The following is a 56,814-nucleotide window of genomic DNA, read 5'->3' on the forward strand; positions in this document are numbered from 1 at the left end:
CGTCGACAAGATGCACGGCAGCACCCGCCGTGCCGTAATGCACGCGCTTGCCCTGGATCACCATGTCGTGCTTCGGGTCCTGGCCGTGCAGCGTGAAATGCCGCGCCGCCCGCTTGATCGTGTCGAGCACCAGTGCGCGCGGGAAACGGATACGGCCGTCGTCGCCATGGCTGGCGCCGGCCTTGGTCAGCGCCTCGATGCAGGACGGGATTGCGTTGGCGAAGCCGACCGTCTCCAGCAGGGTCAGCACCGCTTCGTGGATGCGCTCGCAATCAGTGCCGCGCAGGGGGCCATAGCTCCCCCCCTCAAGGCCGGCGCGAACCGGCCTGATGTCGTCGGCGAGCGGCGCCGCCCGCATGGCGCGACGCGCTTCGCGTCCGCCGGAGCGGCGCGAACGCTGGTCGGCCGCTTCCTGCTTTTCGACAGCCACTGACATGGAAGCACTCCACCTTTTCTCGGAAGCAGGGCGGCGGTTGGTCCACCATCGGCTGCTTCGTCCCCTTTAGGCCTCGACTATGCCGCCGGCATTGGCACAGCCTATGAGCCAGCCGGTCCGGTTGCATATGCCAGTGCTAAAGAAGCAGGAGCCGCTGTTGCGCGGCTCCCGGGAGGTGGTCAGGCCCAGGTGATCAGGCGGCGGCCGGCCTGCGGCCCGCGGCGGTTGCAAGTTCGCGGATACCGGGCTCGATATGCTGCAGCGCGATCGAGGAGATGCCCAAGCGCATGAAACGCGAAGGCTTTTCGGTGCGGTCGAAGAAGCGGTCGCCCGGCTCGATGATGACGCTGCGCGAGGCGGCGGCCTCGGCCAGTCCGCGGGAATCGGTGCCGCGCGGTCCCTCCAGCCACAGCGACGTGCCGCCGGCCGAGTCGGTCGAACGCCACTCGGGCAGGAAAGCGGAAATCGCATGGACCAGGCGCTTGCGCCGCTCGTCGAAGGCGCTCGACAGCCGCCGCACCAGCGCTTCGTGGTGGCCGAGCGACAGGAACAGCGCGACCGCGCGCTGGTTGTTGGCCGGCGGATGGCGCAGCATGAAGCGGCGCAGCGCCCTGAGTTCGGCGATTAGTCCAGCCGAGGCCACGATGTAGCCAAGCCGCAGGCCCGGAGCCAGCGTCTTCGACATCGAGCCGACATAGATGACGCGGCCGGAGCGGTCGAGGCTCTTCAAGGCCTGCTGCGGCGCCTCGTCGAGAAGCTGGCTGTCATAGCCGTCCTCGATGATGATCTGGTTGTAGCGGTTGGCGCGCGCCAGAAGGTCCTGCCGGCGCTCCGCCGACAGCGGCACCATGGTCGGGCAATGATGGCTGGGCGTGACGAAGACAAAGCCGGAATCGTTGGGAATCGAAGAGGTTACGATGCCGGACTGGTCGACCGGCACCGGCTGGATGTCGGCGCCGGCGAGCCGGAAGATCGAGCGTGCGTCGGGGTAGCCCGGATCCTCCATCGCCACCTTCGAGCCCTTGGTCATCAAAAGCGTCGCCAGCATGTAGAGCGCGTTCTGGGCGCCCAGCGTGACGATGATCTCGTCGGGGTTGGCGAAGATGCCGCGCCTGGGCAGCAGCCGCGCCTGGATCTGCTCGATCAGCAGCGGATCGTCGCGATCGACCATGTCGGAGGCCCAGTTGCGGATCTCCAGCACGGCAAGCGCCATGCGGTTGCACTCGCGCCACTCGGCGGTCGGGAACAGCGCCGGATCGAACTGGCCATAGACGAAGGGATAGGACGACTTGATCCAGTTCTCGTGCTTGGCCGGCGGCGGCATGTCGCTGGCCGCGATCTGCCGGCGTGCCTTCCAGTCGATCTCGTTGGCCTGGTCGGGCGCCTTCTGGTGCGGCTTGGCCGGCGTCGCCAAAACGTCGGGATTGACGAAATGGCCGCGCCGCTCGCGCGCCACCAGGAAGCCCTGGTCGACCAGTTGCTGGAAGGCCAGCACCACGGTTCCGCGCGCCACGCCGAGTTTTTCGGCCAATATCCGGCATGACGGAAGCGGCATCGAAGCGGCGATCTGGCGGTCGAGAATAGCGGCCACGATCGCCTGGCGGATCTGTGCCTGCAAAGTCTGGCCGGATTCGGCCGAAATCCGGAACAGGCCGGACCATATGGCCGTGTCGTTGCGCTGTGGCATGGGAAATGTTCCTCGATGGCCAGCTTTTTTCGTTTGGCTGGACCAGTCGAATGTAACGGTGGCACAAGGGGTTGCGCCAATCAATTTTTCTGATCTTTGGGATTTATGCCAGTGATCTTTCGGCCTTCGCATCCCGTGTAACGCAGTGCGTCATCGCCGTGTATTGACCGGACGGAATTCGGCTCAATAGTTTGGCGCGACGACACGCGCCGGAAACATCCGGTCTGCTAAGATAATTTAACAGTCCCAGGAGCCCGCCGGTGGATCAGTCAGCCTTCCAAAAACAGCTTGCCGCCTTGCGCGACCATCGCGCCGCGGCAGCCGGCGATATGCGCCAGGCCTTCGCCGCCGATCCGCAGCGGTTCAAGACGTTCTCCGCCAGCTACGGCGACCTGTTGCTCGACTGGTCGAAATGCGCCGTCGATGCGCGCACGATGGACCTGCTGGAGAATCTGGCTGACGCCGCCGATCTCGAAGGCCGCCGCGCCGCCATGTTCGCCGGCAAGAAGATCAACGTTACAGAGGGCCGCGCTGTTCTGCACACCGCCCTGCGCAACCTGACCGGCAAGGGCATCGTGCTCGACGGGCAGGATGTGAAGGCGGAGGTCATTGCCGTATTGGACGCGATGGGCGCCTTCGCCGACGCGGTGCGTTCCGGCAAGGCGACAGGCGCCACCGGCAAGAAGATCACCGACATCGTCAATATCGGCATCGGCGGCTCCGATCTCGGCCCGGCCATGGCGACGTTGGCGCTGGCGCCCTATCATGACGGTCCGCGCGCGCACTATGTCTCCAACATCGACGGCGCCCATATCCACGACACGCTGAAGGGCCTTTCCGCCGAGAGCACGCTTTTTATCGTCGCCTCCAAGACCTTCACCACGGTCGAAACGATGACCAATGCGCAGACGGCGCGCGACTGGGTCCAGAAGGCGCTCGGCAAGGAAGCGATCGGCAAGCACTTCGCCGCTGTCTCGACGGCACTCGACCTGGTGGCGAAGTTCGGCATCGAGCCGGACCGCGTCTTCGGCTTCTGGGATTGGGTCGGCGGCCGCTATTCTGTGTGGGGCGCCATCGGCCTTCCCGTGATGATCGCCGTCGGCCCGGGGAATTTCCGCGCCTTCCTCGATGGCGCGCACGAAATGGACGAACACTTCCGCACCGCGCCGCTGGCCAAAAACCTGCCGGTGCTGCTTGGCCTTGTCGGCTGGTGGCATCGCGTCGTTTGCAAATACCCGGCCCGCGCGGTCATCCCCTATGACCAGCGCCTGTCCAGGCTGCCGGCCTATCTCCAGCAGCTCGACATGGAATCGAACGGCAAGAGCGTCACCCTGGACGGCGGCCCCGTGGCGACGCCGACCGGGCCGCTGGTCTGGGGCGAGCCCGGCACCAACGGCCAGCACGCCTTCTTCCAGCTCCTGCACCAGGGAACCGATTTCATTCCGGTCGAATTCCTCGCCGCGGCGAACGGCCACGAGCCGGAGCTGAAGCACCATCACGACCTGCTGCTCGCCAACTGCCTGGCGCAGTCGGAAGCCTTCATGAGGGGCCGCACGCTGGAGGAAGCGCGCGCGCAGATGCTGTCCAAGAGCATGAAGCCGGCCGATGTCGATCGCATTGCCCCGCACCGCGTCTTCTCCGGCAACCGGCCCTCGGTGACCATTCTTTATCGCAAGCTCGACCCGCGCACGCTCGGCCGCCTGATCGCTCTCTACGAACACCGCGTCTTCGTCGAGGGAACGCTGTTCGACATCAACTCCTTCGACCAGTGGGGCGTCGAGCTCGGCAAGGAACTGGCCACCGGCCTTCTGCCAGTCGTGGAAGGCAAGGAAAGTGCCGCAAAGCGGGATGCCTCGACCGCCGGCCTGGTGGAACACATCCACCAATTGCGTGGTTCGGAGTGACTGAGTTGGCAGACATCAAGGGAATATTGTTCGACAAGGACGGAACGCTTGTCGACTTCAATGCGACCTGGCTCGGGGTTGCCGACTTCATGGCCATGGACGCCTCCGAAGGCGACCGCTGGAAGGCCGACAGGCTGCTTGCGGCCGCGGGCTTCGATTTCGCCAACAGGCGCTTCAAGCCCGACTCCATCTTTGCCTCCGGCACCAATCTCGACGTCGTCGAATTGTGGTTTCCGCGCCTGTCCGATGAAGACCAGATGCTGGCCGTCGCCCGCTTCAACCAGATCACCTCGGTGCAGGGCTCGGCGATGGCGGTGGCTCTGCCGGGCATCGTCGAAACGCTCGGCACCTTGCACGCAAGGTCCTATCGGCTCGGCGTCGCCACCAACGATTCGACCAGCGGCGCGGAAAAAACGCTGGTGACGCTCGGTGTCGCGCAGCTGTTCGACGCCGCCTACGGCTATGACGCGGTGGCCAATCCCAAGCCGGCGCCGGATACGATCCAGGCCTTCTGCGATCTCACCGGCCTGAAGCCGACGCAGGTCGCCATGATCGGCGATAACCGCCACGATCTCGAAATGGCGCGTGCCGGCGGCTGCGGCCTGGCGGTCGGCGTGCTCTCGGGCACCGGCACGCGTGAATCTCTGGCCGGAATTGCCGACGTGATCCTGGATTCGGTTGTCGACCTGCCGGATTTCCTTTCAGCGCGGGTCAAGGAGACGATCTGATCTCGTCGCTAGCGGCGTCTCGGCTTCGAAGGAAAAGACGCCGCTCGGCCTGCTTGCGGCGCCCTTCGCGTCGCCGAAATCCGGCACCTGATATTCGGCGAGCAGCCTGAGCCGCGACAATGGTAGATCGGCGCGGCGCGGGTCGCCGATCAGGACCTCGACGCCATCGGCAAGGCAGCGGTCGAGGAAGGGGATCATGCGTTCGGCGACATCGGGTCCGTAGAACACGTCGCCGGCCAGCACAAGGTCGACCGCCGGTGGCGGACCGGTGGTAATGTCTTTGCAGATCACCGAGATCGTGACGCCGTTGTTTTTTGCATTGAGACCGAGCGCGGCGACGCCGTTTCGGTCGATCTCGGCGGCGATCACTTCGCGGGCCCCGGCCTTCGCGGCAGCGATGCCGACAATGCCGGAACCGGCACCAAGGTCGAGCACGCGGCGTCCCCCCACGGTCATCGGATGGTCGAGGACATAGCGCGCGAGCACGGTGCCGCCGGCCCATGCGTAGGCCCAGTAGGGCGGTTGTGGCTCCGGTGCATCTTCCGCATCGCCTTCGGGCTCGACGAGCCGTCTCAATCCGCTGCTGGGGTGCGCCGTGTAAAACCGGATTTCTGGAAGCGCAGGCGCAGGGACAAGGCGCATGTTGGCCTTGATGAACTCGGCCGGGTCGAGGCGCTGGCGCCGGTCCGGCGCATCGTCGCCGGCAAGATCGTGGTCCAAGCCGGCTCCTATTCGCGCAATGCGCGCCGCAGGATCTTTCCGACCGGCGTCTTCGGCAGTTCTGTCCTGAATTCGATGTATCTGGGCCGCTTGTAGCCGGTCAGGTTCTCACGGCAATAGGCGGTGATGGCCTCGGCGGTCAGCGCCTGGTCCTTCTTGACGATGAACAGTTTCGGCACTTCGCCCGAATGCTCGTCCGGCACGCCGATTGCCGCCACTTCGATCACGCCGGGATGCAGCGCCACGACTTCCTCGAGCTCGGTCGGATAGACGTTGAAGCCGGAAACGAGGATCATGTCCTTCTTGCGGTCGACGATCTTGGTGTAGCCGCGCTCGTCCATGAAGCCCATGTCGCCCGACTTGAAGAAGCCGTCCTTGGTCATCACCTTGGCGGTCTCGTCAGGCCGGTTCCAGTAGCCCGCCATCACCTGCGGCCCCTTGATGCAGATTTCGCCGACCTCGCCGAGCGGCAAATTGTTGTCCTCCTCGTCGCGGATGGCGATCTCGGTAGACGGCAGCGGCAGGCCGATCGTGCCGGTGAATTCGCCGGAGCTGAACTTGTTGGCCGTTGCCACGGGCGACGTCTCCGACAGGCCGTAGCCTTCACTGACCGGGCAGCCCGTCAGCGCCTTCCAGCGCTCGGCGACGCCCTTCTGCACCGCCATGCCGCCGCCCAGCGTCAGGAGCAGCGGCTTGAAGTCGAGCTTGCGGAAATCCTCATTGTTGAGCAGCGCGTTGAACAGCGTGTTGAGGCCTGGAAAGATATGGATCGGATACTTGCCCATTTCCTTGACGAAGCCGGGGATGTCGCGCGGGTTGGGGATCAGTATGTTCTGTCCACCCATTTGCATGCCCATCAGCGCATTCACGGTCAGCGCGAAGATATGATAGAGCGGCAGTGCGCAGATGAGGTTGAGATGGGCGGGTTTTGGCTTGACCGTGTAAGCGTCCTGCAGCCACAGCGAATTCTGCGCGACATTGGCCAGCACGTTGCTGTGCAGCAGGATAGCACCCTTCGAGATTCCCGTGGTGCCGCCGGTATATTGCAGGAACGCGATATCGTCGGCCGCCACCTTGGCCGGCTTGAAACCCATGCCGCTGCCCACCTTCAGCGCCGCGTTGAACTTGACATGGCCGGGCAATGACCAGGCCGGCACCATCTTCTTGACGCGGCGCACCACCAGATTGACGATGCTTCCCTTGAGCCCGCCGAGCATGTCGCCCATGGCCGCGACGACGACGTGCTTGACCGACGTCCTGGCGATCACCGCTTGCAAGGTGCTGGCGAAGTTCTCCAGGATGATGATCGCTTGTGCCCCGGAATCCTTGACCTGGTGTTCCAGCTCGCGCGGCGTGTAGAGAGGGTTGACGTTGACCACCGTGTAGCCGGCGCGCGCCACCGCCATCATCGCCACCGGATATTGCAGCACGTTCGGCATCATCAGGGCGACGCGTGCGCCTTTGGGCAACCCGGTCGATTGCAGGTAGGCGCCGAACGCCGCCGAAAGCCGTTCGAGTTCCGCATAGGTGATCGACTTGCCCATGCAGGTGAAGGCCGGCTGGCCGGCAAATTGCTTGCAGGCGGCAACGAGGAAATCGCCGATGGAGCTGTAGGGCAGGGCGCCGATCTCGGCCGGCATGTTCTTCGGGTAGCTTTCCAGCCAGGGCTTTTCCGGCAAGCCTGCGGCAAGGGCGGTGAGCGCTTTCGGCAATCGCTTGGCGGCCGCCGGTCTCGAGGCCGCCGGTGCCAGCTTGGCCACGGATGCGGCTTGTGCGGCCCCAGTCTTGCTAGTCCGGGTCGCCCCGGTCTTGCTCGCGCCAGTCTTCGTCGTCCCGGCCTTGGTCGAACTGGTCTTTGTCGTCCCGGTTTTAGCAGTTCCGGCCTTCGCCGACGTCTTTGCGGGGACGGCTTTGGCCGCCGGCTTCGCGGCCGGTTTGACAACAGCGTCCGCCTTGCCGGCGGAAGGTTTCCCTGCGACCTTTGCCTTTGTGCTCTTTGCGCCCTTTGCGTTCTTGGCGGAGGGCGTTGGCTGCTTGTCGGCGCCCGCGGCCGGCTTCAGGGTCGCCTTGGCCGTCTTCGGCGGAGCCGTCCTGTTCGATGCTTTTGCCAACCGTCCCTCCCTGTTTTGTTCGCCCCTGCCGCGCTCGCCTCCTGCTAAGAGAGGCGTCCCCCGCTGCCGACGGTGCCTTGTCTATGTATGGCCTCTATCGGCGGGCGTGCAAGCCTTGCCCCAGCGGCAAGCCGTCGAAAGATTTGCCGCCGAAAATCTTTCCCGCCACGGGCGCAGCGGCCCTGCATCGTCCGGCATCCCCGGTCATATGAAAGCGGGCGCGACGTTGATCTCGTAAGATTGGTGATCAATAAAAAAATGCGGTCGTTAATAATGTTGTGAATAGAAAAAAATACTGAATTTTTCCATTTTTTTGCGGAGAGGAGGATTTTTTTCCCGCTTACCATGGGGTAGGCAAACTGGGTGTTCCAAAGCCGGAGAAACGGTGCTTATATGCGCGCTTCGCGAGCCTGATAGAGGGGCTTGGAAAAACATCAGGGAGTGCTCAATGAGGAAGAAACTGACTTTTGCAGCCGCGTTGCTGGCTGCAAGCGTCCTGGGCGGCGTGGCCAACGCAAAAACCTTGGTCTACTGCGCCGAAGCTTCGCCGGAAGGCTTTGACCCGGCGCCCTACACCGCGGGACAGACGTTCGATGCGTCTTCGCGTACGGTCTTCAACCGCCTCGTCGAATTCGATCATGGCAAGACAACGGTCTCGCCGGGCCTGGCCGAAAGCTGGTCCATTTCCGACGATGGCAAGGAATACACGTTCAAGCTTCGCAAGGGTGTGAAGTTCGCCGCTACCGACTATTTCACCCCGACGCGCGACTTCAACGCCGACGACGTGGTGTTCTCGTTCCAGCGTCAGGTCGACAAGAACGGCCCCTGGTTCCAGTACATACCGGGCATTGCCTACCAGTATTACAATGACCAGTTCGGCGACAACATCACCAAGGTCGAGAAGGTCGACGACCTGACGGTGAAGTTCACCCTCAAGGAGCCGGCGATCACTTTGATCCCGACGCTGGGCATGGACTTCGCCTCAATCGTTTCCAAGGAATATGCCGACAAGCTGCAGGCGGACAAGACGCCTGAACTGTTCAACCAGAAGCCGATTGGCACCGGCCCGTTCATCTTCGTCGATTACCAGACCGACGCTGCCATCCGCTACAAGGCCAACCCCGACTATTGGGGCGGCAAGCAGAAGATCGACGACCTTGTCTTCGCCATCACCACCGATCCGGCGGTCCGTGCGCAGAAGCTGAAGGCCGGCGAATGCAACATCATGTCCTACCCGGCGCCGGCCGACATCGCCGGCCTGCAGGCCGATCCGAACCTGAAGGTCGACGAGCAGGAAGGCCTCAATGTCGGTGCGCTGATGTACAACACCCAGCAGAAGCCGTTCGACGACGTGCGCGTGCGCAAGGCGCTCAACATGGCCATCAACAAGAAGGCTATCATCGACGCGGTCTTCCAGGGCGCCGGCCAGGTGGCCGTCAACCCGATCCCGCCGACCATGTGGTCTTACAACAAGGACGTGAAGGACGATCCGTACGATCCGGATGCGGCCAAGAAGATGCTCGAAGAGGCCGGCGTCAAGGACCTCAAGATGAATGTCTGGGCCATGCCTGTGTCGCGCCCCTACATGCCGAACGCGCGCCGCACCGCCGAGCTGATCCAGGCCGACTTCGCCAAGGTCGGCGTCACCGTCAACATCGTCAGCTACGATTGGGGTGAATACCTCAAGCGCGCTTCGGCGGTCGATCACGATGGTGCCGTCATCGTCGGCTGGACCGGTGACAATGGCGATCCGGACAACTTCCTCGGTGTGCTCCTGAGCTGCGCTTCCGTCGGTTCGAACAACCGCGCGGAATGGTGCAACAAGGACTTCGATGCGCTCATCAACAAGGCCAAGACGGTTTCCGACCAGGCCGAGCGCACCAAGCTCTATGAACAGGCGCAGGTCATCTTCAAGGAACAGGCACCGTGGGCGACGCTCGCACACTCCAAGGTGTTCATGCCGATGCAGAAGACCGTCTCCGGCTTTGCGATGGATCCGCTCGGCATCCATCGCTTCGACGGCGTCGATATCGCCGAATAAGGTTCGCGAAACGGGGCGGCGCCACAGCGCCGTCCCACCTCGCCCGCCATGCTGCGTTATATCCTCGGCAAGCTCGCCCTCATCGTCCCGACCTTCATCGGGATAACCATCCTCGCCTTCGGCTTCGTGCGCATCCTGCCCGGTGATCCGGTGCTGGTGCTCGCGGGCGAACGCGGCCTGTCGCCCGAACGTCACGCTGCGCTGATGCACCAGTTCGGCTTCGACCTGCCGATCTGGCGACAGTACCTGACCTATCTGGCCAATATCCTCAGCGGTGATTTCGGCACCTCGTTTTCCACCAAGACGCCGGTGCTCAAGGATTTCCTGGTGCGGTTCCCGGCGACGGTCGAACTTGCCATCTTCGCCATGATCTTCGCCATCGTCATCGGCGTCGCCTTCGGCATCTTCGCCGCGATCCGCCGCGGCTCCTGGTTCGACCAACTGACCATGGGAACGGCGCTGGCAGGCTATTCCATGCCGATCTTCTGGTGGGGGCTGCTGCTGATCATCGTGTTCTCCGGCATGCTGCACTGGACGCCGGTTTCCGGCCGCATCGACCTTCTCTATTTCTTCAAGCCGGTAACCGGCTTCATGACCATCGATTCCCTGATCTCCGGACAGAAGGGTGCATTCCGCTCGGCCCTGTCGCACCTCGTCCTGCCCACCATCGTGCTCGGCACCATTCCGCTTGCCGTCATCGCCAGGCAGACGCGGTCGGCCATGCTCGAGGTCCTCGGCGAGGACTATGTGCGCACCGCGCGCGCCAAGGGCCTGGCGCCTCGCCGCGTCATCGGGCTGCACGCTTTCCGCAATGCGCTGATCCCGGTCGTCACCACCATTGGCCTGCAGGTCGGCACGCTCCTGACCGGCGCCATCCTGACCGAGAGCATTTTTTCGTGGCCAGGCATCGGCAAATGGATGATCGACGCTATTTCCAAGCGCGACTATTTCACCGTGCAAGGCGGGTTGCTTTTGATCGCGCTCATCGTCATGTCGGTGAACCTCATCGTCGACGTGCTCTATGCCGTCATCAACCCGCGTATCCGGGCGAATTGACATGACCAACGAAGGCCCTGCCACAATCGAAGCCGCGACCGTCGTCAGGCCGCAGGACGCCCGGCTGCAGATGTTCGCCGAGTTCTGGCACTATTTCTCGATCAACAAGGGCGCGGTGATCGGCCTCTTCGTCTTCGCGCTGCTGATCCTGATCGCGGTCTTCGCGCCGCTGCTCGCCCCGCATTCGCCGGACGACCAGTTCCGCGACTTCTTCCTGACGCCGCCGGCCTGGCAGGCGGGCGGCAACGCCCAGTTCCTGCTCGGTACCGACGCCGTCGGCCGCGACATTCTCTCGCGCCTGATCTACGGCTCGCGCTTCTCGCTCGCCATCGGCTTCGTCGTCGTCACCACGGCGCTGATCTCCGGCGTCATCCTCGGCCTGCTCGCCGGCTACTGCCGCGGCTGGGTGGATACGCTCATCATGCGCATCATGGACATCATCCTGGCCTTCCCGTCGCTGCTGCTGGCGCTGGTGCTGGTCGCCGTTCTCGGACCTGGGCTGGTCAACGCCATGATCGCCATTGCCTTCGTGCTGCAGCCGCACTTCGCCCGGCTCACCCGCGCCGCCGTGATGGCGGAGAAGAACCGCGAATATGTCATCTCGGCCAAGGTCGCGGGCGCCAGCCATTTCAGGCTGATGCTGGTCACCATCCTGCCCAACTGCATCGCGCCGCTGATCGTGCAGGCGACGCTGTCCTTCTCCAACGCCATCCTCGAGGCCGCGGCGCTGGGCTTCCTCGGCATGGGCGCGCAGCCGCCGACCCCGGAATGGGGCACGATGCTGGCCGAAGCACGCGAGTTCATCCTACGCGCCTGGTGGGTGGTGACCTTCCCGGGCCTTGCCATCCTGATCACCGTCTTTGCCATCAACCTGATCGGCGACGGCCTGCGCGACGCGCTCGACCCCAAGCTGAAGAGGTCGTGAGCATGTCCCTGCTCGAGATCAAGAATCTCACCGTTTCCTTCGACACCGCCGCCGGTCCGTTCATGGCCGTGCAGGGCATCGACCTGTCGATCGAGCCGCGCGAAGTGCTGGCGATCGTCGGCGAATCCGGTTCCGGCAAATCGGTGGCGATGCTGGCGGTGATGGGGCTGCTGCCCAACACCGCGACCGTCAAGGCCGACCGCATGGCCTTCGACGGCGTCGATCTGCTGAAGCTCAGCCCGTCCGAGCGGCGCAAGATCGTCGGCAAGGATATCTCCATGATCTTCCAGGAGCCGATCGCCAGCCTCAACCCGTGCTTCACCGTCGGCTTCCAGATCGAGGAGGTGCTGCGCTTCCATATGGGCATGGACCGCGCCCAGCGCCGCGCGCGCGGCATCGAATTGATGAAGCTCGTCGGCATTGCCGATCCGGAAGAACGGCTGAACTCGTTTCCGCACCAGATGTCGGGCGGCCAGTGCCAGCGCGTCATGATCGCCATCGCCATCGCCTGCAATCCGAAGCTCTTGATCGCGGACGAGCCGACCACCGCGCTCGATGTCACCATCCAGAAGCAGATCCTTGATCTCCTGGTTTCGCTGCAGGCCAAATACGGCATGGGCCTGATCATGATCACCCACAATATGGGCGTGGTGGCCGAGACAGCCGACCGCGTCATTGTTCAGTACAAGGGCCGCAAGATGGAAGAGGCCGACGTGCTGTCGCTGTTCGAGAGCCCGAAAAGCAACTACACGCGCGCGCTGCTGTCGGCGCTGCCGGAGAACGCGGTCGGCGACCGGCTGCCGACCGTTTCCGACATGCTGTTCGAGCCGGCGCCCTCGGCCGCGGGAGCCTCCGCATGAGCACCACCGTCCTCGAAGGCAAGAACATCGTTCGCGACTACCATATCGGCGGCGGCCTGTTCAGCGGGCCGCGCACGGTGCACGCGGTCAAGGGCGTCTCGTTCACCGTGGATAAGGGCAAGACGCTCGCCATCGTCGGCGAAAGCGGCTGCGGCAAGTCCACGCTCGCCCGCATCATCACGCTCATCGATCCGGCGACATCGGGCGAACTGTTCATCGACGGCAACAAGGTCGACATCGCCAGGGGCGGATTGACCAGGGAGATGCGCCGCAAGGTGCAGATCGTCTTCCAGAACCCCTACGGATCGCTCAACCCGCGCCAGAAGATCGGCGACGTGCTGGGCGAGCCGCTGCTGATCAACACCGACAAGACGGCCGCCGAGCGGCGCGACCTCGCCATGAAGATGCTGAAGAAGGTCGGCCTCGGTCACGAGCACTACAACCGCTATCCCCACATGTTCTCGGGCGGCCAGCGCCAGCGCATCGCCATCGCCCGTGCGCTGATGCTGAACCCGAGCCTTCTGGTGCTGGACGAGCCGGTCTCGGCGCTCGATCTTTCGGTGCAGGCACAGGTGCTCAACCTGCTCGCCGACCTGCAGGACGAATTCCAGCTGACCTATGTCTTCATCAGCCACGATCTCTCCGTGGTGCGCTACATCGCCGACGACGTGATGGTGATGTATTTCGGCGAGGCGGTCGAATACGGCTCGCGCGACGAGGTCTTTTCAGACCCCAAGCACAGCTACACCAGGACGCTGTTCGCCGCCACGCCGCGCGCCGATGTCGCCAGCATCAAGGCGAGGCTGGCGAAGAAGAAAGCGGCGTGACTCCAATTCGTCATCCTAGGGCGGAGCGCCGCAACGCGGTGCGGAGATCCTAGGATCCATGCCGTTATCTCAGCCGAAAAGCGCTGCGGAGCAGGTTGTGCACCGTGGTAACGCTCGCATATCACGGCATGAATCCTCGGGTCTGCGCCGCGTCGCTCCGCTCCTTGCTCCGCCCGTGGATGACGAAACGGAGGCAGTCACGCCTCCGGTTTCTCTCGCGAAAAGGGTCGAGCGCTACGACAGCTTCGCGATGACAGCCCGCAGCGCTTCACCGAAACGCCTGACTTCCTCGACCGTATTGTAGTGCACCAGCGAGGCGCGGATGGCGCCGCTGTCCATCGACAGGTTGAGGCGCTTCATCAGGCGCGGGGCGTACATGTGGCCGTCGCGAATGCCGATCTGCATCTCGGCCATTTCCTCGACGATCCGCTGCGGCGACAATTTGCCGATGTTGAAACAGAAGGTCGGCACGCGTTCGTTGATCCGGGCCTCCTCGGAAACGCCGTAGATTGTTGCCCCGCAGCTCTTCAGCACAGCCAGCATCTCGCGCGCCAGCACCAGCTCGTAGTCGCGGATGGCGCCCATGCCGGCGACGATGTTTTCGCGCCGCGAGCGGTTGTTGGACGGAGCAAGATTGCGGCCGATGAGCTCGAGATACTGCACGGCCGCATCCATGCCCGACACGTTCTCGTAAATGAAGGTGCCGGCCTCGACCTTGTAGGGCGGCTCGTCGGGGATGAAGTCCTCGCGGAAGGTCGGCAGTCGCTTCAGCGTTTCGAAGCGGCCCCACAGGAAACCCATATGCGGCGAGAAATTCTTGTAGCCGGAACAGACGAGATAGTCGCAATCCCATGCCTGGACGTCGATCAGCCCATGCGGCCCGTAATGCACGCAGTCGAGGAACACTTCGGCGCCGGCGGCGTGCGCGATCCCTGCCACCGAAGCCACGTCGACGATCGAGCCGATGGAATGCGCCGTCACCGTGCAGGCGACAAGCCGGGTGCGTTCTGAAACCAGCGGGCGCAGATCGTCGACATGCAGATTGCCGTCCTCGCGCATGCGCCACCATTTGAACTTGGCGCCGGCGGATTCGAGCGCCAGCCATGTCGCGATGTTGGCGTCGTGGTCCATGTCGGTGACGACGATCTCGTCGCGCTCTCCAAGCATCTGGCCGATGCCGAGGCTGACCAGGCGGATGAACGAGGTGGCGTTCATGCCGAAGCAGATCTCGGATGGGCTGTAGGCATTGATCAGCAGTGCCACGCTTGTCCGCGCATCGGCGACCGACTGATCGACAGTGACGCTGCGGCCATAGCGGCCGCCGCGCTGCACATTGTGCGATACCAGATGGTTGGTCACCGCATCGAGCACGCTCTGCGGAATCTGCGCGCCGGCGGCGTTGTCCAGGAAGATGAAATCGCCTGCCCGCTGCAAGGCCGGGAACATCGCCCGGATTCGTTCAACAGGAAACGCGCCGGAAGTGCCGGTCGCATTGGCGGCTTGATGCTTGTTCATGGTCGTCTCCTGCGAAGTGCTCGGTAGAGGGGAAATTGTAGGCGCGGTCAGCGCGTCTTCTCGGTCTTGAAACGGTCTTCAAGCAGGCTGACGAGGCGAACCATCGGCCACAGGAAGATGAGATAGACCAGGGCTGCGCCGATCAGCGGCGAGGGGTTGGCGTAGAGCGACTGCGCATTGGTCGCTTCCTTCAGGAGTTCCGGCAGCGCCACGGTGGAGGCGAGCGAGGTGTCCTTGAACATCGAGACGCAGTTGCTGGTCATCGGCGGGATGACGACGCGCACCGCCTGCGGCAGCACCACCTTGCGCAAGGTCAAAAGGAACGGCAGGCCGAGCGCCTGCGACGCCTCGAACTGGCCGCGCGGAATGCTTTCGATGCCGGAGCGGAACACTTCCGCCGAATAGGCCGACATGATGATGGCGAAGGCCGTTACGGCGGAAGCCCAGGACGACAGGCGGATGCCGAGGAAGGGCAGCGCATAGTAGATCAGGATCAGCACCACCAGCACCGGCAGCGCGCGGAAGATGTCGGTGTAGCCGACCGCCAGCCATCTGAGCGGCTTCGGCGCATAAAGCCGCAACAGGCTGATCACCAGGCCGATGGGGATGCCGATGCCGATGCTGAGCAGGCCGAGCAGCAGCGTGTTGAGAAAGCCGCGCAGCAGCGCCGGCAGACTGGACGCGATGACGTCGGCGTTGAAGAAGGTATCGAGCAGCGACATGGGAGGCTTTCCCGAACCGTTTGGCGTCCCTTGACGCCGGAGCAGAGGTCCGGAACAGCGAAAGCGGTTTTGCCGCGCCGCGCTGGTTCCGGGAGACTATGTATCAAACGGAACGTGCCGGCCTTTCGAGCCGGCACATTCTCCTTGGCGGCCGCCGCTCAGGCCTTCGGCACCGGCATTTCCTTGGCGGTCGAGGAATCGGCGGGCGCGTCGCTGCCGAACCACTTCTTGTGGATCGCGGCCAGCGTGCCGTCCTTCTTCATTGCCGTCAGCGCGTCGTTGAGCTTGCCGAGCAGCGGGTGGTCCTTGGTCATCATCAGCCCGTACTGTTCGCCGGTCTTGATGCGTTCCTTGACGGTGAGATCCTTCATCTTGGTGAAGGAGTACTGCATGCCCGGAATGTCGCTGACAGCCGCGTCGATGCGCCCGGCGCTGAGATCGAGCAAAAGGTTCTGCTGTGTGTCATAGCCCTTTACGTCGCTGAGGCCATCGGCCTCCTGATGCGCCTTGACCCAGGTCTCGCCGGTCGAGCCGGACAGCACGCCGACGATCTTGCCCTTGAGGTCGGCCTCGGCCTTGATCGGGCTGTCGGTCTTGGTGGCGATGCCCATGTCGGAATCATAGTAAGGCTGCGTGAACGACTGCGACTTCAGCCGCTCCGGCGTGATGGTGATCGACGAGATGGCGACATCGATGCGCTTCGAGGTGGTGGCGGCGAACAGCGCCTGGAAGCCGAGATCGGCGATGTCGGTGGTCATGCCGACGCGCTTTGCCGCTTCGTTGACGATGTCGACCTCAAAACCCTCGAAAGTGCCGCTCTCGTTTTTGTACTCGAAGGGCGGGTTGGTCGGGTAGGCGCCGACATTGAGCACATCGGCGGCATAGGCGGTTGCCGGTCCGGCGGCGATGCCGATGGCGGCCGCGAGAAGCATGAGATTGCGACGGGTCAGGCTCATTGTTGGTCCCTCTGGGGTGTTCCCTCTGGTTGTTGATCGGGCGGGCTGCTGCCCGCACGGTTTCTTGCCGCCCCACTTCCCAGCGGGGCGTCAATTCATGCTCGCCGCCATACGGTCGGGCGCTGTCCGGTCGCGGCAGACGCACATGGGCGGGAAGGCAAGGTTGGCGATGCTCTCGGTATGCGGAGCGTGGATCTGGCGCGCACGCCATCGCACGCATGGCGCGTGTCGGAGGATGACTGGGGGCAGCATGAACGACAAGGACTGAAACCCTTTGATCCCACCCGATGCACCACGATGGATATCCGGCAAGCCCGTCCGGAACGGCAGTCGCCATCGATCGAGGAATGCTTATCCAAACCGCGGCAGTTTTCAAGGCAAAAGTTTTAAGCTTAAAAAGTTGGCGGCGGCGGCGCCTGGCATACCTTTCGATAGCGCTAGCTGCGGCCGCTCCTGCCCAGTTCGGCATCCGCGCTGGCTTTGCCGGCAGCAGCGCCAGCCCCCAGAAGCATCGTGTCGCTGGCCAGGATGAAGAAACTGGCGCCGAGTGCTGCCCATCGGGCGACATCCTGCGGCTTCGCGCAGAAGATCCCGGATGTCCTGCCATGCGCGATCGTCGCATCGATGATCCTGCGGATCGCTTGCGCGAGCTTGTCGGCGCCTTTGGGGCCGATCGCATCGATCGATACGGAGAGATCGCCGGGCCCGACGAAGATCACGTCGACGCCCTCGACGGCGGCGATCGCCTCGATATTGGCCAGCCCTTCCGATGTCTCGACCTGAACCGCCACGACGATGCTGTCATTGGCCTGAGCGACATATTCGGAGATGCGGTAGCCATAGCCGGCGGCCCGTCCGGGCCCGACGCCGCGCTCGCCGGTCGGCGGATAACGCGAGGCCTTCACCGCCGCCTGCGCCTGGGCGGCGGTCGAGACGCGCGGGACGAGCACGCCTTGCGCGCCGCTGTCCAATGCCGCGGCGATCGCTTCCGGTGCATGGCCGGGCACGCGCACCATGGCCGGCACGCGATGGATATCGGCCGCGCGCACCATCGCCTCGATCATGTCGCGCGAAATCTGGGCATGTTCCCAATCGATGCAGAGGAAATCGAGACCGGACTGCGCCATCACCTCGACCGCAACGGGATGCGGAATGGCGGCAAAGGAACCGACGAGGCTTTCCCTACAGATGCATTTGTGGCGAAACCCGCTCATCGTTCCATCCCCTTGTTGTCGTGCCGGAATTCATATCCGCAAACAGCGGCGAGGCGAAGCTATTTCAGGCTTGAAATATTTTCGCGCGGGCCTAGCGTGTCGATCTCCCGCCGCGAGTTCCGGACATGATCAAAGCGCATCCCCTGCACGGCCCAAACAGACTGAAGCTCGGCGTCTTCTCGACCAATGCCGACGGCGGCCTTGCCATATCGGATGTGCCTGAACGCTGGACGGCAAGCTGGCACGACAATCTGACGGCGGCGCAGATCGCCGACCGCGCGGGGCTGGAATTCCTGCTGCCGATCGCGCGCTGGCGCGGCTTTGGCGGCCGCAACAGGGTGCGCGAATGGTCGTTCGAGACCTTCACCTGGGCGGCGGCGCTCAGTGTGGCCACCGAGCGGATCGGCCTGTTCATGACCGTGCATGTGCCCCTCGTGCATCCGCTCTACGCCGCCAAGGCGCTGGCGACGGTCGATCATATCAGCCAGGGCCGTGCCGGCCTCAACATCGTCTGCGGCTGGAACCCGAAGGAATTCGGCATGTTCGGCACGCCGCTGGTCGAGAAGGGGTATGATCAGGCCGCCGAATGGATCGAAGTTTTGGAAAGGCTGTATGCGTCGGCTGAACCTCTCGACTATGAGGGCACTTATTATCGTCTCAAGGAAGCCGTGAGCCGGCCGGCCAGCCTGCAAGTTCCGCGACCGGTGACGATGAACGCGGCTTTCGGCGGTCCGGGCCGCGATTTCGCTGCCGCCAGATGCGACTATCTGTTCACGACCTTTTCCGAGATGGCCGATGCCGGCAAACATGTCGCCGATATCAGCGAGCGGGCCGACAAGGCTGGCCGCGAGGTCGGCGTCTACACCGTGGCGCATGTCGTCTGCCGGCCGACGATGGAGGAGGCGCAGGCCTATTACACACGCTATGCCGTCGATCTGGCCGACCGTGAGGCGGTCGATGCCCATATGGCCGGCAAAAAGGAGTTCTCGCGGTCGCACGACCCGTATGCCTATGACCGCTACCGCCAGCGTTTCGCCGGCGGCGCCGGCACCTATCCCTTGGTCGGAACGCCCGAAACGATCGCCGCCGATATGGTCGCCATTGCCGGGCATGGCTACCAGGGCATTGCGCTGTCCTTCGTCAACTACACGCAGGAACTCCCCTATTTCTGCGATCACGTGCTGCCGCTGCTGGAGCGGGCCGGCCTTCGCGGAAAATAGTCTGGCCGATGCCTTCCTGATTTCTCATCCTGGGGTCTGCGCCGTATCGCTACGCTCCTTGCTGCACCCAGGATGACGAAGCGACGGCCGATTATTCCGGAATAACCGCGGTGGCCTGGATCTCCACCTTGGCTCGGTCCTCGACCAGTGCCATCACCTGCATCGCGGCCATCGCCGGGAAATGCCGGCCGATCACCTTGCGATAGGCCTCGCCTATACCCCTGAGATTGGCCAGATATTCGCTCTTGTCGGTGAAATACCACGTCATTGACGTGATGTGCCGCGGCTCAGCTCCGGCCTCCGCCAGCACCGCGACGATATTTTGAAGCGTCTGCCGCACCTGGCCGACGAAATCGTCGGTCTCGAACTGGCACTGCCCATTCCAGCCGACCTGTCCGCCGACGAAGACAAGCCGCCCGCGAGCCGCTACGCCATTGGAGTAACCGACCGGCTTGGCCCAGCCATCCGGCTGTAGGATCTCGTGCATTTCAAACTCTCCGCAATATCCGCGTTCGAAACAGTCCAAACCTTGACGTGACCGGAGTCAGGCCGCCCCCATCACCTGTCGCGCGATCACCACCTTCTGCACGTCGGAAGCACCCTCGTAGATGCGCAGCGCGCGGATCTCGCGATACAGGCTTTCGACGATGTGACCCTTGCGGACGCCGTCGCCGCCATGCAGTTGCACCGCTTTGTCGATCACCTCCTGCGCCTTGTCGGTGGCGAACAGTTTGGCCATCGCCGCCTCGCGCGTTACCCGCGCCGCGCCCATGTCCTTGGTCCAGGCGGCACGGTAGACCAAAAGCGCCGCGGCATCGACGTCGAGCGCCATGTCGGCGATATGGCCCTGCACCATCTGCAGCTCGGTCATTGGCGCGCCGAACAGCTTGCGTTCGGCCACCCGCTTGATGCTTTCATCGAGCGCGCGGCGTGCAAAGCCGAGTGCCGCCGCGCCGACGGTCGAGCGGAACACGTCGAGCACCGACATGGCAATGCGAAAGCCGTCGCCCGGTTTGCCGATCAGTGCGGCGGCCGGCAGGCGGACCTGATCGAAAGACAGTCGTGCCAGCGGATGCGGCGCTATGACTTCAAGGCGCTCCGCGATGTCGAGGCCCTTGCTGTCCCCCGGCACGATGAAGGCGGATAGCCCCTTGGCGCCGGGTGCCTCGCCTGTGCGGGCGAAGACGACATAGAGATCGGCGATGCCGCCATTGGAGATCCAGGTCTTTTCGCCCGACAGAACATAGCTGTCGCCATCGCGGGTCGCGGTCATCTCCATATTGGCGACATCCGATCCCGAGCGCGGTTCCGACAGCGCAAAGGCGGAAATGACCTTGCCGGCGCGCGTCGTCGCCAGCCATTGCTGCTGTTCCGGCGTGCCGAACAGGCTGAGCGCTCCGGTGCCGAGCCCTTGCATGGCGAAGGCGAAATCCGCGAGCCCGTCATGCCGCGCCAGCGTCTCGCGCGTGATGCACAAGGTGCGCACGTCGAGCGGTCCCGGATTGTCGGTGTCGAGCGCCGTCGGTTTCAGCCAGCCGTCCCGGCCGAGCTTGGCCACCAGTTCCCGGCAGGCAGTGTCGACGTCATGGTGATCGACGGGCAGGTTCTTCGCGCACCATGCTTCGAGGTGCTCGGCCAGTTCGCGATGACGGTCTTCGAAGAAGGGCCAGTCGAGGAAGGAGCGGTCAGGCATTTCTGCCTCCGCTATTCTCCAGAGTCCGTGCTCTACGGCGCCCCCCTCTGTCCTGCCGGACATCTCCCCCTCTAAGGGGGAGATCGATCCTCATCTCGGCTTTCGCGAATCGCCTGCGCCGCAGGATGGCTGCCGCCGCCGAAGCTGCCAATCTCCCCCCTAGAGGGGGAGATGGCCGGCAGGCCAGAGGGGGGCGCTGTCCCGCCAACGTCTCCATCAACCTGCTCATCCTCAATTCCCCTCGAACACCGGCTTCTCCTTGGCAACGAAGGCCTTGTATGCCCGCTCGAAATCGCCCGTCTGCATGCAGATCGCTTGCGCCTGCGCTTCCGCCTCGATCGCCTGGTCGAGGCCCATCGACCATTCCTGGTTCAACTGCGTCTTGGTGATGCCATGGGCGAAGGTCGGGCCGGAGACGATGCGCGCCGCCATGTCCAGCGCGTCGGCCTCGAGCGATGCCGCCTCTACAAGCCTGTTGTAAAACCCCCAGCGCTCGCCTTCGGCAGCCGTCATGGTGCGGCCGGTGTAGAGCAGTTCGGCGGCGCGGCCCTGGCCGATGATGCGCGGCAGGAGAGCGCAGGCTCCCATGTCGCAGCCGGCAAGACCGACGCGGGTAAACAGGAATGCCGTCTTGGCGTCCGGCGTGGCGATGCGGATGTCGGAGCTCATGGCGATGATGGCGCCGGCGCCGACCGCCACACCGTCGACCGCCGCGATGATCGGCTTGCCGCAGTTCAGCATCGCCTTGACGAAGTCGCCGGTCATGCGGGTGAAGGCCAGGAGCTGCTTCATGTCCATCTTGACCAGCGGGCCGATAATATCGTGGACATCGCCGCCGGAGCAGAAATTCCCGCCATTGGACAGGAACACCACGGCATCGACATCGTCGGCATAGACGAGGTCGCGGAATGTATCGCGCAGTTCCGCATAGCTGTCGAAGGTCAGCGGGTTCTTGCGCTCCGGCCGGTCGAGCCGGACCTTGGCGATCCGGCCTTCGACCTGCCAGAGGAAATGCTTCGGCTTGAAGCCGGCCATCTTGCTCATTCGCGTCCCTCCCAGTTGCTGCGGAACGAGGTCAGCATGCCGGTCAGCCGGCGCGCGTCGTCCTCGCTCACCTTGCCCAGCAATTCGCCGACCCAGCCCTCGTGAGCGGCAGCGATGACTGCGAAGGACTTCGAGCCCTCATCCGTCAGCCGCACCATCGAGGTGCGGCGGTCGCCATTGCGGCGGGCGCGGGCGACCAGCCCCTCGGATACGAGTCGATCGACGATGCCCGTGACATTGCCGTTGGACACCAGCAGGAAGCGCGACAAATCGCTCATCAGCATGCCTTCGGGCGCACGGTAGAGCGCGGCCATCACGTCGAAGCGCGGCAGCGTCGTATTGAACTCCTTCTTCAGCCGCTCGCGCAGTTCGGCCTCGATCGTGCGCGAGGCGCGCAGCAGCCTGATCCACAGCCGCAAGCGGTCCTTGCCGGGTCCCGACGGCGCGGGCAGGGGGCCGGCTACCATGTTTCGCCTCCTGAGATCGAAATTGCCTGTCCGGTGATCGACGCCGCCGCATCGCCGCACAGCCACAGCACGGCGGCGGCAATTTCCTGCGGCTGGATGAAGCGGCCTTGTGGATTGGTCGAGGCAAGGCTCGCCCGCGCCTGTTCAGTCGAACGGCCGGTTTTTTCAACGATCCGCTCGATGGACTCGTCCAACATGTCCGTCTCGACAAACCCCGGGCACACCGCATTGACGGTCACGCCGGATTTCGCCGTCTCGGCAGCCAGCGCCCGCATCAGGCCGACGACGCCATGCTTGGCCGCCACGTAAGGCGCAACATAGGCGTAGCCTTTCAGTCCGGCGGTAGACGCGATGAAGACGATGCGGCCCGCCTTGCGCGCGGCCATGCCGGCGAGCGCCGGCTTCACCGTCAGGAAAGCGCCGGTCAGGTTGACGTCCAGCGTCCGCTGCCAGTCGGCCAGCGTGGTCTTGTGCGCCGGCGTGCTGCCCGCCATGCCGGCATTGGCGACGACGATGTCGAACGGCCCGCGCGCGGCCTCCGCCGTCTCGTAAAGCGATGCCATCGCCGCCTCATTGGTGACATCGGCAGTGATGGCGAAAACGCCTTTGCTTTCGCCAGCCACCTTGGCCAGCTCCGCCTCGCGGCGGCCGCATATGGTGACGTCGATGCCGGCACCAGCCAGCGCCAGAGCGATCGCTCGGCCGACACCAGACCCGCCGCCGGTGACAAGGGCATGGCTGCCGGCGATCATCGCGGCGGCCGTCATACTTTCAGCCCCGCTGCGGCGTCGCGTTCGGCCAGTCGGTAGATCTGGTCGCGCCCCGGCAGATAAGGATCCGGCCATTTCACGCCACGGTCGCCGAGCGCCACCGCCGCATGCAGCGTCCAGTAGGGATCGGCCAGATGCGGCCGTGCCAGCGCCACCAGGTCGGCGCGGCCGGCCATCAGGATCGAATTGACATGGTCCGGCTCATAGATGTTGCCGACCGCCATCGTCGCCATGCCGACCTCGTTGCGGATGCGGTCGGAAAACGGCGTCTGGAACATGCGGCCATAGACCGGCTTTGCCAGCACCGAAGTTTGTCCTGCCGAGACGTCGCAAATGTCGACGCCGGCCTCATGCAACAGCCGCGCGATCTCGACGGCGTCGGCGGGTGTTACGCCTTCGATGCCGACCCAGTCATTGGCCGAAATGCGCATTGAGATCGGCTTCTGCGCCGGCCAGGCGGCGCGTATGGCGCGAAAGATTTCAAGGGGATATCGCATGCGGTTTTCCAGCGAACCGCCATACGCATCCGTGCGCCGGTTGGTGACCGGCGTGATGAAGGACGACAGGAGATAGCCGTGCGCGGCGTGGATCTCGAGCATGTCGAAGCCGCAGCGGTCGGCCATCTCAGCCGAAGCCACGAACTCGTCGCGCACTCTGTCCATGTCGGCGCGGTCCATCGCCTTCGGCACCTGATTCTCAGGTGACCACGCCACGGCCGATGCCGCCATGACGGGCCAGTTGCCCGCCGCCAGCGGCACGTCGGTGCCTTCCCAACCAACCCGTGTCGAGCCCTTGGCGCCGGAATGGCCGATCTGCGCGCAGATCTTCGCTTCGGTCTCGGCATGGACGAAGCCGACCAGCCGTTTCCACGCCATCTCATGTTCGGGCGCATAGAAGCCCGGGCAGCCGGGCGTGATCCGCCCTTCCGGACTGACGCAGGTCATCTCGATATAGATGAGCCCGGCGCCGCCCTTGGCACGCTCGGCATAGTGCGTGAAATGCCAGTCCGTCGGGCAGCCGTCGACAGCCTTGTATTGTGCCATCGGCGACACGACCACGCGGTTGTTGAGCCGCATGTCGCGCAGCTGGAAGGGCGCGAACATCGGGGCGCGACGGAGTCTGTTGGCGCCGGCGCCCGCCTGGCGCTGGAACCACTCCTCCGCGCTTTCAAGCCACTCCGCGTCGCGCAGCCGCAGGTTTTCGTGGCTGATGCGCTGCGAGCGGGTCAGCAGCGAATAGTTGAACTGCACCGGATCGAGGCCGAGATAACGCTCGACCTCCTCGAACCATTCGAGCGAGTTGCGCGCCGCCGACTGCAGCTTCAGCACCTCGGTGCGGCGCGCGTCCTCATATTTGCGGAAGGCGGCCTTTAGGTCCGGTTCGGTTTCGACATACTCGGCCAGCGCGACAGCGCTCTCCAGCGCCAGCTTGGTGCCGGAGCCGATCGAGAAATGGGCTGAGGCCGCCGCGTCGCCCATCAGCGCCAGATTCTCAAACGACCAGCGCTCGCACAGCACGCGCGGGAAATTGATCCAGGCCGAACCCCTGATGTGGTTGGCATTGGTCATCAGCTTGTGGCCGCCAAGATGCTTTTCGAAGATGCGCTCGCAGACGGCGATGGATTCCTGCTGCGTCATGGCGCCGAAGCCGAAGGCGGCCCAGGTCTGTTCGCTGCACTCGACGATGAAGGTCGCGGTGTCGCTGTCGAACTGGTAGGCGTGCGCCCACACCCAGCCATGCTCGGTCTTTTCGAAGATGAAGGTGAAGGCGTCGTCGAATTTCTGGTGGGTGCCGAGCCACACGAACTTGCATTTGCGCGTGTCGATGTCGGGCTTGAAGATGTCGACGAAGCTGTTGCGCGCCCTGGAATTCAGCCCGTCTGCGGCGACGACCAGGTCATGCGTCTCCATATAGGGCCGGGGATCGGCGATGTCGGTCTCGAACACCAGCTTGACACCGAGCTCGCGTGCGCGCCGCTGCAACAGGATCAAGAGCCGCTTGCGGCCGATGCCGCAGAAGCCGTGGCCTGAGGATACAGTGCGCACGCCGTCATGGACCACGGCGATGTCGTCCCAATACGCAAAATGCTTCTTGATCCAGACGGCGCTGACCGGATCGTTCCTGGCCAGATTCTCAAGCGTTTCGGCTGACAGAACGACGCCCCAGCCGAACGTGTCGTCGGCGCGATTACGCTCGAAAACCGTCACGTCGTGCGCGGCGTCCCTCAGCTTCATCGAAATGGCGAAGTAAAGGCCGGCTGGTCCGCCGCCGAGAACCGCAACCTTCATCTGTGCGATCTCCTCTTCGCTTGCTTGATTTCAGTATCGCGCCGGGGCTAAGATATTTCAAGCTTAAAGTTTTATGCCGAAACGATTATGCGAAAGAGCGGACCGCGCGCTCGCGCATCGCCGCACGCGCGGTCCGTGGGCTCACTTTTCCGGGTTCTTCGGGCTCCACAGGACCGTCTCGGCACCCTTCTCGTAAGCCATGCCGTCGGGATAGCTGATCGCTTCCAGTTGCAGGCCCCAGGGCGCCTGGAAATAAAGGATGGTCTGGCCGGCGGCGGGTCCTTCCTTGACCGGCAGCGGCCCCAGCCTGGTTTTGACGCCCTTGGCCTCGAGATAGGCTTTCGCCGCCGCGACGTCGTCGACATAGAAGGCGATGTGAAAACCGCCAATGTCGCTGTTCTTCGGTGTCAGGTCCTTCTGGTCCGGCGCGGTGTATTTGAACAGCTCTATGTTCGACCCCGTGCCGCAGCGAACCATGGTGACCTGCTCGATGACAGCCTTCGGATCGACGCCGAGAAGATCCTGCATGAAGGTGCCCTTGTCGTCGGCGAACGGGCCGAACGACATCGCCTTCTTGCAGCCGACCACGTCGGTGAAGAAATCGACCGCCTGCTTCATGTCGGGAACCGTGATGCCGGTGTGGTCGTGCCCGCGCATGCCGGGGATCGAGCTTGCTGCCGCCATACCGGTGCTGCCGAGGATGGCGGCAGCGAGTGCTGCATTTCGAATTATTGTCTTCATGTCAGTTTCTCCTCCATTTGGCGGGGCTTTGTCATTGGCCGGTCGCACATCCGAGCCCGCTTTTCGGCGTGCGTATGCATTTATGTCGGAGCCTTGGCAGCGGAAGGAATATCCAGCCAGCCGTCGTCGATTTCGGGCAGTGGGATGGCCGCGATCAGGTCGTGCGTGTAGGTCTGTCGGGGATTTTCGAAGAGAGCGTCCGTCGCGCTCGCTTCGACGATCCTGCCTTCGCGCATGACGATGACCTGCCGGCACAGCCGCCGGATGACCGACAGATCGTGGCTGATGAAGGCGACCGTCAGCCCCATCTCCTCCGCCAGTTTCTCCAGAAGGGTGAGGATCTGCGCCTGCGTCGAGACGTCGAGGCCGGAGACGATCTCGTCGGCCAGCACGAATTTCGGCGCCAGCGCCAGCGCGCGCGCTATGCCGACGCGCTGGCGCTGGCCGCCCGACAGTTCGTGGCGGTAGCGGCCGGCGAAGCTCTGCGGCAGGCCGACGCGCTGCAAGGCCTCGGCCACGCGGTCCCTGAGATTGTCGCCAAGCCCGTTCTGCTTCAGCGGCGCGGCAATGATGCTGGCAATGGTGCGGCGCGGGTTGAGCGACGACATAGGATCCTGGAAGATCATCTGCAGATCGCGGCGCAGCGGCCGCAACTCCGCCTCCGGCAGATGCGTGATGTCGAGGCGCTCGAAGCTGATGCTGCCGGCGCTGGGCTCCAGCAGTCGTACCAGGGCACGGCCGAGCGTCGACTTGCCGGATCCGGACTCGCCGACGATGCCGGTCACCGATCCCTTGGGCAGGTCGAAGTCCAGGCCTTTTAGGATTTCCGCCAGCGGCGCGCGGCCGATCAGCGGCTTGCGGGTCATGTCGGGCAGCGCGACTTTCAGGCCGCGCACGGAAAACAGCGGCTCAGCCATGCGGTCGCCTCCACGCCTGGTCCGCGGCCGCAATCTCCGCGGCAAGCCCGGCCAGCACTGCCTCGTCGACCGGCTTTAGCGAGGCGAGGGGATCGGTGTAGCGCGGCGTTGCCGCCATCAGTGCCCGTGTGTAGGGGTGCTGCGGTGCCGCGAAGAGGGCAGCTGTTTCGGCCTCTTCCACGACCTTGCCGGCATAGAGCACCGAGACCTTCTGGCTGATCTTGGCGACGACGCCGAGGTCGTGGGTGACGAACAGGATCGCCGTGCCGTGCTCGCGCTGCAACGCAGCGATGAGCCGCAGGATCTGCTTCTGCACGGTGACGTCGAGCGCCGTGGTCGGCTCGTCGGCGACGATCAGCCGGGGCTCGGCGGCGAAGGCTGCGGCGATCAGCACGCGCTGGCGCATGCCGCCGGAAAGCTCGTGCGGGTAGCTTTTCAGTACCCGGTCGGGGTCACGGATCTGCACCTCGTCCAGCAATTGCCGGATGCGGGTTTCGGCCCTCTCGCCGCTCCAGCCGAGGATGCGCACCAGCCGGTCGGTCGTTTGCGGGCCGATGCGGCGCGACGGGTTGAGCGCGGTCAGCGGATCCTGCGGGATCAGTGCGGTGCGCGCGCCGATCAGCGTGCGCCGTGCCTTCGGGTTGAGCTTGCCGAGGTCTTCGCCCTCGAGCCGCATATCGCCCTCGACGATGCGCACGCTCGACGGCAAGACGCCAAGTACCGCCTTGCCGATCATCGTCTTGCCGGCGCCGCTTTCACCGACCAGTGCTCGCACTTCGCCGGGCTGCACGGCAAGCGACACCGAGCGCAGCACGCGCTGGCCGTTCGGCAGCACGGCGCTCAACTCCTTGATATCGAGACAGGCGCTCATCGCAGCACCGGATCGAAACGTGTCTTCAGCGCCTCGCCGAACTGGCTGAACGACAGCACGGTCAGGATCAGTGTGATCAGCGGGAATACCAGCACCCACCAGGCCTGGTGGATCGACAGCCGGCCCTCGGCGATGATGCCGCCCCAGGTCGGGTCGTCGGTCGAGATCGACAGGTTGACGAAGGACAGGATCGCCTCGACGATGACGGCGATGCCCATTTCCAGCGACAGCAGCGCCACGATCGATGGCACCACATTGGGCAGCACTTCGCGCAGCATGATGCCGATGCGGCCATAGCCGGCGATGCGGGCGTTCTCGACATAGTCCATGCGCGACTGGCCCATCGCCTCGGCGCGGATGACCCGGCAGAAACGCGTCCAGTCGATGATCGCGATCGCCAGGATGACAGAGCTCAAACCCGTGCCGAGCACGGCAACCAAAAGGATGGCGAACAGCACCGGCGGGAATGCCATCCAGACATCGACGATGCGCGAGATGATGCGGTCGGCCCAGCCGCCGAAATAGCCAGCGATCAAGCCCAGGGTCGAGCCGACAAGGCAGGCGGCGCTGGCGGCGGCGAACGCAACGATGAAGGCGATGCGCCCGCCGAAGATCAGGCGTGACAAGAGATCCCGGCCGAGGCTGTCGGTGCCCAGCCAATAGCCGGGCTCCGCGCCATCGAGCCAGAACGGCGGCAAACGTTCGAGCATAAGATCCTGCGCAAGCGGGTCCCGCGGCGCGACCAGCGGCGCCAGGATCGTCGCCAGCAGCGCCAGCAGCAGCCAGCCGCCGGCCAGCCAAAGCCTGGCGCTTGAGCCGTGTCTCGAGATGCGGCTCTCATCCATGGCGCAGCCTCGGATTGAGCAGGGCGTACATCATGTCCACCGCGAGATTGATCAGCACGAACAACAGCGCGAAGACCAGCACGATGCCCTGGATCAGCGGCAGGTCGCGGTTGATGACCGCGTCGATCGCCATGTTGCCGAGGCCCTCATAGGAAAACAGCCGCTCGACGATGACCGTGCCCCCGATCAGGAAGGTGAACTGCACGCCGACCAGCGTCAGCGTCGGCAGGGCGGCATTCTTCAGCGCCTCGCGCAGGATGACCTGCGTTTCCGAAAAACCCTTCACCCGCGCCAGCACGACATAGTCGAGGTCGAGCACTTCCTTCAGCGACTGTTTCAACAGCTGCGAGATGATCGCCCCCAGCGGCAATGCCAACGCCACTGCCGGCATAAGCATGTGCTTCAGGAGATCCCATGTGAGATCGAGGCGGAGCCGAAGCAAGCTTTCGAACAGATAGAACTGGCTGACGAAGGGCAGGTCGAGTTGCGGCGAGACCCGGCCGGAAATGTCGAAGATCGGCACCAGCACCCCGAACAGCAGGATCAGCACCAGGCCCCACAGGAAGTCGGGAATGGAAAGTGCCGCCCCGCTGGCGATGTCGATGCCGGCTTCCACCGCCGTGCCTCGTTCGCGGGCGCCGAGGATGGCCATCGTCCCCCCGATCGCCACCGCCATGATAAGCGCGACGATGGCGAGTTCCAGCGTTGCCGGCAGCCGGTTGAAGACAAGCCCGAGCACGTCTTGCCGCAGCGAGATCGAGGTGCCGAAATCGCCTTTGACGACGCCGGACAGCCAGATGAAGAACTGCTCGACAATCGTCTTGTCGAGGCCGTAGAGCGCCCGCAGCCGGGCGATGTCGACATCGGTCGCGCCGGGCGGCAGCATCATGGCGATCGGATCGCCGGGAGCGATGCGGATCACGACGAAGACGACGACGGCCACGCCGAACAGCGTGATCAGCATCGTCAAAAGACGGATCAGGAATCGTTGCAGGAGCATGTAAATCTTTGCTGGAGCCCGGAGGCTCGTATGCCGAAAGAAGATGCGCGCCGTCGCTATGGACGGCGCGCGGCAAGCCCGGCCGATATCAGGCCGGGGTCATCAGGGCCGGCAACAGCGCGCCGGACACATGCTGCACGACGTTGACGCCCTTGGCATGCACGATCGGCTGCGCATACTGCATCAGCGGCAGCACATAGGCTTGCTCGGCGATGTATTTGTCCACCGCCTTCCAGCCGGCGATGCGCTTGGCCTCGTCCTTCTCACCCCACAGCGGGTTGATCATGTCGATCAGATCCTGGCTGTCCCACACCGAGTGCGGGCTCGGACCATACATGGCAAAGCCGGTCGAGGTGGTCGGGTCGCCGATGGCGTTGCCCCAGTTGTAGAAGGCCGCCGGCGCCAGCTTGTCGGCGGCGCGCAATTCGTAATGCTTGGCGATCTCGTAGACTTCAATGGTGGCCTCGATGCCGACCTTGCGCCACATGCCGACGATCGCCTGGATCATCTCGTAGTCCTTGGGCTTGAAGCCCTTGGTCGTCTGGATGGTGAACTTGACCGGCTTTTCCGGCGAATAGCCGGAAGCGGCCAGCAATTGCTTGGCCTTTTCCGGATTGTGCTCGACCTTGATCGACGCGTCGTAGGCCGCGTATTCCGGCGTTTCCAGCGTGGCGAGCGGCTGGCCGTAGCCGCGCAGCAGCCGCTTGACCAGAAGCTCCTTGTCGACCGCCATGACGGCTGCCTGGCGCACGTTCTTGTCCAGCATCGCCTCGACGTCGTTGAAGAAGATCATGCCGATGTCGGAAACATTCTTGATCGAGCCGGCAAGGCCGTCCTTGGCGATCAGGCGGTCATACTCCTCATAGGGAATCTCGAGCGTCACCTGCGAGGAGCCGGACTCGATTTCGGCGACACGGCTCGCCGCGTCTGTGACGAATTTGATCGTCACGTTCTCGAATGCCGGCTTGCCGCCCCAGTACTTCGGATTGGCCTTCAGCCGCAGGAAGGCGTTGCGTTCGAACTTCTCGACCATGTACGGGCCGGTGCCGATCGGAGCCTTTTCGAAACCTTCGGCGCCCACCTTCTCGTAATAGGCCTTCGGGATGATGTAGCCCGTGAGGAACGACATCCACTTGAAGTAGACCGGGTCGAACTGCACGACATCGCCCGTGATCTTGTTGCCCTCGATCTTGAAGTTGTTGACGTTCTTCCACACGAACTGGATCGGGTTGCCGGTCTTTTCATCGCCGGCCCGCTGCAACGACCAGACCACGTCCTCGGGCGTGAACGGCGAGCCGTCATGCCAGGTTACGCCCTCGCGCACCGTCATCATGATCTTGGTGCGGTCGTCATTCCAGCCCCACTCGGTGAGCAGCCCCGGCGCGAAGGACAGGTCCGGCTTCTGCGGGATGAACTGATCGAACACCGACTGGTAGAGGCCCTGGATGGTCGGGTTGACCGCCGAAGGTCCGGTGGTCGGATCCCAGGACGGCAGGTTGACATTGTAGGCGATGGTCAGTTCGCCGGCCGCCGCCCCGGCGATCTTCGGCAGGCCGATGGCCGTCGCCCCGAGTGCGGCGGCACCGTATCCGAGCAATTCGCGTCTGTTGATTGTCATGGTCGTTCCCCTTGTTGGTTTTTCTGTTTTCCGTGCACGGCTTCGTTGTTTGATCAGTGGGTTCCCTGGGCAACCGTACCTTGCCTTGCTCCACCCCAATGCCTTTCGGCTGCTACCTCCCGCCAAGCTGTTGCGCCAGCATGAAGCCCGAGGCGGCACCCGTGCCGGCGCCCGGCCATGTGGCGGCACCGGTGAGATGCAGATTGGCCACAGGCGTGTTCCAACCGGCGTAGCCGCGTGCCGGGCGAAACAGGAAATTCTGTGCCAGGTGGTGGCTACCACAAACCTGGTCGCCGCCGATGAGGTTCGGGTTCTCGCGCTCGAGGTCGATGGGCGAGAATACGGCCTGGCCAAGGATCTTGGCTCGCAGGCCGGGCGCGTAGGTTTCGACGATGTCGAGCACGCGCTCGGCATAGCGATCCTTGACCTGATCCCAATGCGCGGGCGTGATCTTGCCGGCGGCGTCGCCAAGGATTTCTGCCGGCAGCATGCGCACCTGCACCCACAGCACATGCTTGCCTTGAGGCGCGCGCGACGGATCGACCGCGGTTGGTTGGCCGAGGACCAGCACCGGCTCGTCCGGCAGCACGCCCGCCATCGCCTGCTGATAGGTGCGCGACATGGCGTCGAGCGACGGTGACAGATGCACATAGGCGAACTGCCGCAACTCGGCGCCGGCGCGCCAGTCCGGCAGATCGTCCAGCGCCAGATGGATCATCATGGTGCCCGGCGCGTGGCGGAATTTTTGCATCGCCGTGTCGAAGCCGGCGTCGCCGGAACCGTTGGGCAAAAGCGTGCCGGCCAACGCCTTGGGTGCAACGCCGGCAATGACCGCCCTGGTGGCCGTGTGCGTCTCACCGGACTTGAGCCGCACACCCGTCGCCTTGCCGGCCGAAACCGTGATTTCGGCCACCTCGGCGTTGGTGAAGATCTTGCCGCCGGCGCCCGTGACCATCCCCGATAAGGCACGAATGATGGTGTGGGCGCCGCCCTTGCCCAGCACCATGCCGAAACTCTGGTTGGCCATGGATTCCAGATAAGGGAACACGGCACCGCCTGCGATGTCGGGCGCAAAGTCGAGATGCATGCCCCAGGTGGCGAGCGTCGCCCGCACATGGGGCGACTCGAAAGTCTCCTCCAGCCACGCGCGGGGCGAGGAAAGCAGCAGGCGCCCGGTGTCGAGCGCGCCGGTAAGGCCCTTCTTGCGCCAAAGGTTCCACGCCGTGCCGGCAAGGGCGCGGGCGCTCATCGGTGATCCCAAGAGGCGAAACAGATGCTCTGCTTCCGCCGGGAAGGCGGCGACCAGCTTGCGCCACGTGGCGGCATCGGCGGCGGAGAAGGCAGCCATGCGCGCGGCCGTCTTTTCCAGATCGCTGCTGACGCCGAACCAGCGTCCGTCCGGGAAGGCGCTGGCGAAACAGTCGGAAACCGGCGCGAATTCCAGCCCGTGGGCTTTCAATTCATTTGCATATTTCCGGTGGAAGGCCGAGCCGGCGAACAGGCTCAGATTCATCGCGCCGAAATCGTGCCGAAAACCCGGCAGCGTGAATTCGCGGGTCTGGACGGCGCCGCCGATCGTTGCACTGCGCTCAAAAACCCCGGTTTTCCAGCCTTTGAGCGCCAGATGCGCGGCGCAAGCCAGACTGTTGTGGCCCGCCCCGACAAAGATGGCGTCGAACTCGCTCACGCCCCGCACCCATTTCCTTTATGCTTAAAGATAATTGCAGATGCATATGTTTTCGTCTAGTAGGATATTAAGGGCCGAGACGAGCCTTCAGCACATCAGACAAGAGGGAACAGAGACCATGGACACGCAACAACTCCTCGGCGAAGTCGCCGGCCAGCTTCTTTCAGGCGCCATCAAGGTGGTCGACCTGTCGGCGCCGCTCGGTCCTGACACGCCGCTGATCAAGCTGCCGCCGGAACTTGCCGTCGACACGCCGAAGGTCGAGATCCATAACATCTCCCGTTACGACAAGAATGGTCCCTGGTGGGCCTGGAACTGGCTGAAGCTCGGCGAACACTCGGGCACGCATTTCGACGCGCCGCAGCACTGGATCAGCGGCAAGGATTATCCGGATGGCGCCACCGACACCATTCCGGCGCAGAACTTTATTGGTCCGGTCAATGTCATCGACTGCTCCAAGGAAGCCGCCGCAGACCATGATTTCCTGCTCACCGTCGATCACATCAGGGCGTGGGAAGCCAAGCATGGCGCCATCAACGCCGGCGAATGGGTGGTGATGCGCACCGACTGGTACAAGCGCAACGGCTCGGAAGCCGAATTCCTCAACGCCAACGAGACCGGCCCACACACGCCCGGCCCGACGGCGGAAGCAATCCAGTTCCTGATCAGCAAGGACATCAAGGGCTGGGGCTCGGAGACGATCGGCACCGATGCCGGCAAGGCCGGCGGCATGGAGCCGCCATTCCCGGCCCACACGCTGATGCACAAGGCCAACCGCTATGGTCTGGCCAGCCTGTGCAACCTCGACCAGTTGCCGCCGAAGGGCGCCATCCTGATCGCCGCGCCGCTCAAGATCGAGCACGGCACCGGCAGCCCGATCCGCGCCCTGGCGCTGGTGCCGGGCAAATAGGGCGAAGTGGATCTTCGGGAGAAGATCATGCGCGCGGGCGATGATGCAGTGACGAGGTGGGAGAAGGGCAACGCTGGCGCTCTACGGCGCCCCCCTCTGTCCTGCCGGACATCTCCCCCACGAGAGGGGAGATTGGCTGCTTCCGCGCCCCGCTCATTCCTTCAGCGCTGGAGATTGGCGAAATCCGAGACGACATTCGATCTCCCCCCTTGTGGGGGAGATGTCCGGCAGGACAGAGGGGGGCGCGACGGAACTCGACATCGCGTGTTTGAACCCTACCTTCGGCCGGCCGGGGGCAGCCACCCATGAACGCCCCCGACCACATCATCGTCGGCAGCGGCATCAACGCGCTGGTGTGCGCGGCGATGCTCGGCGGCAAGGGCGCCAAGGTGCTGGTGCTGGAGCGCAGCGACCGCATTGGCGGCTGCATGCGCACCGAGGAAATCACCGCGCCCGGTTTCATCCATGATGTGATGGCGACGACATTCGTGCTGTTCATTACCTCGCCGGCTTACGCGGCGCTGGGCAAGGACTTGGCCCGGCATGGCCTGGAGTTCTGTCACGCGGCCACCCCGACGGGGGTGCTGCGGCCCGACGGCAGCCATGCCGTGCTCAGCACCGACCGCGCCGCCAACATCGCCGCCTTCAATGCGATCGCCGCAGGCGACGGCGACCAGCACGCCGAGGATGTCGGCGGCATCGAGCGCAATGCCGGGCTGCTGTTCGGCCTGCTCGGCGGCAGCCTGTGGACCTACCCGACGGCGAAGCTGCTCGCCGGTGATGCCTGGCGGCGGAGCCCGCGCGGGCTGGCCGCCTTTCTCGGCAATGCGTTGGTGCCGGCGCGCGGATGGCTGGAAAGCACCTATCGGTCCGAAACCATACGCGCGCTGTGGGCACCGTGGGTCCTGCATGCCGGACTTGGGCCGGAAGATGCTTTCTCCGGCCAGATCGCCAAGGTCATCGCCTTCGCGCTGGAGGCTGCGGGCGCGCCGATCGTCAAGGGCGGGGCGAAGAACCTGCTGTCGGCCTTCGAGGCGCTTGTCAAAGAGCGCGGCGGGGTCATCTCCACCGAGGCCGACGTTGCTTCGATCATCCTGACCGAAGGTCGCGCCACCGGCGTGCGGCTGGCCTCGGGCGAAACCGTCCATGCGAAGAAGAGCGTCATCTGCTCGGTCACGCCAACGCAGCTTTACGGTCGGCTGCTCGGCAGTGACGGCCCCAAAACCGACGTCGAAGCGACGCAAAAATACCGCTACGGCAAAGGCAATTTCCAGATCCACTATGCCCTCGACAAGCCGCCTTCATGGCGAGGCCAGGGGTTGGACAAGGTGGCGCTGCTGCATCTGACGCCTGGGTTGGACGGGGTATCGAAGGCCTGCAACGAGGCGGTGCGGGGCACGCTGCCCGAAGTGCCGACCATCTGCGTCGGCCAGCCGCACGCGCTCGATCCCTCGCGTTGCCCGCAAGGCAAGGCGATCCTGTGGCTGCAACTGCCCGAGGCGCCCCGTCACATCAAGGGTGATGCCGCCGGCAAGCTGCAGGCGCCGGCGGACGGGCAATGGACCGACGCGCTGCGCGAGGCCTATGCCGATCGCGCCGAAGCGATCCTTGCCAGTCATATCGATGGCTTCAAGGACAGCGTCATCGCGCGCCGCGCCTATTCGCCTGCCGATCTCGAAGCGATGAACATCAATCTGGTCGGCGGCGACCCCTATGGCGGGTCCTCGACCGTCGACCAGTCCTTCCTGTGGCGGCCGTTCAAGACCAGCCGCAATCACCAGACCGGCATCAAGAACCTCTACCATATCGGCGCCTCGACCCATCCGGGCGCGGGCCTCGGCGGCGGCTCCGGCTTTCTCCTGGCGGGGAGACTATGATGGAGCAGAAAATCGCGGAAAAGCGCCAGCGCATATCGACCTTGGGCCAGATCGGCCTGCAGCAATTCGCGCCCTATCTGATGAACCGCATCATGGGCCGCTACAACGCCACCTTGCGGGACGATTTCCGCAAGCAGGGCCTGACCATTTCGCAGGTGCGGGCGCTCGCGGTGCTGTCGGTCACTGACGGCGTCACCGTCAACGACCTCTCGGTCTATACGGTGATCGAGCAGTCGACCTTGAGCCGCACGCTCGACACGCTTGAGGGGCAGGGGCTTGTGCGGCGCGAGCAGGGGGTTAGCGACAGTCGCATCCGCCATGTGTTCCTGACCGACGAGGGCCGCACCGAGTTCACCCGTGCCTGGCCGGCCATGCATGACGCTTTCGAGGCCATGTTCGACGATGTCGACGATGCCGAATATGCAGCGCTGATCGCGACATTGCAGAAGATGCTGAAGAACATTCGCAAGCACGACATCTAGAGCTACGCGCCGCCGAAGCCGGGCGGCAACGGAAGGAGGCCAAAAATGGCCGAACGGTCTTTTGCCAAGGAAGTCGAAAAGCTGAGGCTCGGCGCGGGCGAGGAATTTGCCGGCGAAGGCATCCTCGCCATCACCAAGGCGCTGCTGCAATGCGGCGTCGGCTATGTCGGCGGCTACCAGGGTGCGCCGATCAGCCATCTCATGGACGTGCTGGCCGACGCACAGGACATTCTGGGCGAACTCGGCGTGCATTTCGAGGCGAGCGCCTCGGAAGCCACCGCCACCGCCATGCTGGCGGCCTCGGTGCATTATCCGATCCGCGGCGCGGCGACCTTCAAGTCGACGGTCGGCACCAATGTCGCCTCCGACGCGCTCGCTAATCTGGCATCTGGCGGCGTCACCGGCGGCGCGCTGATCATCGTCGGCGAGGACTATGGCGAGGGCTCCTCGATCATGCAGGAGCGCAGCCATGCCTTCGCCATGAAAAGCCAGGTCTGGCTGCTCGATCCGCGCCCGAACCTGCCCTCGATCGTCAAGGCCGTGGAAGACGGCTTCGAGTTGTCCGAGGCCTCCAACACGCCTGTCATGCTGCAGGTGCGCATCCGCTGCTGCCATGTCCACGGTCATTTCACCGCCAAAGACAACAAGCGGCCGCCGATGACGGTGGCCGATGCGCTGGAGGCGCCCCGCCGCGACACCGGCCGCATCGTGCTGCCGCCCGCTTCCTTCCTGCACGAGAAGGAGAAGGTCGCGAAGCGCTGGCCGGCGGCGGTGGATTTCATCAAGAGCCGCAAGATCAACGAGATCTTCGGTTCCGATCACGGCTCCGTCGGCATCGTCATGCAGGGCGGCATGTACAATTCCGTCATCCGCGCTTTGCAGCGGCTCGGCCTTGCCGACACCTATGGCGAGACCGACGTGCCGCTCTACGTGCTCAATGCCGTGTATCCGTTGATCGACGACGAGTTTCTGTCCTTCTGCGAAGGCAAGCAGGCGGTGCTGGTCGTCGAGGAAGGCCAGCCCAACTACATCGAACAGGCCTTTGCCGCCATGCTGCACAAGGCCGGGCGTGGCACCCGCCTGGTCGGCAAGGAGCACCTGCCGATGGCCGGCGAATATACCGGCCAGGTCATGCTCGACGGCATCGGCGCCTTCCTGCGCACCGAGGCGCCGCATCTTCTGCCCGGCGAAGTGCGGGCTCCCAACAAGGTCGGCGACGGCGTCGACACGGCGGACCTGATCAATGTCGTTCCAGGTCGACCGCCCGGTTTCTGCATCGGCTGCCCGGAGCGGCCGATCTTTGCCGCGACAAAACTGGTCGAACAGGAACTCGGCAAGCACCACATCGCGTCCGACATCGGCTGCCACCTGTTCTCGATCATGCCGCCCTTCGAACTCGGCGCCACCACAATGGGCTACGGGCTCGGCCCGGCCTCGGCCTCGGCCTTCAATTCGCCCGACGCCAAGCGCCGCTCGATCTCCTTCGTCGGCGATGGCGGCTTCTGGCACAATGGCCTGACCTCCTCGATCGGCAATGCGGTGTTCAACAAGAACGACGGCGTCATCGTCATCGTCGACAATTTCTACTCGGCCGCGACAGGAGGGCAGGACATCCTGTCGTCCCGCGCCGGCAACAAGACCAAGTCGACCAAGCATCCCATCACAGAGGCGGTGAAAGGCATGGGCGTCAAGTGGCTGCGCCATGTCGACCGCACCTACGATGTCGGCAAGATGCAGGACACTCTGCGCGAGGCGCTGACCACGGACGAGAAAGGCCCGAAGGTCATCGTCGCCTCGTCGGAATGCATGCTCAACCGCCAGCGCCGCGAAAAGCCCCTGGTCGACAATGCGATCAAGGGTGGAACGCGCGTCGTCAAGCCGAAGTTCGGCGTCGACGAGGACATCTGCACCGGCGACCATGCCTGCATGCGGCTGTCCGGCTGCCCGTCGCTGTCGGTGAAGTCGCTCGACGATCCGCTGCGCGACGATCCCGTCGCGAGCATCGACCAGAACTGCGTCGGCTGCGGCAATTGCGGCGAGGTCGCCGATGCGGCGGTGCTGTGCCCGTCCTTCTATCGCGCCGATGTCGTGCACAACCCGAGCCGCTGGGACCGCTTCCTCGAGAGCGCCCGGCGCGCCGTCATCGGTCTTTTGCAGCGTCGCCGCGAAGGCCGCCGTCTGGTGTTCGCCGATGCTTGATCACAACGCCTCACTGCGCCCGAAGACAGGCGCCGCCGACGACGAACGCGTTATCAAGCTTGCGGTGCTTGCCGTCGGCGGCCAGGGCGGCGGCGTGCTTGCCGATTGGATCACCGACGTCGCCGAGCGCAACGGGTACGTGGCGCAATCGACCTCGGTGGCCGGCGTCGCCCAGCGCACCGGCGCCACCATCTACTATGTCGAGGCGGCCCGCGACACCGGCCGCCTGCCGGTCTTCGCGCTGTCGCCCTCGCAAGGCGACGTCGACATTTTGATCGCCGCCGAGCTGATGGAAGCCGGCCGCGCGATTATCCGCGGCTTCGTCACCCCCGACCGCACGACGTTGATCACCTCTTCGCACCGCATCGCCGCCGTGTCGGAAAAGATCGAGCCCGGCGACGGCAGGGCGTCGTCGTCGAAGGTGTACGCGACGGCAGAAGCCGCATCGAAGCGCTTCATCGCTTTCGATATGGAAAAGATCGCGGCCGACAGCGGCTCCATGATCTCGGCCAGCCTGCTTGGCGCGCTGGCGGGCTCCGACGCCCTGCCGTTCGTACGCGAAAGCTATGAAGAGGCGATCGGCGCCGGTGGCCGCGGCGTCAAGGCCAGCCTCGCCGCCTTCGGCGCCGCCTATGATCGCGCGCGCGGCACGGCATCATCGGCTGCGCCAAAGCCGGCAGAAGCGGCTGTCGTCGGCTCCGCCCTGGCCGCTGGACAGGTGAGTGGCCCGCAAGACCTCCTGCGAGGCTGGCAGGCCCTGGCCGCCCGCATCGACGTGATGCCCGTGGCGGTGCGCGACATGGCGCTGCGCGGTCTGCGAAAGGTCGTGGACTATCAGGACATTGCCTACGGACGCGAATATCTCGACCGCCTGGACAAAGCCGTCGTGCTGGACGGGCCTGATCGAGCCTATGCCCTCTCGATCGCCGCCGCCAAGCATTTGGCGAACGCCCTATGCTACGACGACATGATCCGCGTCGCCGACCTGAAGACGCGCTCGACCCGCGACAGGCGCGTGCGCAAGGAGGTCGGCGTCAGGGATGACTCGGTCCTGCAGGTGACCGAGTATTTCCATCCGCGCATCGAGGAGTTCTGCGGCACGCTGCCGGCGGGGCTGGGCAGCTACATCGAGAACCGGCCGAAGCTCGCCGCCTTCCTTGACCGTCGCATCAATCGCGGCCGGCGCATCCGTACCGATAGTTTTGCCGGTTTCACCGCTCTGTGGTTCATCGGCGGCCTGCGCCGCTGGCGCCGCCGCCTGCTGCGCCACAAGGTGGAAGCCGCACATCTGGAGAGCTGGTACGCGCTGGCGCTGGGCCATGCGCGTGAGGACTATGCATTGGCCGTCGAGATCCTGAACTGCCGCCGGCTGATCAAGGGCTACAGCGACACCCATGTCCGTGCCCAGTCGAAGTTCGACCGCGTGCTGTCGGCGCTCGACCTGCTCAAGGGGCGCGCCGACGCCGCTGACTGGATCAGGCGGCTGCGCGAGGCGGCACTGAAGGACGAGAAGGGCGGCATGCTCGACGGCGCCCTCAAGACGGTGGCGACGCTGGGGGCCGGGCCGACACACTGAGGCCGCGTCGCGCCGTCACTGTGTTTCGACTTGTGAATGAAGCGGCGCAGCTTGCGGGAAAAGATGCAGCAGTCCTGAATCGGCGCGGCGGCGCAGATGTGCATCCACCTCGGCCCGGTCAGCACAGCCATGGAACCTGCCGCCGCAATGGTCACGCAACCGCACCAGATCAGACATAACGGGTGACATCGGCAGGCCGGCGGCATCGAGCAGGCTTGCGCTGAGAAAGGCAATATCGAGCGACGCCATATTGGGCATCGGATGACGCAGTGGATGATGGAAGGTCGTGAGGGTGTAGAAGGTGCGATAGGCGAGCGAGTCAAGCTTGGCCAGCGCGTCACTACCTGCGGTCGCATCGACAAACGGTTTGGTCGCCGAGGACTGGTGGTCGCCGAATTCGAGCACCACGGCGCCGCGCCTGCCGGCCTCCGCTTCCCGTTGCTTGAGAAAATCCTGAAGGTCGCCGCGCGCGATCGCCATGCGGCGCAGATATTCGCCGATCTGGAAATCGTCCGAGAAGGGCTCGTCTTCCATCTTCAATCCCGGCTCCATCCGCCCCTCATAGGGCGAGTGCGGAAACATGGTCTGGATTTCGAGGAACAGTGGCCGGCCGTCTTCCCGGCGGTGTCTGGCGATGAATGCCTCCGCCGCGTGGTAATAGAAACTGTCGCGCAGATGGTAGAAGGGCGCGGCGATATCCTTGATGTCGAGGACGTTCTCGAACCCGATCGACTTCAAGAAAGGCCCCTCGTTGACGAAGGTAAAGTCCATCGGCGTCATGGCGGCCGTTCGATAGCCGCAGCGCGCCAGCAACTCCGGCAACGCGCCGGCGACCTTGTCCTGTAGCGTGATCGTCAGATAAGGACTTCGCCAGCCGAAATCGCTGGCCGAAACCCCGGTCATCAAGGACAAATTGCTGATCCAGGTGCCGCCGCCGAACGTCTCGACCTGCATCGGGCGGGGCTCGCCAGCGGCAGGTGCAAATCGCTGCAGGAATCCCGCGCCGCTGGCGATCTGCGGAAAATAGCTTGGATCGGACTGGCTTTCGCTCAACACGAAGAAAATATCGGGAAGCGCTGCCCGGTCGCCGCAGTCGACCGTATCGGCGAAGGGTGGCTGTGGCGCGATGGCCTGCAGCCGCTGCTCGAACGCCGGCTCGACGACCAGGTTGCGCAGATCCATCAGTGAGATGAAGAAGGCCGACATGTGCCGGCCCTGCATATAATAGAAGTACCGGTCCTTCGAAGCCTCGGCTGGAAAGGTCAGCGGCACCAGTGTGACGAGGAGGGCCAGAAGCAGGGCGCGCGCCGATGCGGGCCAGCCAAGCTTCCGGTCGGCGCGAAAGATCAGGATCGCTGCGGCGATGCCAAGCACCAACACCGCGGCGACAGGCAGGATGAGGTGGAGATAGGAGCCGAGCAGGAAGCGATACACTCCCGGATCCGTGGACACGAAGATCGTGTCGTAGAAGTGCAGCGAGAACCCCTTCATCCGGAATTTGACCGCCGAGATCAGCGTCACCAGGGCAACGGCCATCCAGGCAAGATAGACGGAAAAGGCGAGGCGCCCCGATGTCAGGAACACCGCTCCCGCGAGCGCCCCCACCAATGTCAGCGAGAACGGCACCGACAGCCATTCATGCTCGGCTCGGCCGGCACCAAAAACGCCCGCAAGGCTGATCAGCACCAACGCCAGCGGATGGCAGAAGGCCCGCAAAGGCCCTTGAGGTCGAGATATGGCTTTCCCCACGAACATGTCTTTGCGTTCCTTTGGGGGAGCTTTGTGTCATTTGCAGCTTTCGAACAATTCCATAGTAAATTTAACCTTAATCGCCATCTGCAACCGGAATTCAGACGACCAGATCGCGCATCGGCTTCATCGCCGCGGACTCCGGGAACACCTTGTCGCCGAGCACCGCCGCCGAAAGCCCGAACTGGTCGGCGAGCAGGCCTTTCAGCACCGCCCTGACATCGCTGGTCGGCGCCAGGTCGCGCTGCTCGTAGAGCTGGGCCGGCTTCAGGCCCGGCCAGTCGGCTATGACGCGGCCGCCCTTGATCGCGCCGCCGGCGAGCAGCACCACCGACCAGGGCGGCGTCCGGCGGCATGGAGCCTTTGGCCGGGATAGCCACGTCAGCTCCTTGTTCAGGCCCAGCGCGGCGCATGAACCCGTTTTCGGCGCGATGCGCTCAGGTCGGATCGGTTGCTGCGGTCGAGGGGGCCAGGCCGGTGAAGCGGCTGGCCCCCGCACACGCTTACCAGTGACGCCAGCGGTGCCAGACCCGATGTGGGTGCCAGACAGGATGGGGGTGCCAGACGTGGAAGACCGGGCCGGGCCGGTAATAACGCGGATACACAACCCCCCGATTGGGCACGCAGCGCCCCCAGTGGTTGGGATGCCAGCCGGGGCCGCAACCCCATGCCACATGCTCGATCAGCGCCGGGGCGCTTGGCTGGGCCAGCATCGGCGTGGCGGATGCCGCCGCAACGGTCGCGGCCGTTCCGGTCAAGGCAAGCGCGGCGGCGGCCGCGTATTGTGTCAGACGGTTCATGACGATACTCCAAATGGTCTCGAAGTTGAAAACCTGTTCGCACCAAGCTGTCCGGCAGGTGTGCCCTTCTTGCCTTAAACGGCGGCTTCGGCGCATTCCGTCGGTGCTTATGGCGATTTTTTTGGCGCCGGCGGCAACCCGGCGCGTCTTGTCAGCCCCTCAGCCAGAACGCCGCGATCCTCTGCCGAACTTGCCGCGGCGAACTCGACGATGCGCTGCTCCAGCCGCATGCGCATGGTGACGTCGGCGTTGCGGGCCCGCTCGAGCGCGGCTGTCAGGGCTGCCGTGTCGAGGGTGGGCTGCCGCAGCAGGTCGGCGGCCTCGCGCCTGGCCTGCTGGCCGTCGAGGATGACCTGGCGGGATTCGCGCCGGACCTCACGCAACGCCTTGCGGAATATCCTGCGTTCCTGGTCCGGAAGCCGGCCTCCGACCGCTTCCAGCGAATAGCCCTGGCCCGCCTTGCCACTTCTCAGCCAGACTGCGCCGCCGGCAAGGGCGCCGGCCAGGAAGACGTTCAGCGCCACGGACGCGATGAGGAGCTTGCGGCCCGTGCTCATAGGTTTTCCTCGATCGTGTCGTCGGGACCGGCATCGCCGAACGCCGTCGTATTGGCGTCCAGCACATACTGATCGGGCTGAACCTCAGGCGTGGCGACGATCACCAAAGCCGATCCGGCAACCGCGCCGGCCAGGCCGATGCCGGCAAGTCCGAGCCCCAGCCACCACAAGCGCTGGCGCCAGCGTTGGGCAAGATGACCGTCGGCAGCCCTCACTATGCCGCCGTGCAGCGCTTTGCCGGGCGCTTCGACGCGATAGCTGTCGAGCAGGGCGTCGAGCTTGCCGGCATCCCTCAGAATGGCCGCGCCCGCGTCGCTTGCGGCAAGGATGCTGCCCGCCGCGCGTTCGGCCTGTGGCCATCGCCGCAAGTCGCCGCCATAGGCTGACGCCAGCGCGGCAAAGCGTTCGGCATCCATCGTCGGTGCGTCCCTGGATCGGTCAGACATCGGTCTTTCCCTTGCCTGTTGGCCCCTTGCCCGCTGGCATCGCGTGCCCGCACGGCGCTGCGATCATCGGAGCCGGCTGCCAGGCGGTGTCGGCAAGGCGCGAACGCTGCGCTTTCATGGCGGCGCGGTTCTCATTCATGGACATCGTCCCTGGCCAGGATCGCCTGCAACGCCCTGCGGCCGCGCGAAAGCAGGCTCTCCAGGGCATCGACGCTGATCTCCAGGGTCGTGGCCGCCTCGATGTTCGACATGTCCTGATAGTAGACCAGGATGATGGCTTCGCGCTGGCGCGGGGCGATGGCTTGCAGGGCCTGTTCGACGCGCTGCGCGTCTTCCCGCGGCTGGGCATCCGGAAGCGGCGCCGGGTCCATCACCTCCGGCAGATCGTCTGTCACCCATTCGCGGCGGCGGCGCAGCCGGTCGTAGCAGAGGTTCAGCGTCACCCGGTGGATCCAGGTGTCGAAGCGTGCATTGCCGCGCCGCCAGCCCGAGGCATGGCGCCAGATTCGGACGAAGGTCTCCTGCGCGACATCCTCGGCTTCTGCCGTGTCGCCCAGCATGCGCACGGCAAGCGCCAGGATACGCGGCAGTTTGCGCGCGACGAGCGTTTGCACGGCCGCCGGATCGCCGGCGCCGATACGGCGAACCAGCTCCTCGTCCGGATCCGCGCTCATCGGCTGGCGCACCCCTGATGCTCATCGCGTGCCATTACCCCCGTTCATTGCTCCGTCTTGGGAGCGGTTTTGTGGCCCGGCATTTCGTCGACGCTCAGAACGCCGTCGCCATTCTTGTCCAACCTGGCGAAGCGCTCGGCGAAGAAGGCATCGAGTTCGGCGCGGTCGATGAAGCCGTCATGGTTCGAGTCGGCGCGCGCGAAGGACTGTGTCGGGTCGCCCTTGGTGCCGCGCTTTGCCTGGAGGGCCTCCCATTCCCGCAGGCTGATCTTGCCGTCGCCATCCGTGTCGGCGGCCATGATCGCCTTCTCACGCCGCTTCTGGAATTTGGCCAACGTGATGTCGGGCCTGGTCTTTGACGCGGCTGGCGCGGCAGCGGGAGGCGGTGCAGAAGAGGACGTCGCGGCCGGAGGCTGTGTCGCCGTCTGGGCGAACGCCGTGGCGGTCAGCAGGCTCAAGGCAGCGGCAAGGATCGAACGGCGTATCATGCTGGCGTCTCCGGTTAGCGCGCTGCCATGGCATTGTGCCGTGGCGACGCTTCTCCCGTTAAACGCAGCGGCGGTAGAAATCCGTCGGTGACTTTTGTGCCGGCAGGCGCATGCCGCAACAACGCGCCCGATCGGGCGCTGCTTGCGCCATGTTCGAACCCTTCAGCCGAAGGGCAGGAACTAGAGCAATTCCAAGAAAAGTGTGTACGGCTTTCCGGGAAAAGCGCGTAGCGCTTTCCCTTGGGAATTGCGTAAAAACAAAGAGATAGAGCGTTTCGCCGCTTCCGCGAAGCGGTGAACCGCTCTATGTCGATTGGTCCGCCACCACCAGCTGGTCCGGCTTGAAGCCGGCATGCTGCGGGGTCCATACATCGCCCTCGCGGTTGAACCAATGGCACATATATGTGCCGGAGGCGGCACCGTCGCTTATCGTCATCTTCGGGCCTCCGGACTTCAGCTTGACGACGTCTCCGGTCTTGAAACTGTTGGGCATTTTGACCTCCCATGCTGACGCCGGGAGTTTCACATCAAACCTCGGTCTCGACAATGGCGGATGCATTCGGCCAGCATCGCGATCCACAGTGCCAGGCGGCGTTTTGAGGTCGGGTCTCGGTCGCAGTTGCAGATTCGGTCGCAGTTGCAGCAATGTGTCTTGCCGTTTGTTGTCGAAATTGGATGTTGAAATTCCTGTTCGGCTGGTGGAGATTGATCCTCTGCTGAGTATTGAGCGCGGCTATCGCTTCGGCGATGCTGCCGATCTGGCACCATGAGTTTCGGACGGAGTTCTATCGAACCGTGATCAGAAGCAACAAACACCAGCAACCCGCATGCAGTCTCGTGCCGAATACAGTAGAGTTGCGACATTGAGTGAGAGAGGCTTGAAGCGCTTGGGGAAAAGCGAAGGGTTCCCATCAGAGCGCCGGAGGAAATGATTCGTCACGTTATGGTTGCTGCCTGCCCCAACGATCAAGCCGCTGATCAACGCCGGCTGGCAGGGGGGAGTACATGCCCGGGAAAGCATTGAGAGGAGGCCGGTTTGGCGAAGGCCAAGGGGATCGCTCTGGAGATTGCAGAGCATAGCGCAGCGAATCCCGATGCACAGAAGCCGCTGCGCAAGCGCTTGTTCGATCACCCGCTTCTCGTGGTTAAGCGGAAACTGTTATATCGCCTGCTGCACCCCCAGGCGCCACGGCACCCTGTGCCGCTTACAAAGCCGGTCCTCGTCGTGGGCTCCGCGCCGGTCTCGAACCCGCCGGTGGGTTTTCAGCGCGATGCTTTCACACTCTTTACCGTGAATGGCTCGCAGACCGTGACTGCCCGCTGGGGGATGGGTACTCCTGACGCGACATTTCTTTACGTCAACCAACTTGACGCGACCAAGCCCAACGCTGTGGCCGTGCGCGCCGTCTTGACCGGCCAGGAGACCGATCTGCTCTGGATTGTGCGTGCACACCGCACGATGGAGGAATTGCGCTGCAACATCGCGGCCTTCAACTACCGCTGTCGCGACCTGCGCACGATGACCCGTCACCAGCGCATGGCGCTCTACGAAGCAGTGATGGGTGTGCCCAATTTCGAGATGCATCTGGAGGAGAAGTTCTCGACCGGGATCACGGCGGTCCTTTACGCCTTGCATAACGGCGCGCCGGCCGTGATCATCACGGGTATTGACCCAGGTTCGCACGGCCATGTGTACAACAAACTGAACATCGACCGGATGCACGTCGGTTCCGACCGTGCCACCCTGCTGGCGCTGTTGGCGCTCGGTTTCCCCCTTTATACGAGCGATCCGCACGTGGCGGACTCGCTCGGTCTGCCACTCTGGACGGGCCAGGCCAGGAGATGTGAGGTCCAATAACAACGGTCGATGTGGCTTGCTGGTGAGCTGTCTCAAATGTGAGTGCGACGACCCGCTCGACAGGTCCGTCGTCAAGAGGCGCGATGCCGGTTGCTTGGCTCTTGTCGCGCAAAAACACCATCGACACCTTCAGAGATGAAACGCTCGTGGCAACCCGGACACACGGCATTGCGAATGTGCTTCTGGTCTTCCGCGTGCAGTGCTGCCATGCTAGATTCGTCTAAACTCACATCAGATTACAGAACTGCCACATGATACCAATCTACATTGGCTATGATCCGCGCGAATCCCGAGTTCTAGACGTGGCGCGATGGAGCGCCTATCGGCGGACAAGCACCCCGTTGCAGATACAGCCGCTCGTGCTCAAGGACCTTGTAGCCCAAGGAATCATGACGCGACCGATGGAAGTACGTGACGGTAAGCTCTGGTGCCCGATTTCCGAGGCGCCGATGGCGACCGAGTTTGCCATATCGCGCTTTGCCGTTCCGTTCATGGGGCAAAGCGGCTGGGCCATGTTCTGCGATTGCGACGTCCTGTTTCTGAAGGATCCGGTCAAACTGCTCGATCTGCTCGATCCTTCCTACGCGATCATGGCGGTCAAGCACCAGCAACGCGAATCCGAAGCGGTCAAGATGGACGGACAAACGCAGACGTTCTATCGCCGCAAGAACTGGTCGTCGGTCGTTTTATGGAATCTGGATCATCCCGCCAACAAGCGGCTGACCAAGGAGATGCTCAATACGTGGCCCGGACGTGACCTCCACGCCTTCAAATGGCTTGAGGACCATGAGATCGGCGAATTGCCCCTGGCGTGGAACTACCTCGTCGGGGCTTCGGCTTCCGAACTCGATCCCGCCGATGTCTCGCTGGCGCATTATACGCTCGGCGGCCCTTGGTTTGCGGGTTGGTCCGGCACCACGCAATGGGACGAATTGTGGAGCCGGGAAGAGAGCATCCTGCGCGCGTTTGAGGAACAGGCGGTTCAGATTCCCGGATGAAAACTCCGCTTTCGGATCTCTTGCCAGCCTTCTCAAAGCCAATTCTTCGCCTGCCCAGGGCCACGGGTCCCGCCTTGGTGATGGGCTCGGCGCCGAATTTTCGCCTCCCGCAGGGACATGATGCCGATTGGGCACTTGTGACCGTCAATGCTTCCCAGCTTTTGGCGGAAACCGTCGGCCTCCCCGTTCCCGATATTGCCGTGATCCGCCGCGGCATTTTTGTCGACGCCAGCGAACAGGATTTCTACAAGCGTGATTTGTTGAGAGGACGGCAGGCAAAGCACCTGATCATCCCGGTTTGGCCTGATGTCGAGGACAAGCTGAAAGCCGGTTGTCGCACCTTCGACTATCATTATGAGACCTTGCAGGCGCTTACCAAATGGCAGCTTGCCAACGTCGTCTGGCAGCTTAGCGGCAAATATCATATGTTCCGCGGCTGGCACCGGAAGATCTCCACTGGAGCCTTCGCGATCATACTGGCGCGTTTCGCCGGCTTTGCCCCTGTCGTCGTCAGCGGGTTTTCCCTGTCCCAGGCCGGGCACGGATACGACACCCGAAACGCCTTTCGATATCACGCCAACGAAGATGCGGCCCTGCTTCGACGGGTGGTGAGAAGAGGCGAACCGATCTACGCGGAGGACAAAGACTTCGCTGCCGAAAGTGGATTACCCTTGTGGCAGGGACAGATGTCATGACGACGACAGCAATGGCTGGGGAAGTGGTGCCGCTTGCGTGACTCGAACACGCGACCCCATCATTACGAATGATGTGCTCTACCAACTGAGCTAAAGCGGCCCGGGAAGCGTTAGGCCTCCAAGATGGGCTGGGTGATAGACTCAACCGACGGCGAATTCAAGATGGACGATTGCGAATTCAGGATGCGGCCCGGCAATTCGTGTTGCGCGTCGTTCCGCCCCGACGCATCGCCGACAAAGCCGGCTGCACGCCCTTTGCCCGTCGGCCGGTACATGGCGCCTGTCCCGTGCCTCCATCCCGGCAAAGATCGATGAAGCATGTTGATTTCGTTGCCGGAATACCGCCAAGATGGACTTTGGACACTCCAACGAGGCAGAATGCGGACGCTCGCCCGTTGATTGATTGGTCGGCTGCGGCTAACGATCATGGCGAGGTTTGGGCAACGCACAGAGGGATCTCGCTTGGACGCAATCGAAAAAGCGATCCGGAACGCCCTCGAAAGAGGCAATGCCGAGGACCGCGCGTACCGCGAGAAGGTCTATCGCTCGGCTTTCGCCGCGCTCGACCGTGCGCTCCAGGCCAATCCCGGCGTGACGGTGGAAGTCGCCATCAAGCGCCGCAAGGCGATCCAGGCCAAGATCACCGAAATCGAATCCGAGTTTCTGCCGGCGGTGCCGGATGTCGCTCCCCAGGCTGAGTCCGATGCACCGGCGGTCGAGCTTCCGGCGAGCCCGGCCGCACCCGCCGCAACCGGCGAGAGCGCCGCACCGCCCGCAGTTTCCGTCGACGAGCCTGCGCAGCCGGCTGCCGATGCCCCGCGCTCACGCGTCTTGCCGGTCGTTCCAGACATCATGCCCGACGCGACCCTTTCCGGCGTGCCGTCCATCGACATGTCGGCTCCCGCTTCGTCCGAGGCGACGGCTGAAGTGGCGCCCGATCGCGACGAGAGGCGCATCAGGGGCCGGCGGCTGCCGCTGACCGCCATCTTCCTCACCGTGACGCTGCTCGCCGCGGTCGGCATCGGGCTGTTTTTCGCCATGCAGACCGGCGTCTTCAAGACCCAGGCTCAGCTCGACACCGCTCCGCCCGAAGCGCCGCCGACCGTCGAGGACGACGATTTCACACCGGCCGATGGCGAGACCGGGCCGGAAAAGCCCGGCGCTGCCGATCAGGCGCGCAACTGGATCAACGTGTTTTCGCCCACCGACCCGGCGCATGTCAGCGCTCCGTCGGACGCCAAGGCGGAAACGATGAAGGACGATTCCGGGCCATTCCTGCGCATCCAGTCCGGCGCTTCCGGTTCGGCGATCAGCTTCGATGTCGGGCAAGGCGTGCTGGAGAAGCTCGCCGGCAAGCACGCCGTGTTCGATATCGTCGCCCGCGCCGAGGACGGCAAGGACACGCAGATCTCGGTCGACTGCAATTTCGGCGAGCTTGGTGATTGCGGCCGCAAACGCTATGCGGTCGGCCAGCAGCGCAACGAATATCTCTTCGACGTGAAATTCCCTGACAAGCGGCCCGGCTCGGCCGGAACGATCGCCATCAACTCCGATTTCGACAAGCAGGGCAAGGCGGTCAACATTTACGAGATACGCGTCTCCGTCGAGCCTTGAGCGCCGGCACCGGAGAGGGTGCGATCAACGATCGAGCAGCGCCTGCAGCGTCTCGATGCGGTCGGCCTCGTTGGCGGGCTTGTCCCAGCGCAGCCGCGAGATGCGGGGAAAGCGCATGGCAACGCCGGATTTGTGACGCGTCGAACGGTTGAGCCCTTCGAAGGCGACTTCCAGCACCAGCCCGTTGTCACGGTCGGCGCGCACCGAGCGCACAGGCCCGAAACGCTCGATCGTGTTGTCGCGGACATATTTGTCGATCTGCCTCAATTCCTCGTCGGTGAAGCCGAAATAGGCCTTGCCGACCGGCACCAGTTCCTCCTCGCCTTCCGCTCCGGACCAGACGCCGAACGTGTAATCGGAGTAGAAGCTCGAGCGCTTGCCGTGGCCGCGCTGGGCGTACATGAGCACGGCGTCCACCGTGTGCGGGTCACGTTTCCATTTGAACCAGGGCCCCTTCGGCCGGCCGGCGACATAGGGCGAATCCCAGCGCTTCAGCATCACGCCTTCGATGATCGGGTGCGGCGGCGCCCGGCGCAGTTCCTCCAGCGCCTGCCAGTCCGAGAACGCGACGAATGGCGAAAGATCGAAGCGGCTCGGGTCGAGCGTTTTCACGAAGGTTTCGAGGCGGACGCGCCGCTCCCGGAAGGGCAATCCCCGCAAATCCTCCGCGCCGACCTGCAAAAGGTCGTAGCAACGCATGAAAGCCGGATATTGCTGCTGCATCTTCAGTGACACCGTCTTGCGGTTCAACCGCTGCTGGAGGTCCGAGAACGTCCCTGTCGCTTCCCGGGGATCGCCGACCAGCAATTCGCCGTCGAGGGTGGCCGAGAAAACCATCGCCTCGGCGAGGTCGGGAAAGGCGCCGGAGACGTCGTCGCCGGTGCGCGAATAGAGCCGGCGGATGCCGCCTTCCGACACCGCCTGGACGCGGATGCCGTCCCACTTCCACTCGGCCGCGTAATCGGCGGGGTCGAGCCTGTCGAGATCGCCGTCGCCGACCGGGTTGGACAGCATCACCGGCCGGAACAGTGCCCGCGCGGCCCTCTCGGGCTTTGCGGCCTTGCCTTCCAGCCATGCGAACAAGGCTGTGTACGGCGGCGACAGCCCGTGCCAGAGTTCCTCGATCTCGGCGACGTCGACCTTGCCGAAATCCGCCAGTGCCTGCTTGGCCAGCCGCGCCGACACGCCGATGCGCAACCCGCCGGTGACCAGCTTGATGATGGCGAAGCGGGCCGAGATGCCGGCACTGTCGAGCAGGTTTGACAGCACTTTCGGGCCGTCGGAGCGGCTCGCCGCCTGCAGCTTCGCGACCACCTCACCGAGCGTCGGCTCACGGTTCGGTATGGTTCCGGGCGTCTGCGGCCAGACCAGCGACACGGTCTCGGCGAGATCGCCGACATAGTCGTAGGAATAGCCGAACAGCACCGGGTCCATGCGTTCGGTCACCAGCATGCGCAGCATCGCCGGCTTGATCGCGGCGATGTTGAGATCGCCGGTGATGGCAGCCAGCGCCAGCCCGCGATCAGGATCCTCGACGCTGCGGAAATAATCGGTCAGCAGCGTCAGCTTGCCGTTGCGCGACGGCGTCAGCACAAGGCGGTCGAGCAGTTCGGCGAAGCGATTCATGCCATCAATCGCCCTCGTCCTCATACCCCACCAGATGCAATGGCCGCGCAGCGATCCCTTCGAGTTCGCACCAGCGCACCAGCGCCTCCTCGCGGCCGTGTGTCACCCAGATTTCCTCTGCCCCGGTTTCCTTGATCGTGGCGGTCAGTTCGTCCCAGTCGGCATGATCCGAAATGATCAGCGGCAGCTCGACGCCGCCCTGCTTGGCGCGCTGGCGGATGCGCATCCAGCCCGAGGCGAAGCAGGAGATCGGATCGGGAAAGCGCCGCGCCCAGCGATCGGCGAAGGCGGCCGGCGGGCCGACGACGATGGCGCCGGTGAAATCATCCTTGCTGGCGCTCTCCACCGTCGCCGGCTCGAGCCTGCCGAGATCGATGCCCTGGCTCTGGTAGTAGTCGCTGAGCTTGGCCAGCGCGCCGTGGATATAGATCGGCTTGTCGTAGCCAGCGTCGCGCAACAGCCGCATCACCCGTTGCGCCTTGCCCAGCGCGTAGGCTCCGATGAGATGCGAGCGTTCGGGGAACTGCGCCGCCGATTTCAGGAGCCGCGCGATCTCCTCCTCGTCCGGCGGGTGGCGAAACACCGGCAGGCCGAAGGTTGCCTCGGTGATGAACACATCGCACGCGATTGGTTCGAACGGCAGGCATGTCGCGTCCTGCTGCCGCTTGTAGTCGCCGGAGGCGACGATGCGCATGCCCTGACGCACGACCGCGATCTGCGCCGAGCCCAGCACATGGCCGGCCGGATGAAAGCTGATGTCGACGCCGTTGAAGGCAATTCGCTCGCCCAGTCTAGCCGCCTGTGTCGTGCCTGCAAAACCCTCGCCATAGCGAAGCCCCATGATGTCCAGTGTCTGCTGCGTCGCCAGCACCGAGCCGTGGCCGGAGCGTGCGTGGTCGGAATGGCCGTGCGTGATCAGCGCCCGGTTGACCGGCCGCACCGGGTCGATGAAGAAGTCGCCCGGCGGGCAGTAAAGGCCCTCGGGCCGGGGATGGAGCAGGTCGCTGGCGCGCATTGTTCCAAGATAGTGGCTAATTCGGGCGCGGGAAGCCTGTTGCAAGAGACTGCTGACTCGGCCTACAGCCAACCGCCGGGCAGCAGTCAGGCAACGCGGTCTGAGGCCTGCGGGTGCCTCTGCTGCGAAAAAGCCCCAATCGCATGCCGGATTATGTCGGGGCAGTGTCGTAAGGAGGGATTTTCCATGCGCTGGAACATGATGGCCTTGGCCTCTTGCCTCGTTATGGCGGGCTGTGTCGGCAACTCCATGTCCGAGCGCCAGGACGAAAACGTCCAGTCTTCACTGCAGTATGACAGCGTGCCTTGCGGCCAGTTGCTGGCGCAACGCAACGCCCTGGCTCGGCAATACAATCTGTCCCAGCAGGCCAAGCCGACATTCTCCAACCCCGCGATGGGCTTCGGCCCGTTCATTCCGGATATCCGCTCCAAGACCAAGCGCGATGCCGACAAGGCAAGCGGCGAGATCGACGCCATGAACCGGTCTATCGAGCGCCGCGATTGCGGCAAGCCGGACAAGCAGAAGAAGTTCGCTCTGCCCGGCTGACGCAGGTCGCCTAAGGCGATCCCGATGACCACATGCCAGCGGCCTAATATCCCGCTTTGCGGTCCACCAGGTTCTCCAGCTTTTCGCCCCGCTCGAAGGCGTCCATCTGGCGCAGCATGATCGGCGCCAGGTGGACGGGATCGGACGTGGCCGCGGCATGCGGCGTCACGAACACTTTCGGATGGGCCCATAGCGGGCTGGTCTTCGGCAGCGGTTCGACCTCGAACACGTCGAGGCTCGCTTCCTTCAGCGTGCCGTCGTCCAGCGCGCGCACGATGTCGGCATCCTTCTGCAGGCGGCCGCGACCAGCATTGATCAGCACCGAGCCGCCAAGACCGTTGCGCTTGCGCAATTCCTTCAGCACGCCGTAATTGATGATACCCTTGGTATCCGGCGTCAGCGGCAGCAGCACGACCAGTATGTCTGTGGCATTGAGGAACGGGATAAGCCCGGCCTCGCCGCAATAGGTCGCGACACCTTCCATCGGCCGGTCCGTGCGCGACCAGCCATTGACCGCGAAGCCGAGCGACAGCAGCGCCGACGCCGCCGCGCGGCCGAGACTGCCGAGCCCCATGATGCCGACAGAGATATCTTCAGCGGTGCGCTGCGCCGGCTCGCGCCATATCTTCTTCGGCTGCTGCGACCGGTACAGCAGGCCCTGGCGGTGATGATCGAGCACCCGCCAGACGACATATTCGGTCATGTGCTGGGCCAGGTTGCCGGCGACGACCTTGACGATCGGCACGTCCGGCAGGCTGGGATCGGAGAAGATGTGGTCGACACCGGCGCCGATCGAGAAGATGGCGCGCAGATTGGGCAGCGACCCCAACAGGTTCGGCCGCTGTTTCCACACCACCGCATAGGTGATCGAAGGATCGCTGGCGCCGTCCGGCTCGAGCACCACCTCGCGCTCTGCGGACAGCAGTTCGCGCCAGCGCTGCGGGTGAAAGCCGGTGACGGCAAGCAGGATTTTGCCTTTTTCCATTTATGGATTTTGTCCTGTTGTTCGGTTTGGAGCAATTGCGGGAAAGGCGCAAGGCGGCTTTCCGTCCGGAATTGCGAAGGAAGGAGTCACTCGCTGACGACCCCCGTCGGGGCGGTTTCTATCTTGAAGGCGGCCGAGATCAGCGCCCGAGTATAGTCGGTTTGCGGCTTTTCAAAAATCTGTTCGGAAGGACCGGCTTCGACGATCTGGCCATTGCGCATGACGATGACATCGTTGGCCAGGGCCCGGATGACCTTGAGGTCGTGGCTGATGAAGAGATAGGCGAGGTCATGCTTGGCCTGCAGGCTGCGCAGGAGGTCGACGACCTGCGCCTGCACGCTCATGTCGAGCGCCGAGGTCGGCTCGTCCAGCATGACGAAACGCGGGTTGAGCACCATGGCGCGAGCAATGGCGACGCGCTGGCGCTGGCCGCCGGAGAATTCGTGCGGGTAGCGGTTGCGCGTCGCCGGATCGAGCCCGACTTCCTTCAGCACGTCGACCACCTTGTCGTCGCGCTCGTCGAGCGACAGCTTCGGCTCGTGGATCTTCAAGCCTTCTTCGATGATCTCGGCGATGGACATGCGGGGACTGAGCGAGCCGAAAGGATCCTGGAAGACGATCTGCAATTCGCGCCTGAGCGGGCGCATGGCGTTGAACGAGAGCTGGTTGATGTCGCGCCCGTTGAACTGGATGGTTCCGCTCGACGAGATCATCCGCGCCAGCGCCAGGCCGAGCGTGGTCTTGCCCGACCCGGACTCTCCAACCACGCCCAGCGTCTGGCCGGCCCGCACGGTGACGTCGATGCCGTCGACCGCCTTCACATGGTCGACGGTGCGTCGGAAGAAGCCCTGTTTGATCGGAAACCAGACTTTGATGTCCTTGCCGGTCATCACGGGTGCCGCGGCGCTGTTGGCCGCGGGTGGCTTGCCCTTGGGCTCGGCCGCCAGAAGATGGCGCGTATAGGCGTGCTGCGGATTGGCGAAGATGTCCTTGGTAGGCCCCATCTCGACGATCTTGCCCTTGGTCATCACGCACACCCGGTCGGCGATCTTGCGCACGATGCCGAGATCATGGGTGATGAACAGCATCGACATGCCCTTGCGGCTTTTCAAGCCGGCCAGCAGCTCGAGGATCTGCGCCTGCACGGTGACGTCGAGCGCCGTCGTCGGCTCGTCGGCGATCAGGAGTTCCGGCTCGTTGGCCAGCGCCATGGCGATCATGACGCGCTGGCGCTGACCGCCGGACAGCTGGTGCGGATAGGCGTCGAGGCGCTTCTGCGGCTCGCGGATGCCGACCTCGTTGAGCAGGGCCAGCGTGCGCGCCTTGGCCGCGCGGTCCGCCATGCCCTGGTGCAGCTTCAGGATCTCGACGATCTGCTGCTCGATCGTGTGCAGCGGATTGAGCGAGGTCATCGGCTCCTGGAAGATCATGGTGATCTTATTGCCGCGCACCTGCCGCAGCTGCTTCTCGTTCATGGCGAGCAGGTCGGCGCCCTGGAACAGGATCCTGCCCGAGGGGTGGCTTGCGCTGGGATAGGGCAAGAGCTTCAGCACCGACAGCGCCGAGACCGATTTGCCGGAGCCGGATTCGCCGACCAGCGCCACCGTCTCGCCCTTGGCGATGTCGAAGGAGATGTGATCGACGGCCAGCGACTGCTGTCCGCCTTGCGCAAAGGCGACGCTGAGGTCCCGGACCGAGAGCAGGGGAGGCTCGCTCATCGGAACGTCTTGCGCGGATCGAAGGCGTCGCGTGTCGCTTCGCCGACGAAGACCAGCAGCGACAGCATCAGCGAGATGACGACGAAGCCGGAAATGCCGAGCCACGGCGCGTTGAGATTGCGCTGCGCCTGCTTGAGCAATTCCCCAAGCGAGGCCGAGCCCGGCGGCAGGCCGAAACCGAGATAGTCTAGCGAGGTCAGCGTCGAGATCGAGCCTGAGAGCAGGAACGGCAGGAAGGTCAGTGTCGCCACCATGGCGTTGGGCAACAGGTGCCGGAACATGATGGTGCGGTTGCGCACGCCGAGCGCGCGCGCCGCGTTGACGTACTCGAAATTGCGCGCGCGCAGGAATTCGGCCCGCACCACGCCGACCAACGCCACCCAGGAAAACAGCAGCATCAGCCCGAGCAGGATGAAGAAGCCCGGCGGCAATATGGCGGCGACGATAAGCAGGAGATAGAGCACGGGGATAGCCGACCATATCTCGATGAAGCGCTGGAACAGCAGGTCCGTCCAGCCGCCGAAATAGCCCTGTAGGGCGCCGGCCGCGACGCCGATCAGAGCCGAGCCGGCGGTCAGGATCAGTCCGAACAGCACCGAGATACGGAAACCGTAGATGACCCGCGCCAGCACGTCGCGCGCCTGGTCGTCGGTGCCCAGCCAGTTCCAGTTACCGACGCTGCAGGCCGGATCAGCAGGCCCTTGCGGGTACTGGTTGCAGCGCGTCTTGGCGTCATACTGCCAGGACGGCTTGGCCGGGGCTGCTTCGGGAATGGCGTTGTTGACGGTCTGGTATGAATAGCGGATCGGCGGCCAGATCATCCAGCCATTGGCGTTGATCTCGTCCTGGATCACCGGGTCGCGATAGTCGGTGACGGCATAGAAGCCGCCGAACTTCTCTTCGGGATAGGCGACCAGCACCGGAAACAGGATCTCGCCCTTGTAGGAGGCGATGATCGGCTTGTCGTTGGCGATGAATTCGGCGAACAGCGACAGCACGAACAGGACAAGGAAGATCCACAGCGACCAGTAGCCGCGCCGGTTGGCCTTGAAGTTCTGCAGGCGGCGCTTGTTGAGCGGCGACAGAAACGGCCGCGGCATCCGCTCCGGCACGGCCCCGGCGGTAACACTTGCCTCCG

Annotated in this window: 52 protein-coding genes, 1 tRNA gene and 2 pseudogenes (2 of these 55 only partly in view); 19 read left to right on the plus strand and 36 right to left on the minus strand. The window is 64.1% G+C overall.

Annotation, left to right across the window (positions count from 1 at the left end):
- A protein-coding gene (locus FJ951_RS01040) for a trimethylamine methyltransferase family protein (RefSeq protein WP_140513040.1) crosses the window boundary here: on the minus strand, positions 1-436 show its beginning. 1,151 nt of this gene lie to the left of the window's left edge; 436 of the gene's 1,587 nt are visible here — the first part of the coding sequence; it begins with the start codon at positions 434-436; its stop codon lies beyond the left edge, outside the window.
- A gap of 193 nt (positions 437-629) precedes the next feature.
- On the minus strand, positions 630-2,123 hold the full coding sequence (locus FJ951_RS01045; protein ID WP_140497014.1) for a PLP-dependent aminotransferase family protein: 1,494 nt from the start codon (positions 2,121-2,123) through the stop codon (positions 630-632).
- A gap of 260 nt (positions 2,124-2,383) precedes the next feature.
- Between FJ951_RS01045 and pgi the strand changes: the two genes are divergently transcribed.
- Positions 2,384-4,027 carry a glucose-6-phosphate isomerase gene (gene pgi / locus FJ951_RS01050; protein ID WP_140513042.1) on the plus strand — a complete coding sequence of 548 codons (1,644 nt, stop codon included), beginning with the start codon at positions 2,384-2,386 and terminating at the stop codon, positions 4,025-4,027.
- A gap of 5 nt (positions 4,028-4,032) precedes the next feature.
- The gene (locus FJ951_RS01055; protein ID WP_140497010.1) at positions 4,033-4,755 is read left to right on the plus strand and encodes an HAD family hydrolase; all 723 of its coding nucleotides are present in this window, start codon (positions 4,033-4,035) and stop codon (positions 4,753-4,755) included.
- Here FJ951_RS01055 and FJ951_RS01060 read toward each other — a convergent pair.
- Together FJ951_RS01060 and FJ951_RS01065 are read right to left on the minus strand one after the other, a co-directional pair.
- On the minus strand, positions 4,729-5,475 hold the full coding sequence (locus FJ951_RS01060; protein ID WP_181172190.1) for a methyltransferase: 747 nt from the start codon (positions 5,473-5,475) through the stop codon (positions 4,729-4,731). The genes FJ951_RS01055 and FJ951_RS01060 overlap by 27 nt on opposite strands.
- 8 nt (positions 5,476-5,483) lie before the next feature.
- Positions 5,484-7,187: a long-chain fatty acid--CoA ligase gene (locus FJ951_RS01065; protein WP_246671673.1), complete on the minus strand. Its 1,704-nt coding sequence runs from the start codon at positions 7,185-7,187 to the stop codon at positions 5,484-5,486.
- A 97-nt stretch (positions 7,188-7,284) separates the two neighbouring features.
- On the opposite strand from FJ951_RS01065, the gene FJ951_RS28665 reads away from it, so the two are divergent.
- The 6 genes from FJ951_RS28665 to FJ951_RS01090 all read left to right on the plus strand — a co-directional run bounded on the left by FJ951_RS28665 (position 7,285) and on the right by FJ951_RS01090 (position 13,295).
- Positions 7,285-7,824: a hypothetical protein gene (locus FJ951_RS28665; protein ID WP_224684797.1), complete on the plus strand. Its 540-nt coding sequence runs from the start codon at positions 7,285-7,287 to the stop codon at positions 7,822-7,824.
- A gap of 210 nt (positions 7,825-8,034) precedes the next feature.
- Positions 8,035-9,627: an ABC transporter substrate-binding protein gene (locus FJ951_RS01070; protein WP_140497006.1), complete on the plus strand. Its 1,593-nt coding sequence runs from the start codon at positions 8,035-8,037 to the stop codon at positions 9,625-9,627.
- 48 nt (positions 9,628-9,675) lie between these two features.
- Entirely contained in the window at positions 9,676-10,683 is a 1,008-nt protein-coding gene (locus FJ951_RS01075; RefSeq protein WP_140497004.1) for an ABC transporter permease subunit, read from the plus strand.
- 70 nt (positions 10,684-10,753) lie between these two features.
- Positions 10,754-11,608: an ABC transporter permease subunit gene (locus FJ951_RS01080; RefSeq protein ID WP_181165298.1), complete on the plus strand. Its 855-nt coding sequence runs from the start codon at positions 10,754-10,756 to the stop codon at positions 11,606-11,608.
- A 2-nt stretch (positions 11,609-11,610) separates the two neighbouring features.
- The gene (locus FJ951_RS01085; protein ID WP_140513048.1) at positions 11,611-12,468 is read left to right on the plus strand and encodes an ABC transporter ATP-binding protein; all 858 of its coding nucleotides are present in this window, start codon (positions 11,611-11,613) and stop codon (positions 12,466-12,468) included.
- Positions 12,465-13,295 (plus strand): dipeptide ABC transporter ATP-binding protein, encoded by an 831-nt coding sequence (locus FJ951_RS01090; RefSeq protein WP_140496998.1) that lies wholly within the window; start codon positions 12,465-12,467, stop codon positions 13,293-13,295. The genes FJ951_RS01085 and FJ951_RS01090 overlap by 4 nt, the downstream gene beginning before the upstream one ends.
- Before the next feature lie 234 nt (positions 13,296-13,529).
- Here FJ951_RS01090 and FJ951_RS01095 read toward each other — a convergent pair whose 3' ends face one another.
- The 4 genes from FJ951_RS01095 to FJ951_RS01115 form a co-directional block, all read right to left on the minus strand.
- Positions 13,530-14,810, minus strand: coding sequence for a cysteine desulfurase-like protein (locus FJ951_RS01095; RefSeq protein WP_140496995.1), 1,281 nt, complete (start codon positions 14,808-14,810; stop codon positions 13,530-13,532).
- 47 nt (positions 14,811-14,857) lie between these two features.
- The gene (locus FJ951_RS01100) at positions 14,858-15,532 is read right to left on the minus strand and encodes an amino acid ABC transporter permease (protein WP_140496993.1); all 675 of its coding nucleotides are present in this window, start codon (positions 15,530-15,532) and stop codon (positions 14,858-14,860) included.
- A gap of 158 nt (positions 15,533-15,690) precedes the next feature.
- On the minus strand, positions 15,691-16,488 hold the full coding sequence (locus tag FJ951_RS01105) for an ABC transporter substrate-binding protein (RefSeq protein WP_140513050.1): 798 nt from the start codon (positions 16,486-16,488) through the stop codon (positions 15,691-15,693).
- Positions 16,489-16,925: 437 nt separating this feature from the next.
- A complete protein-coding gene (locus FJ951_RS01115) occupies positions 16,926-17,702 on the minus strand; it encodes an HpcH/HpaI aldolase/citrate lyase family protein (RefSeq protein WP_140513052.1) in 777 nt (258 codons plus the stop codon).
- Positions 17,703-17,827: 125 nt separating this feature from the next.
- On the opposite strand from FJ951_RS01115, the gene FJ951_RS01120 reads away from it, so the two are divergent.
- Entirely contained in the window at positions 17,828-18,922 is a 1,095-nt protein-coding gene (locus FJ951_RS01120; protein WP_140513054.1) for an LLM class flavin-dependent oxidoreductase, read from the plus strand.
- 91 nt (positions 18,923-19,013) lie between these two features.
- On the opposite strand, the gene FJ951_RS01125 is transcribed toward FJ951_RS01120, so the two are convergent.
- The 13 genes from FJ951_RS01125 to FJ951_RS01190 form a co-directional block, all read right to left on the minus strand.
- The gene (locus tag FJ951_RS01125; RefSeq protein WP_140496985.1) at positions 19,014-19,409 is read right to left on the minus strand and encodes a RidA family protein; all 396 of its coding nucleotides are present in this window, start codon (positions 19,407-19,409) and stop codon (positions 19,014-19,016) included.
- A gap of 57 nt (positions 19,410-19,466) precedes the next feature.
- A complete protein-coding gene (locus FJ951_RS01130; RefSeq protein ID WP_140513056.1) occupies positions 19,467-20,615 on the minus strand; it encodes an acyl-CoA dehydrogenase family protein in 1,149 nt (382 codons plus the stop codon).
- A gap of 231 nt (positions 20,616-20,846) precedes the next feature.
- Entirely contained in the window at positions 20,847-21,659 is an 813-nt protein-coding gene (locus FJ951_RS01140; protein WP_140513058.1) for an enoyl-CoA hydratase family protein, read from the minus strand.
- Positions 21,656-22,126: a MarR family transcriptional regulator gene (locus FJ951_RS01145; protein WP_140513060.1), complete on the minus strand. Its 471-nt coding sequence runs from the start codon at positions 22,124-22,126 to the stop codon at positions 21,656-21,658. The genes FJ951_RS01140 and FJ951_RS01145 overlap by 4 nt, the downstream gene beginning before the upstream one ends.
- Positions 22,120-22,893: an SDR family NAD(P)-dependent oxidoreductase gene (locus tag FJ951_RS01150; protein ID WP_140513062.1), complete on the minus strand. Its 774-nt coding sequence runs from the start codon at positions 22,891-22,893 to the stop codon at positions 22,120-22,122. Before FJ951_RS01150 ends, FJ951_RS01145 begins: the two co-directional genes overlap by 7 nt.
- Positions 22,890-25,184: a bifunctional salicylyl-CoA 5-hydroxylase/oxidoreductase gene (locus FJ951_RS01155; protein WP_140513064.1), complete on the minus strand. Its 2,295-nt coding sequence runs from the start codon at positions 25,182-25,184 to the stop codon at positions 22,890-22,892. The genes FJ951_RS01150 and FJ951_RS01155 overlap by 4 nt, the downstream gene beginning before the upstream one ends.
- A gap of 141 nt (positions 25,185-25,325) precedes the next feature.
- Positions 25,326-25,925, minus strand: a complete 600-nt coding sequence (locus tag FJ951_RS01160; protein ID WP_140496973.1) for a VOC family protein — start codon at positions 25,923-25,925, stop codon at positions 25,326-25,328.
- An 80-nt stretch (positions 25,926-26,005) separates the two neighbouring features.
- Positions 26,006-26,842, minus strand: coding sequence for an ATP-binding cassette domain-containing protein (locus FJ951_RS01165; protein WP_140513066.1), 837 nt, complete (start codon positions 26,840-26,842; stop codon positions 26,006-26,008).
- The gene (locus tag FJ951_RS01170; RefSeq protein ID WP_140513068.1) at positions 26,835-27,713 is read right to left on the minus strand and encodes an ABC transporter ATP-binding protein; all 879 of its coding nucleotides are present in this window, start codon (positions 27,711-27,713) and stop codon (positions 26,835-26,837) included. Before FJ951_RS01170 ends, FJ951_RS01165 begins: the two co-directional genes overlap by 8 nt.
- On the minus strand, positions 27,710-28,558 hold the full coding sequence (locus FJ951_RS01175; RefSeq protein ID WP_140513070.1) for an ABC transporter permease: 849 nt from the start codon (positions 28,556-28,558) through the stop codon (positions 27,710-27,712). Before FJ951_RS01175 ends, FJ951_RS01170 begins: the two co-directional genes overlap by 4 nt.
- A complete protein-coding gene (locus tag FJ951_RS01180) occupies positions 28,551-29,558 on the minus strand; it encodes an ABC transporter permease (RefSeq protein ID WP_140513072.1) in 1,008 nt (335 codons plus the stop codon). The genes FJ951_RS01175 and FJ951_RS01180 overlap by 8 nt, the downstream gene beginning before the upstream one ends.
- Before the next feature lie 88 nt (positions 29,559-29,646).
- The gene (locus tag FJ951_RS01185) at positions 29,647-31,176 is read right to left on the minus strand and encodes an ABC transporter substrate-binding protein (RefSeq protein ID WP_140513074.1); all 1,530 of its coding nucleotides are present in this window, start codon (positions 31,174-31,176) and stop codon (positions 29,647-29,649) included.
- A 112-nt stretch (positions 31,177-31,288) separates the two neighbouring features.
- A complete protein-coding gene (locus tag FJ951_RS01190) occupies positions 31,289-32,863 on the minus strand; it encodes an NAD(P)/FAD-dependent oxidoreductase (protein ID WP_140513076.1) in 1,575 nt (524 codons plus the stop codon).
- Between the two features lie 118 nt (positions 32,864-32,981).
- Here FJ951_RS01190 and FJ951_RS01195 point away from each other — a divergent pair, with 118 nt between their 5' ends.
- From FJ951_RS01195 to FJ951_RS01220, 5 genes are all read left to right on the plus strand, one after another.
- Positions 32,982-33,773 (plus strand): cyclase family protein, encoded by a 792-nt coding sequence (locus FJ951_RS01195; protein ID WP_140513078.1) that lies wholly within the window; start codon positions 32,982-32,984, stop codon positions 33,771-33,773.
- A gap of 305 nt (positions 33,774-34,078) precedes the next feature.
- Complete coding sequence (locus FJ951_RS01205; RefSeq protein ID WP_140513080.1) at positions 34,079-35,650, plus strand: NAD(P)/FAD-dependent oxidoreductase; 1,572 nt, start codon at positions 34,079-34,081, stop codon at positions 35,648-35,650.
- Entirely contained in the window at positions 35,650-36,132 is a 483-nt protein-coding gene (locus tag FJ951_RS01210; RefSeq protein WP_140496955.1) for a MarR family transcriptional regulator, read from the plus strand. The genes FJ951_RS01205 and FJ951_RS01210 overlap by 1 nt, the downstream gene beginning before the upstream one ends.
- 45 nt (positions 36,133-36,177) lie before the next feature.
- A complete protein-coding gene (locus FJ951_RS01215) occupies positions 36,178-38,331 on the plus strand; it encodes an indolepyruvate ferredoxin oxidoreductase subunit alpha (protein ID WP_140513082.1) in 2,154 nt (717 codons plus the stop codon).
- A complete protein-coding gene (locus FJ951_RS01220; RefSeq protein WP_140513084.1) occupies positions 38,324-39,907 on the plus strand; it encodes an indolepyruvate oxidoreductase subunit beta family protein in 1,584 nt (527 codons plus the stop codon). Before FJ951_RS01215 ends, FJ951_RS01220 begins: the two co-directional genes overlap by 8 nt.
- Positions 39,908-39,922: 15 nt before the next feature.
- Here FJ951_RS01220 and FJ951_RS01225 read toward each other — a convergent pair whose 3' ends face one another.
- The 8 genes and pseudogenes from FJ951_RS01225 to FJ951_RS01260 form a co-directional block, all read right to left on the minus strand.
- Positions 39,923-41,662, minus strand: coding sequence for a sulfatase-like hydrolase/transferase (locus FJ951_RS01225; RefSeq protein WP_246671668.1), 1,740 nt, complete (start codon positions 41,660-41,662; stop codon positions 39,923-39,925).
- A 94-nt stretch (positions 41,663-41,756) separates the two neighbouring features.
- Positions 41,757-41,990, minus strand: a pseudogene (locus FJ951_RS01230) (hypothetical protein); the annotation flags it as partial.
- 169 nt (positions 41,991-42,159) lie between these two features.
- The gene (locus FJ951_RS01235) at positions 42,160-42,456 is read right to left on the minus strand and encodes a hypothetical protein (RefSeq protein WP_140496949.1); all 297 of its coding nucleotides are present in this window, start codon (positions 42,454-42,456) and stop codon (positions 42,160-42,162) included.
- 107 nt (positions 42,457-42,563) lie between these two features.
- Positions 42,564-43,013, minus strand: a complete 450-nt coding sequence (locus FJ951_RS01240) for a periplasmic heavy metal sensor (RefSeq protein ID WP_140496947.1) — start codon at positions 43,011-43,013, stop codon at positions 42,564-42,566.
- Positions 43,010-43,459 (minus strand): hypothetical protein, encoded by a 450-nt coding sequence (locus FJ951_RS01245; protein ID WP_140513086.1) that lies wholly within the window; start codon positions 43,457-43,459, stop codon positions 43,010-43,012. Before FJ951_RS01245 ends, FJ951_RS01240 begins: the two co-directional genes overlap by 4 nt.
- A 131-nt stretch (positions 43,460-43,590) precedes the next feature.
- The gene (locus FJ951_RS01250; RefSeq protein ID WP_140513088.1) at positions 43,591-44,133 is read right to left on the minus strand and encodes an RNA polymerase sigma factor; all 543 of its coding nucleotides are present in this window, start codon (positions 44,131-44,133) and stop codon (positions 43,591-43,593) included.
- A 44-nt stretch (positions 44,134-44,177) separates the two neighbouring features.
- Entirely contained in the window at positions 44,178-44,621 is a 444-nt protein-coding gene (locus FJ951_RS01255; RefSeq protein WP_140513090.1) for an acid-shock protein, read from the minus strand.
- Positions 44,622-44,925: 304 nt separating this feature from the next.
- Complete coding sequence (locus FJ951_RS01260; RefSeq protein WP_140496939.1) at positions 44,926-45,114, minus strand: DUF2158 domain-containing protein; 189 nt, start codon at positions 45,112-45,114, stop codon at positions 44,926-44,928.
- Positions 45,115-45,657: 543 nt separating this feature from the next.
- Here FJ951_RS01260 and FJ951_RS01265 point away from each other — a divergent pair.
- On the plus strand, positions 45,658-46,479 hold the full coding sequence (locus tag FJ951_RS01265; protein WP_224671420.1) for a membrane-anchored protein: 822 nt from the start codon (positions 45,658-45,660) through the stop codon (positions 46,477-46,479).
- A gap of 10 nt (positions 46,480-46,489) precedes the next feature.
- Here the strand turns inward: FJ951_RS01265 and FJ951_RS28670 are convergent.
- A pseudogene (locus FJ951_RS28670) lies at positions 46,490-46,625 on the minus strand (IS630 family transposase); the annotation flags it as partial.
- Between the two features lie 213 nt (positions 46,626-46,838).
- Between FJ951_RS28670 and FJ951_RS01270 the strand changes: the two are divergent.
- Positions 46,839-47,477, plus strand: a complete 639-nt coding sequence (locus tag FJ951_RS01270) for a hypothetical protein (RefSeq protein ID WP_246671669.1) — start codon at positions 46,839-46,841, stop codon at positions 47,475-47,477.
- Positions 47,474-48,172, plus strand: coding sequence for a hypothetical protein (locus FJ951_RS01275; protein WP_140513092.1), 699 nt, complete (start codon positions 47,474-47,476; stop codon positions 48,170-48,172). The genes FJ951_RS01270 and FJ951_RS01275 overlap by 4 nt, the downstream gene beginning before the upstream one ends.
- A gap of 24 nt (positions 48,173-48,196) precedes the next feature.
- On the opposite strand, the gene FJ951_RS01280 is transcribed toward FJ951_RS01275, so the two are convergent.
- Positions 48,197-48,272, minus strand: a tRNA-Thr gene (locus FJ951_RS01280).
- 362 nt (positions 48,273-48,634) lie between these two features.
- Between FJ951_RS01280 and FJ951_RS01285 the strand changes: the two genes are divergently transcribed.
- Positions 48,635-49,786, plus strand: coding sequence for a hypothetical protein (locus FJ951_RS01285; RefSeq protein WP_140496901.1), 1,152 nt, complete (start codon positions 48,635-48,637; stop codon positions 49,784-49,786).
- A gap of 24 nt (positions 49,787-49,810) precedes the next feature.
- Here the strand turns inward: FJ951_RS01285 and FJ951_RS01290 are convergent, their stop codons facing one another.
- Both FJ951_RS01290 and FJ951_RS01295 read right to left on the minus strand, forming a co-directional pair.
- Positions 49,811-51,412, minus strand: coding sequence for a cisplatin damage response ATP-dependent DNA ligase (locus FJ951_RS01290; RefSeq protein WP_140513094.1), 1,602 nt, complete (start codon positions 51,410-51,412; stop codon positions 49,811-49,813).
- 4 nt (positions 51,413-51,416) lie between these two features.
- Positions 51,417-52,427 (minus strand): ligase-associated DNA damage response exonuclease, encoded by a 1,011-nt coding sequence (locus FJ951_RS01295; protein ID WP_140513096.1) that lies wholly within the window; start codon positions 52,425-52,427, stop codon positions 51,417-51,419.
- Positions 52,428-52,613: 186 nt separating this feature from the next.
- Here FJ951_RS01295 and FJ951_RS01300 point away from each other — a divergent pair, with 186 nt between their 5' ends.
- Positions 52,614-52,973: a hypothetical protein gene (locus tag FJ951_RS01300; protein WP_140513098.1), complete on the plus strand. Its 360-nt coding sequence runs from the start codon at positions 52,614-52,616 to the stop codon at positions 52,971-52,973.
- A 43-nt stretch (positions 52,974-53,016) separates the two neighbouring features.
- Here the strand turns inward: FJ951_RS01300 and FJ951_RS01305 are convergent, their stop codons facing one another.
- The 3 genes from FJ951_RS01305 to FJ951_RS01315 form a co-directional block, all read right to left on the minus strand.
- Positions 53,017-53,958 (minus strand): glyoxylate/hydroxypyruvate reductase A, encoded by a 942-nt coding sequence (locus tag FJ951_RS01305; RefSeq protein ID WP_140496893.1) that lies wholly within the window; start codon positions 53,956-53,958, stop codon positions 53,017-53,019.
- Between the two features lie 86 nt (positions 53,959-54,044).
- A complete protein-coding gene (locus FJ951_RS01310) occupies positions 54,045-55,676 on the minus strand; it encodes an ABC transporter ATP-binding protein (protein WP_140513100.1) in 1,632 nt (543 codons plus the stop codon).
- On the minus strand, positions 55,673-56,814 hold the 3' portion of the coding sequence (locus FJ951_RS01315) for an ABC transporter permease (protein WP_140513102.1). 4 nt of this gene lie beyond the right edge of the window; only the last 1,142 of its 1,146 coding nucleotides appear in the window; its start codon lies beyond the right edge, outside the window; the stop codon is at positions 55,673-55,675. Before FJ951_RS01315 ends, FJ951_RS01310 begins: the two co-directional genes overlap by 4 nt.

The organism is Mesorhizobium sp. B2-2-3 (genome assembly GCF_006442405.1).
Classification (GTDB): Bacteria; Pseudomonadota; Alphaproteobacteria; order Rhizobiales; family Rhizobiaceae; genus Mesorhizobium.

Coding starts and splice junctions, on each gene's coding strand:
- FJ951_RS01180 (WP_140513072.1), bottom strand. CDS start 29,558: ATGCTCCTGCAACGATTCCTGATCCGTCTTTTGACGATGCTGATCACG.
- FJ951_RS01185 (WP_140513074.1), bottom strand. CDS start 31,176: ATGACAATCAACAGACGCGAATTGCTCGGATACGGTGCCGCCGCACTC.
- FJ951_RS01160 (WP_140496973.1), bottom strand. CDS start 25,925: ATGAAGACAATAATTCGAAATGCAGCACTCGCTGCCGCCATCCTCGGC.
- FJ951_RS01170 (WP_140513068.1), bottom strand. CDS start 27,713: ATGAGCGCCTGTCTCGATATCAAGGAGTTGAGCGCCGTGCTGCCGAAC.
- FJ951_RS01235 (WP_140496949.1), bottom strand. CDS start 42,456: ATGAACCGTCTGACACAATACGCGGCCGCCGCCGCGCTTGCCTTGACC.
- FJ951_RS01130 (WP_140513056.1), bottom strand. CDS start 20,615: ATGCCTGACCGCTCCTTCCTCGACTGGCCCTTCTTCGAAGACCGTCAT.
- FJ951_RS01080 (WP_181165298.1), top strand. CDS start 10,754: ATGTTCGCCGAGTTCTGGCACTATTTCTCGATCAACAAGGGCGCGGTG.
- FJ951_RS01070 (WP_140497006.1), top strand. CDS start 8,035: ATGAGGAAGAAACTGACTTTTGCAGCCGCGTTGCTGGCTGCAAGCGTC.
- FJ951_RS01125 (WP_140496985.1), bottom strand. CDS start 19,409: ATGCACGAGATCCTACAGCCGGATGGCTGGGCCAAGCCGGTCGGTTAC.
- FJ951_RS01120 (WP_140513054.1), top strand. CDS start 17,828: ATGATCAAAGCGCATCCCCTGCACGGCCCAAACAGACTGAAGCTCGGC.
- FJ951_RS01145 (WP_140513060.1), bottom strand. CDS start 22,126: ATGGTAGCCGGCCCCCTGCCCGCGCCGTCGGGACCCGGCAAGGACCGC.
- FJ951_RS01115 (WP_140513052.1), bottom strand. CDS start 17,702: ATGAGCGGGTTTCGCCACAAATGCATCTGTAGGGAAAGCCTCGTCGGT.
- FJ951_RS01175 (WP_140513070.1), bottom strand. CDS start 28,558: ATGGATGAGAGCCGCATCTCGAGACACGGCTCAAGCGCCAGGCTTTGG.
- FJ951_RS01295 (WP_140513096.1), bottom strand. CDS start 52,427: ATGCGCGCCAGCGACCTGCTCCATCCCCGGCCCGAGGGCCTTTACTGC.
- FJ951_RS01245 (WP_140513086.1), bottom strand. CDS start 43,459: ATGTCTGACCGATCCAGGGACGCACCGACGATGGATGCCGAACGCTTT.
- FJ951_RS01165 (WP_140513066.1), bottom strand. CDS start 26,842: ATGGCTGAGCCGCTGTTTTCCGTGCGCGGCCTGAAAGTCGCGCTGCCC.
- FJ951_RS01085 (WP_140513048.1), top strand. CDS start 11,611: ATGTCCCTGCTCGAGATCAAGAATCTCACCGTTTCCTTCGACACCGCC.
- FJ951_RS01225 (WP_246671668.1), bottom strand. CDS start 41,662: ATGTTCGTGGGGAAAGCCATATCTCGACCTCAAGGGCCTTTGCGGGCC.
- FJ951_RS01305 (WP_140496893.1), bottom strand. CDS start 53,958: ATGGAAAAAGGCAAAATCCTGCTTGCCGTCACCGGCTTTCACCCGCAG.
- FJ951_RS01155 (WP_140513064.1), bottom strand. CDS start 25,184: ATGAAGGTTGCGGTTCTCGGCGGCGGACCAGCCGGCCTTTACTTCGCC.
- FJ951_RS01140 (WP_140513058.1), bottom strand. CDS start 21,659: ATGAGCAAGATGGCCGGCTTCAAGCCGAAGCATTTCCTCTGGCAGGTC.
- FJ951_RS01310 (WP_140513100.1), bottom strand. CDS start 55,676: ATGAGCGAGCCTCCCCTGCTCTCGGTCCGGGACCTCAGCGTCGCCTTT.
- FJ951_RS01105 (WP_140513050.1), bottom strand. CDS start 16,488: ATGAGCCTGACCCGTCGCAATCTCATGCTTCTCGCGGCCGCCATCGGC.
- FJ951_RS01095 (WP_140496995.1), bottom strand. CDS start 14,810: ATGAACAAGCATCAAGCCGCCAATGCGACCGGCACTTCCGGCGCGTTT.
- FJ951_RS01290 (WP_140513094.1), bottom strand. CDS start 51,412: ATGAATCGCTTCGCCGAACTGCTCGACCGCCTTGTGCTGACGCCGTCG.
- FJ951_RS01275 (WP_140513092.1), top strand. CDS start 47,474: ATGAAAACTCCGCTTTCGGATCTCTTGCCAGCCTTCTCAAAGCCAATT.
- FJ951_RS01255 (WP_140513090.1), bottom strand. CDS start 44,621: ATGATACGCCGTTCGATCCTTGCCGCTGCCTTGAGCCTGCTGACCGCC.
- FJ951_RS01250 (WP_140513088.1), bottom strand. CDS start 44,133: ATGAGCGCGGATCCGGACGAGGAGCTGGTTCGCCGTATCGGCGCCGGC.
- FJ951_RS01220 (WP_140513084.1), top strand. CDS start 38,324: ATGCTTGATCACAACGCCTCACTGCGCCCGAAGACAGGCGCCGCCGAC.
- FJ951_RS01075 (WP_140497004.1), top strand. CDS start 9,676: ATGCTGCGTTATATCCTCGGCAAGCTCGCCCTCATCGTCCCGACCTTC.
- FJ951_RS01240 (WP_140496947.1), bottom strand. CDS start 43,013: ATGAGCACGGGCCGCAAGCTCCTCATCGCGTCCGTGGCGCTGAACGTC.
- FJ951_RS01100 (WP_140496993.1), bottom strand. CDS start 15,532: ATGTCGCTGCTCGATACCTTCTTCAACGCCGACGTCATCGCGTCCAGT.
- FJ951_RS01300 (WP_140513098.1), top strand. CDS start 52,614: ATGCGCTGGAACATGATGGCCTTGGCCTCTTGCCTCGTTATGGCGGGC.
- FJ951_RS01045 (WP_140497014.1), bottom strand. CDS start 2,123: ATGCCACAGCGCAACGACACGGCCATATGGTCCGGCCTGTTCCGGATT.
- FJ951_RS01195 (WP_140513078.1), top strand. CDS start 32,982: ATGGACACGCAACAACTCCTCGGCGAAGTCGCCGGCCAGCTTCTTTCA.
- FJ951_RS01150 (WP_140513062.1), bottom strand. CDS start 22,893: ATGACGGCCGCCGCGATGATCGCCGGCAGCCATGCCCTTGTCACCGGC.
- FJ951_RS01215 (WP_140513082.1), top strand. CDS start 36,178: ATGGCCGAACGGTCTTTTGCCAAGGAAGTCGAAAAGCTGAGGCTCGGC.
- FJ951_RS01260 (WP_140496939.1), bottom strand. CDS start 45,114: ATGCCCAACAGTTTCAAGACCGGAGACGTCGTCAAGCTGAAGTCCGGA.
- FJ951_RS01210 (WP_140496955.1), top strand. CDS start 35,650: ATGGAGCAGAAAATCGCGGAAAAGCGCCAGCGCATATCGACCTTGGGC.
- FJ951_RS01090 (WP_140496998.1), top strand. CDS start 12,465: ATGAGCACCACCGTCCTCGAAGGCAAGAACATCGTTCGCGACTACCAT.
- FJ951_RS01205 (WP_140513080.1), top strand. CDS start 34,079: ATGAACGCCCCCGACCACATCATCGTCGGCAGCGGCATCAACGCGCTG.